This is a genomic window from Lawsonella clevelandensis (assembly GCF_003241315.1).
GTDB classification, from domain to species: Bacteria; Actinomycetota; Actinomycetes; order Mycobacteriales; family Mycobacteriaceae; genus Lawsonella; species Lawsonella clevelandensis_A.
In genome coordinates this window covers 1-57,671 of the sequence record NZ_QFOZ01000003.1, presented here as the reverse complement: position 1 = coordinate 57,671, position 57,671 = coordinate 1, and the positions used below count along the sequence as shown (strand labels likewise).

51 protein-coding genes (1 of these 51 running past the window's edge) are annotated in these 57,671 nt (G+C 53.7%); 22 read left to right on the top strand and 29 right to left on the bottom strand.

Going from position 1 to position 57,671, the window contains the following annotated elements; all coding sequences use genetic code 11:
- The 8 genes from secA to manA form a co-directional block, all read right to left on the bottom strand.
- Window positions 1–1,736, bottom strand: partial view of a preprotein translocase subunit SecA gene (gene secA, locus DI579_RS03500; RefSeq protein WP_290598922.1) — the 5' portion only. The gene continues 1,012 nt to the left of window position 1, outside the view; 1,736 of the gene's 2,748 nt are visible here — the first part of the coding sequence; the start codon lies at window positions 1,734–1,736; the stop codon falls past the left edge of the window.
- Window positions 1,737–1,862: 126 nt separating this feature from the next.
- Window positions 1,863–2,603 carry a ribosome-associated translation inhibitor RaiA gene (gene raiA, locus DI579_RS03495; RefSeq protein WP_303678703.1) on the bottom strand — a complete coding sequence of 247 codons (741 nt, stop codon included), beginning with the start codon at window positions 2,601–2,603 and terminating at the stop codon, window positions 1,863–1,865.
- A 200-nt stretch (window positions 2,604–2,803) separates the two neighbouring features.
- The gene (locus DI579_RS03490) at window positions 2,804–3,685 is read right to left on the bottom strand and encodes a ComF family protein (RefSeq protein ID WP_303678702.1); all 882 of its coding nucleotides are present in this window, start codon (window positions 3,683–3,685) and stop codon (window positions 2,804–2,806) included.
- 9 nt (window positions 3,686–3,694) lie between these two features.
- Complete coding sequence (locus DI579_RS03485) at window positions 3,695–5,446, bottom strand: LpqB family beta-propeller domain-containing protein (RefSeq protein ID WP_303678701.1); 1,752 nt, start codon at window positions 5,444–5,446, stop codon at window positions 3,695–3,697.
- Window positions 5,446–7,437 (bottom strand): MtrAB system histidine kinase MtrB, encoded by a 1,992-nt coding sequence (gene mtrB / locus DI579_RS03480; protein ID WP_303678700.1) that lies wholly within the window; start codon window positions 7,435–7,437, stop codon window positions 5,446–5,448. The genes DI579_RS03485 and mtrB overlap by 1 nt, the downstream gene beginning before the upstream one ends.
- Window positions 7,438–7,440: 3 nt before the next feature.
- Entirely contained in the window at window positions 7,441–8,118 is a 678-nt protein-coding gene (gene mtrA / locus DI579_RS03475) for an MtrAB system response regulator MtrA (RefSeq protein ID WP_303678711.1), read from the bottom strand.
- Between the two features lie 30 nt (window positions 8,119–8,148).
- Window positions 8,149–8,886 (bottom strand): dTMP kinase, encoded by a 738-nt coding sequence (locus DI579_RS03470; RefSeq protein WP_290598930.1) that lies wholly within the window; start codon window positions 8,884–8,886, stop codon window positions 8,149–8,151.
- Between the two features lie 63 nt (window positions 8,887–8,949).
- Window positions 8,950–10,191: a mannose-6-phosphate isomerase, class I gene (manA, locus tag DI579_RS03465; RefSeq protein ID WP_303678699.1), complete on the bottom strand. Its 1,242-nt coding sequence runs from the start codon at window positions 10,189–10,191 to the stop codon at window positions 8,950–8,952.
- Between the two features lie 266 nt (window positions 10,192–10,457).
- On the opposite strand from manA, the gene DI579_RS03460 reads away from it, so the two are divergent.
- Together DI579_RS03460 and DI579_RS03455 are read left to right on the top strand one after the other, a co-directional pair.
- Window positions 10,458–11,222 carry a hypothetical protein gene (locus DI579_RS03460; protein ID WP_290598934.1) on the top strand — a complete coding sequence of 255 codons (765 nt, stop codon included), beginning with the start codon at window positions 10,458–10,460 and terminating at the stop codon, window positions 11,220–11,222.
- A 12-nt stretch (window positions 11,223–11,234) separates the two neighbouring features.
- Window positions 11,235–12,503: an aminotransferase class III-fold pyridoxal phosphate-dependent enzyme gene (locus tag DI579_RS03455; protein ID WP_303678698.1), complete on the top strand. Its 1,269-nt coding sequence runs from the start codon at window positions 11,235–11,237 to the stop codon at window positions 12,501–12,503.
- A gap of 171 nt (window positions 12,504–12,674) precedes the next feature.
- Here DI579_RS03455 and DI579_RS03450 read toward each other — a convergent pair whose 3' ends face one another.
- Window positions 12,675–14,030 carry a phosphomannomutase/phosphoglucomutase gene (locus DI579_RS03450; RefSeq protein ID WP_290599005.1) on the bottom strand — a complete coding sequence of 452 codons (1,356 nt, stop codon included), beginning with the start codon at window positions 14,028–14,030 and terminating at the stop codon, window positions 12,675–12,677.
- Window positions 14,031–14,176: 146 nt separating this feature from the next.
- Here DI579_RS03450 and DI579_RS03445 point away from each other — a divergent pair, with 146 nt between their 5' ends.
- Complete coding sequence (locus DI579_RS03445; protein ID WP_290598936.1) at window positions 14,177–14,707, top strand: metallopeptidase family protein; 531 nt, start codon at window positions 14,177–14,179, stop codon at window positions 14,705–14,707.
- Window positions 14,708–14,804: 97 nt separating this feature from the next.
- Here the strand turns inward: DI579_RS03445 and DI579_RS03440 are convergent, their stop codons facing one another.
- The 5 genes from DI579_RS03440 to rfbB form a co-directional block, all read right to left on the bottom strand.
- Window positions 14,805–15,053, bottom strand: a complete 249-nt coding sequence (locus tag DI579_RS03440) for a WhiB family transcriptional regulator (protein ID WP_290599007.1) — start codon at window positions 15,051–15,053, stop codon at window positions 14,805–14,807.
- Between the two features lie 514 nt (window positions 15,054–15,567).
- Entirely contained in the window at window positions 15,568–16,671 is a 1,104-nt protein-coding gene (locus DI579_RS03435) for an NDP-sugar synthase (RefSeq protein WP_290598937.1), read from the bottom strand.
- A gap of 69 nt (window positions 16,672–16,740) precedes the next feature.
- A complete protein-coding gene (locus tag DI579_RS03430) occupies window positions 16,741–17,637 on the bottom strand; it encodes a glycosyltransferase family 2 protein (protein WP_303678697.1) in 897 nt (298 codons plus the stop codon).
- 13 nt (window positions 17,638–17,650) lie between these two features.
- The gene (rfbD, locus tag DI579_RS03425) at window positions 17,651–18,724 is read right to left on the bottom strand and encodes a dTDP-4-dehydrorhamnose reductase (RefSeq protein ID WP_303678696.1); all 1,074 of its coding nucleotides are present in this window, start codon (window positions 18,722–18,724) and stop codon (window positions 17,651–17,653) included.
- On the bottom strand, window positions 18,675–19,688 hold the full coding sequence (rfbB, locus tag DI579_RS03420; RefSeq protein WP_290598942.1) for a dTDP-glucose 4,6-dehydratase: 1,014 nt from the start codon (window positions 19,686–19,688) through the stop codon (window positions 18,675–18,677). The genes rfbD and rfbB overlap by 50 nt, the downstream gene beginning before the upstream one ends.
- Window positions 19,689–19,913: 225 nt before the next feature.
- On the opposite strand from rfbB, the gene DI579_RS03415 reads away from it, so the two are divergent.
- Window positions 19,914–21,419 carry an LCP family protein gene (locus DI579_RS03415; RefSeq protein ID WP_303678695.1) on the top strand — a complete coding sequence of 502 codons (1,506 nt, stop codon included), beginning with the start codon at window positions 19,914–19,916 and terminating at the stop codon, window positions 21,417–21,419.
- Window positions 21,420–21,493: 74 nt separating this feature from the next.
- On the opposite strand, the gene purE is transcribed toward DI579_RS03415, so the two are convergent.
- Both purE and DI579_RS03405 read right to left on the bottom strand, forming a co-directional pair.
- The gene (gene purE, locus DI579_RS03410; RefSeq protein ID WP_290598946.1) at window positions 21,494–22,006 is read right to left on the bottom strand and encodes a 5-(carboxyamino)imidazole ribonucleotide mutase; all 513 of its coding nucleotides are present in this window, start codon (window positions 22,004–22,006) and stop codon (window positions 21,494–21,496) included.
- Window positions 22,007–22,078: 72 nt separating this feature from the next.
- Window positions 22,079–23,341, bottom strand: a complete 1,263-nt coding sequence (locus DI579_RS03405; RefSeq protein WP_303678694.1) for a 5-(carboxyamino)imidazole ribonucleotide synthase — start codon at window positions 23,339–23,341, stop codon at window positions 22,079–22,081.
- Window positions 23,342–23,513: 172 nt separating this feature from the next.
- Between DI579_RS03405 and DI579_RS03400 the strand changes: the two genes are divergently transcribed.
- Entirely contained in the window at window positions 23,514–24,149 is a 636-nt protein-coding gene (locus DI579_RS03400) for a GtrA family protein (protein WP_290598950.1), read from the top strand.
- Window positions 24,150–24,250: 101 nt separating this feature from the next.
- On the opposite strand, the gene DI579_RS03395 is transcribed toward DI579_RS03400, so the two are convergent.
- Together DI579_RS03395 and DI579_RS03390 are read right to left on the bottom strand one after the other, a co-directional pair.
- The gene (locus DI579_RS03395; protein WP_303678710.1) at window positions 24,251–24,994 is read right to left on the bottom strand and encodes a PH domain-containing protein; all 744 of its coding nucleotides are present in this window, start codon (window positions 24,992–24,994) and stop codon (window positions 24,251–24,253) included.
- Entirely contained in the window at window positions 24,954–25,853 is a 900-nt protein-coding gene (locus tag DI579_RS03390; protein ID WP_290598952.1) for a biotin--[acetyl-CoA-carboxylase] ligase, read from the bottom strand. Before DI579_RS03390 ends, DI579_RS03395 begins: the two co-directional genes overlap by 41 nt.
- 104 nt (window positions 25,854–25,957) lie before the next feature.
- Here DI579_RS03390 and DI579_RS03385 point away from each other — a divergent pair, with 104 nt between their 5' ends.
- From DI579_RS03385 to DI579_RS03350, 8 genes are all read left to right on the top strand, one after another.
- On the top strand, window positions 25,958–27,595 hold the full coding sequence (locus tag DI579_RS03385; protein ID WP_290598953.1) for an acyl-CoA carboxylase subunit beta: 1,638 nt from the start codon (window positions 25,958–25,960) through the stop codon (window positions 27,593–27,595).
- An 11-nt stretch (window positions 27,596–27,606) separates the two neighbouring features.
- Complete coding sequence (locus DI579_RS03380; protein WP_290598954.1) at window positions 27,607–28,251, top strand: nucleoside triphosphate pyrophosphatase; 645 nt, start codon at window positions 27,607–27,609, stop codon at window positions 28,249–28,251.
- A 164-nt stretch (window positions 28,252–28,415) separates the two neighbouring features.
- Window positions 28,416–28,634 (top strand): acyl-CoA carboxylase subunit epsilon, encoded by a 219-nt coding sequence (locus tag DI579_RS03375; RefSeq protein ID WP_290598956.1) that lies wholly within the window; start codon window positions 28,416–28,418, stop codon window positions 28,632–28,634.
- Between the two features lie 142 nt (window positions 28,635–28,776).
- Window positions 28,777–30,096: a TrpB-like pyridoxal phosphate-dependent enzyme gene (locus DI579_RS03370; protein ID WP_290598958.1), complete on the top strand. Its 1,320-nt coding sequence runs from the start codon at window positions 28,777–28,779 to the stop codon at window positions 30,094–30,096.
- A gap of 176 nt (window positions 30,097–30,272) precedes the next feature.
- Entirely contained in the window at window positions 30,273–31,190 is a 918-nt protein-coding gene (locus DI579_RS03365) for a sulfurtransferase (protein WP_290598960.1), read from the top strand.
- A gap of 131 nt (window positions 31,191–31,321) precedes the next feature.
- A complete protein-coding gene (locus DI579_RS03360) occupies window positions 31,322–33,115 on the top strand; it encodes a biotin carboxylase N-terminal domain-containing protein (RefSeq protein WP_303678693.1) in 1,794 nt (597 codons plus the stop codon).
- 205 nt (window positions 33,116–33,320) lie between these two features.
- A complete protein-coding gene (gene glpK / locus DI579_RS03355; RefSeq protein WP_290598964.1) occupies window positions 33,321–34,841 on the top strand; it encodes a glycerol kinase GlpK in 1,521 nt (506 codons plus the stop codon).
- A 177-nt stretch (window positions 34,842–35,018) separates the two neighbouring features.
- A complete protein-coding gene (locus DI579_RS03350; RefSeq protein ID WP_290598966.1) occupies window positions 35,019–35,528 on the top strand; it encodes a gamma-glutamylcyclotransferase family protein in 510 nt (169 codons plus the stop codon).
- 13 nt (window positions 35,529–35,541) lie between these two features.
- Here DI579_RS03350 and DI579_RS03345 read toward each other — a convergent pair whose 3' ends face one another.
- Window positions 35,542–37,458 carry an amino acid transporter gene (locus DI579_RS03345; RefSeq protein ID WP_290599012.1) on the bottom strand — a complete coding sequence of 639 codons (1,917 nt, stop codon included), beginning with the start codon at window positions 37,456–37,458 and terminating at the stop codon, window positions 35,542–35,544.
- A 223-nt stretch (window positions 37,459–37,681) separates the two neighbouring features.
- On the bottom strand, window positions 37,682–38,326 hold the full coding sequence (gene upp, locus DI579_RS03340; RefSeq protein ID WP_290598967.1) for a uracil phosphoribosyltransferase: 645 nt from the start codon (window positions 38,324–38,326) through the stop codon (window positions 37,682–37,684).
- Window positions 38,327–38,521: 195 nt separating this feature from the next.
- Here upp and DI579_RS03335 point away from each other — a divergent pair, with 195 nt between their 5' ends.
- Genes DI579_RS03335 through DI579_RS03320 form a run of 4 tightly spaced genes read left to right on the top strand, consistent with a single transcriptional unit; the run spans window position 38,522 to window position 42,235 of the window.
- Window positions 38,522–38,842 (top strand): hypothetical protein, encoded by a 321-nt coding sequence (locus tag DI579_RS03335; RefSeq protein ID WP_290598968.1) that lies wholly within the window; start codon window positions 38,522–38,524, stop codon window positions 38,840–38,842.
- On the top strand, window positions 38,839–40,404 hold the full coding sequence (locus DI579_RS03330) for an NlpC/P60 family protein (protein ID WP_290598969.1): 1,566 nt from the start codon (window positions 38,839–38,841) through the stop codon (window positions 40,402–40,404). The genes DI579_RS03335 and DI579_RS03330 overlap by 4 nt, the downstream gene beginning before the upstream one ends.
- 12 nt (window positions 40,405–40,416) lie before the next feature.
- Window positions 40,417–40,950, top strand: coding sequence for a YbaB/EbfC family nucleoid-associated protein (locus tag DI579_RS03325; protein ID WP_290598971.1), 534 nt, complete (start codon window positions 40,417–40,419; stop codon window positions 40,948–40,950).
- Between the two features lie 52 nt (window positions 40,951–41,002).
- A complete protein-coding gene (locus DI579_RS03320; protein WP_290598973.1) occupies window positions 41,003–42,235 on the top strand; it encodes a primosomal protein in 1,233 nt (410 codons plus the stop codon).
- Window positions 42,236–42,463: 228 nt separating this feature from the next.
- Here DI579_RS03320 and trpS read toward each other — a convergent pair whose 3' ends face one another.
- The 5 genes from trpS to DI579_RS03295 all read right to left on the bottom strand — a co-directional run bounded on the left by trpS (window position 42,464) and on the right by DI579_RS03295 (window position 48,726).
- Window positions 42,464–43,495, bottom strand: a complete 1,032-nt coding sequence (trpS, locus tag DI579_RS03315; RefSeq protein WP_290598975.1) for a tryptophan--tRNA ligase — start codon at window positions 43,493–43,495, stop codon at window positions 42,464–42,466.
- Between the two features lie 141 nt (window positions 43,496–43,636).
- A complete protein-coding gene (locus tag DI579_RS03310; RefSeq protein ID WP_290598977.1) occupies window positions 43,637–44,539 on the bottom strand; it encodes an exodeoxyribonuclease III in 903 nt (300 codons plus the stop codon).
- A 31-nt stretch (window positions 44,540–44,570) separates the two neighbouring features.
- A complete protein-coding gene (locus DI579_RS03305; RefSeq protein WP_290598979.1) occupies window positions 44,571–45,794 on the bottom strand; it encodes an MFS transporter in 1,224 nt (407 codons plus the stop codon).
- 3 nt (window positions 45,795–45,797) lie between these two features.
- A complete protein-coding gene (locus tag DI579_RS03300) occupies window positions 45,798–47,018 on the bottom strand; it encodes an NADP-dependent isocitrate dehydrogenase (protein WP_303678692.1) in 1,221 nt (406 codons plus the stop codon).
- Window positions 47,019–47,157: 139 nt separating this feature from the next.
- Complete coding sequence (locus DI579_RS03295) at window positions 47,158–48,726, bottom strand: MFS transporter (protein ID WP_303678691.1); 1,569 nt, start codon at window positions 48,724–48,726, stop codon at window positions 47,158–47,160.
- A gap of 385 nt (window positions 48,727–49,111) precedes the next feature.
- Here DI579_RS03295 and DI579_RS03290 point away from each other — a divergent pair, with 385 nt between their 5' ends.
- Both DI579_RS03290 and DI579_RS03285 read left to right on the top strand, forming a co-directional pair.
- The gene (locus tag DI579_RS03290; RefSeq protein WP_290598986.1) at window positions 49,112–50,437 is read left to right on the top strand and encodes an O-acetylhomoserine aminocarboxypropyltransferase/cysteine synthase family protein; all 1,326 of its coding nucleotides are present in this window, start codon (window positions 49,112–49,114) and stop codon (window positions 50,435–50,437) included.
- Between the two features lie 75 nt (window positions 50,438–50,512).
- Window positions 50,513–51,667, top strand: a complete 1,155-nt coding sequence (locus tag DI579_RS03285) for a homoserine O-acetyltransferase (protein WP_290598988.1) — start codon at window positions 50,513–50,515, stop codon at window positions 51,665–51,667.
- 64 nt (window positions 51,668–51,731) lie between these two features.
- Here the strand turns inward: DI579_RS03285 and DI579_RS03280 are convergent, their stop codons facing one another.
- Complete coding sequence (locus DI579_RS03280) at window positions 51,732–52,235, bottom strand: DUF3017 domain-containing protein (RefSeq protein WP_290598991.1); 504 nt, start codon at window positions 52,233–52,235, stop codon at window positions 51,732–51,734.
- Entirely contained in the window at window positions 52,232–53,086 is an 855-nt protein-coding gene (locus DI579_RS03275) for a bifunctional methylenetetrahydrofolate dehydrogenase/methenyltetrahydrofolate cyclohydrolase (RefSeq protein WP_290598993.1), read from the bottom strand. Before DI579_RS03275 ends, DI579_RS03280 begins: the two co-directional genes overlap by 4 nt.
- A 100-nt stretch (window positions 53,087–53,186) precedes the next feature.
- On the opposite strand from DI579_RS03275, the gene DI579_RS03270 reads away from it, so the two are divergent.
- Entirely contained in the window at window positions 53,187–53,717 is a 531-nt protein-coding gene (locus DI579_RS03270) for a tRNA (cytidine(34)-2'-O)-methyltransferase (protein WP_303678690.1), read from the top strand.
- Between the two features lie 24 nt (window positions 53,718–53,741).
- On the opposite strand, the gene DI579_RS03265 is transcribed toward DI579_RS03270, so the two are convergent.
- Together DI579_RS03265 and DI579_RS03260 are read right to left on the bottom strand one after the other, a co-directional pair.
- Window positions 53,742–55,100 (bottom strand): PFL family protein, encoded by a 1,359-nt coding sequence (locus tag DI579_RS03265; RefSeq protein ID WP_290599013.1) that lies wholly within the window; start codon window positions 55,098–55,100, stop codon window positions 53,742–53,744.
- A 20-nt stretch (window positions 55,101–55,120) separates the two neighbouring features.
- Window positions 55,121–55,390, bottom strand: coding sequence for an ACT domain-containing protein (locus tag DI579_RS03260; protein WP_290599014.1), 270 nt, complete (start codon window positions 55,388–55,390; stop codon window positions 55,121–55,123).
- A gap of 167 nt (window positions 55,391–55,557) precedes the next feature.
- Between DI579_RS03260 and dusB the strand changes: the two genes are divergently transcribed.
- Both dusB and DI579_RS03250 read left to right on the top strand, forming a co-directional pair.
- Window positions 55,558–56,697 carry a tRNA dihydrouridine synthase DusB gene (dusB, locus tag DI579_RS03255; protein ID WP_290598997.1) on the top strand — a complete coding sequence of 380 codons (1,140 nt, stop codon included), beginning with the start codon at window positions 55,558–55,560 and terminating at the stop codon, window positions 56,695–56,697.
- A 75-nt stretch (window positions 56,698–56,772) separates the two neighbouring features.
- Window positions 56,773–57,459, top strand: coding sequence for a phosphate uptake regulator PhoU (locus DI579_RS03250; protein WP_290598999.1), 687 nt, complete (start codon window positions 56,773–56,775; stop codon window positions 57,457–57,459).
- The last annotated feature ends 212 nt before the right edge of the window (window positions 57,460–57,671 follow it).

Below are 57,671 nucleotides of genomic sequence, written 5' to 3'. Positions count from 1 at the left end.
GTTTCGCCGGGGTCTCCCTGACGGCCAGAACGACCACGCAGCTGGTTATCAATACGACGAGATTCGTGACGCTCCGTACCAATAACGTACAGGCCGCCTACTTCGCGAACCTTCTCCGCTGCTTCTTCAGCTTTCTTACGCTGGTTGATAATCTCTTGTTCCCATGCCTGCTGATAGGCTTCTTCATCTTCAACGGGGTCTAGGCCACGTTTACGAAGAGCGGCGTCAGTAAGCACATCGGGGTTACCACCGAGCACGATGTCCGTACCACGACCAGCCATGTTCGTAGACACGGTGACGGCGCCAACACGGCCGGCGGAAGCAACGGTCAAGGCTTCTTCCGCGTTGCGCTTAGCGTTCAAAACATTGTGCTTAATGCCGCGCTTCTGCAGCAACTTGGAGAGATATTCGGAGCGTTCCACGGAAACGGTACCGACCAGCACCGGCTGGCCTTTTTCGTGGCGTTCCGCAATGTCGTCGGCGACAGCCTCAAACTTAGCTTCCTGCGTCTTGTAGATGAGGTCGCGTTGATCCTTACGGATAAGTGGCTTATTGGTGGGGATAGGTACCACGCCAAGTTTGTAGATTTGGTGCAGCTCGGCTGCTTCCGTTTCTGCAGTACCCGTCATACCGGCGAGTTTGTCGTACATACGGAAGTAGTTCTGCAGGGTGATGGTGGCGAGGGTCTGGTTTTCTGCCTTTACCTCTACCCCTTCTTTGGCCTCAATAGCCTGGTGCATGCCCTCGTTGTAGCGGCGTCCTGCCAGTGCACGGCCAGTGAATTCGTCAATAATAAGAACTTCACCGTCAACAACCATGTAGTCCTTATCGCGGGTGAAGAGTTCCTTCGCCTTGATGGAGTTGTTGAGGTAGGACACTAGGGGGGAGTTCGCAGATTCGTAGAGGTTATCGATGCCTAGTTGGTCTTCGACGAAAGCCACACCAGCTTCAGTGATACCGACGGTACGTTTCCGAATATCAACTTCGTAGTGTTTATCCTTCTCCATCATGGGAGCAAGGCGGGCAAATTCTTGATACCACTGGCTAGAGGAGTCGGAGGGGCCAGAAATAATAAGAGGAGTACGGGCTTCGTCAATGAGGATAGAGTCAACTTCGTCCACGATGGCGTAATGGTGTTCACGCTGCACCAGGTCATCAGTGGAGTGCGCCATATTGTCGCGCAGATAGTCGAAGCCAAACTCGTTGTTTGTGCCGTAGGTGATGTCGGCGTTGTATGCTTTGCGACGCTCCTCCGGCTCCATGTCGGAGAGAATGACACCCACCTCAAGGCCGAGGAAGCGGTGCACACGACCCATCCACTCGGCGTCACGTTTGGCGAGGTAATCGTTCACAGTAACAATGTGAACGCCCTTCCCCTCGAGGGCATTAAGGTAGGCGGGAAGCACACAGGTGAGGGTCTTACCTTCACCGGTCTTCATCTCCGCAACTTGACCCTCATGGAGGGCGGCACCACCCATAATCTGAACGGGGTAATGCTTCTGCCCAAGGACGCGCCAGGAAGCCTCACGAGCCACTGCGAATGCTTCTGGGAGCAGATCATCGACAGTTTCGCCGTCGGCGATGCGATCCTTGAATTCCTCGGTTTTGGCACGGAGTTGGTCATCCGTTAGGTCAGCGTAGTCGTCCTCCATGGACACGATATCGTCAGCGAGCTTACTCAGTCGCTTGACCACACGACCTTCACCAACACGGAGAATCTTCGACAAAACAGCCACAGTTATAACGTCCTCATGAATTGACAGTTTGACGGGTGTCTCGGTCCTGCTGCGTGAACAGAATAAAGACCGGCTGCACTGGTAAATACAGCCGGTCTCTATCTTACTGATTATTCGCGATTTACATTATTCGCCGAGGGTAATTAATCCATAATCATAGGCTCGACGGCGGTAAACCACGCACGGCTTATCAGTTTCAGAGTTGTGGAAGAGGAAGAAATCATGCCCCACTAGCTCCATTTGGTACAGGGCATCATCTACCGTCATGGGATCATCCGGGTGGACTTTGCGACGCACAATACGCCCGGGGAGATCATCCTCAACAAGATCCGCATAGGTATCTACCTCACCAAAGTCTGCTTCAGTAGCACGTGTAGCGGCATCTTTATTGTCAACTTTGATCGCCTTCACATCATCATCTACAAATGCTGCAGATGCCTCGTGCAAAGAAGTGGGAGTGCGGTGGCCAGACCGTGCAATGCGACGGCGTGCCTTCACCTTATGAAGGGAACGCTCAAGCTTGTCGCAGGCGGACTCGAGTGCCGCATAGAAGCTATCTTCCGCCGCTTCAGCACGCACGGGGGCGCCCTTGCGGTGGCCAGTAATCTCTATCCGGTCGCGAACGCGAGACTGACGCGGATTCTTTTCGTGACGAAGCTCTACCTCAAATCGCATAATGCTGGGATCGAGTCGTTCTAGGCGAGCCAGCTTGCTCTTAATGCGGCGAGCAAAATGCTCCGGCACTTCAACATTGCGCCCGTGAATAATAACTTGGGCGTTAGGAACGAGACCTTCGTCTTCCTCCGCCTCAGTGGGCAGTCCGAAGTGTTCTTGGTCGTCTTCCTGGATGGAATCACGCTTCGACATGACAAACCTCCTGTACGGGCCACCGCCCGCGGTCCACTAACGGTTGCCGCTGTCCACGGTGGCGTCGGTGGTACTGAAGCTCCCGAGTACCTCTACAGAGCATCTCGGTCCCTTCACCTCCCAATGTAGCTGGGTTTGCAGAAGAGTTCTTTGGGTTGCCACAACTATTATTTAACTTCTTGTCGGTAGGTATGCGCCGCCTACGCCGCGCACAGAGTTAATGCACCTCGGAGGCGTAAACCACAGTTATGCAAGGCGAAAAAACACTCCGCTATAGTGGCACCAGTTGTTGTCACATCATCCACAAGCAGAATTTCCCAGCGAGATACTCTTTTTTGCGGTATTCCACTACTGCTAGAAATTGTTGGAGCAGACGTCATCTGGGGTGACGTTATAGTTTCTGCAAGGTGCTCCAACTGCTCTACTACCTGCGTATGACACGTAATAGTGCCCGCCAGATTGTCACGCCTTTGAGTGGCAGTAAGCCCCACGGCATCAGTATGCGGGGCAGCCTGGAGAACATCCGCCACAACTATCTCCCCTGATATGCCTCCCAACAGTGCGTCAAGCGAGGCAGTTTGCCCATCACACTGCCCACTCGGGTGTTTCCACTGAACAGGCTGAACAGACTGAATACCCTGAGAAAGCTGGTCATACTGTGCCCCCTGCAACGTATGGGCCATAGCCTCAGCTATTTCACGCACATGGTGGAATCCGCGTTCCCGTATAGAAAGGGCAGTAGACGGGGCCGGTACAAGTAGCCACGGCCTCTCCGCCGGGTGCAGAATCTCCCCCGCTGCAACTAACTGTGCCGCAGCATGCGCTAATGCTTGCCCGAATGGCTGTGCTAACGCTTGCCGTCGATCTTCCTTGAGAGCGACTATACCTGCGGCAACTGGACCGCTATAGGGTGAAATACTCCACACGGGGCAGGGAATAGCTACTCGCGGATGGATACGGCGCGGTGGACCAGCAAGATGTTTGTGACACTTTTCGCACCAGTCCACTCCTGGGGCACCGCAGCCAGCACACCGCACTGGCACAAGTAATTCGTGCAGCCCTTGGCCGGCAGAGAATGTCACGGCGTTCTATCAGCCTTCCAGTACTGGAATGGCGTGGGAGGAATTCACTAACGCTGGCACATCTTGCCAGAAGCCTTCCGACCCTTGCTCAAGCCGCATCACATCACGACTGTCCTGTACGTACACGCCACTGGGATTAGCGACAACAACCGACACGGGCGCAGTGACGTTACGGACTCCCAAGGGGGTGATGGAGGCACCGTCAACGGACATCATCAGTACTGGTTGATCTGTTAACGAACCGCCGACAATAAGTGTTGTCGCAGTTCGCCAGGCAAGTGATAGGACAACTTCATCCCCGGAAACATAGATACGCCGTGGATTCTTAAGCGCTACATCACCATTGCGGCCGTTATAGACGGTGGCAATAAAGAGTTTCCCTCCAGAGATGTAGGCCATGCGCACACCATCTGGAGAAATAGCAAGCGTACTGAAATCAGGTTTGTTACTTAGATCGTGTGTGTTCACGCGCGTCACAAGTGGGGGGCGCCCATTTTGCCATGTAATACGGTTAAGTTGCCCATCACCGGACACGATCCACATGTCTTGACCAGTGGGCCCCCAGGTAGGACGCGAGAAGCGACTGCCGCGCATCACAGAAACTAGTGGTCCTCCTACCGGACCCATCTTTACTTCTAGTGCAGTGTGCTGTTTATGGCGTACTTCTTCCACCACACCAATCATGCCGCCCCCACGCGAGAATGCCGCCGCATGAATACCCTGCGAGTGCCCCAGTGGCCCCTTGACGGGTTCCAAGTTGGAGGTCACTTTCATCAGTCCATCAGATGTGATGGCGTGCAGGTGCACGGGATTCTTATGGGTGGCGAACATGGGGTCATAGTGAATGACATCAGCTGGTGTCCACCCGTCACGATGGTTGGGGTCTAACGGACTACCGTTCACACTAATGTAGAACGGTCCATGAATACGGGCGCGTTCAAAAGTGAAAATAATCTGCGCAGCAAGCCGTTGACGTGCTGTTTCCGATGTGGAGTGATAGTTGGAGATCTCAACGTCAACTCCATTACCTTGAATTCCGGGAACTACGGAAATATGAACAGACGGCGATAATTCACTATTCACTACAGTGCGAAGCTGCGGTGACGGCTCCTGCACCAAAAGCTGCATGAGCATAGTTGGCAGTCGATTATTTTGCGCATATAGCCAGCGCGGATCAGGGACAGCGCGCGATCCTGTGGAGTCCAGATAGTAGACAGACTGGGACTCATACGTAGACATGAAGGCTTCTTTATCGACAAGAAGTTCATCGGGGAAACAGTCAATGAGCCATTGTCGATTGATACGACGCATCTTTACCTGAAATGTCGATGTAGAGATATGGGAGCGGAAGGACCCTTGTTTATCGACTTCTCCCATGGAGCGGGCACGCACCTGCATGACCAAACTATCAGTAGTAGGCGTAGCTATGGTGTTGACGTCCACACGATCGACCACTTTAAACGTCGTGTGGTTTTTCCACTCCTCGTTGCCTTTAGAGGTGAGGAAAAGACGCGCGGCAGCATGTTGATCAGTGGGGACTGCAGCTGCACGAATGAAATCTCGGAGGAGGAGATCCGGGGAGCGCCCAGGCTGCGGTTTGGGAGGATGGAAGGTAATGGGCATCCGCCGGAATTGCCCGAGCGATTGCGGCGGGGTGTCGGAGGGGATAGCGGTGCATGCGTTTAGCGATACTGTTCCGCCAAGGAGAAGAAGGGCACACAGCAGGGGAAGAAGCTTCGTGCGGTAGAAATGATTACTCATCAGTCATCATCCTCCGTACCACCAGTCATACTGCTAGTTGTACTGCTAGTTGTACTGCCAGCCGTGCTGGCAGTGTAGTGAGACGAAGAGGAGGGGACATCGGCTGTTGTTACGGGTGCCTCTGCAACGCCTTGTAAGGGGCTTGCAGAAGGTGACGTAGTGGCAGAATCATCACCGGCAGATGCGTCAGTATCGCTATCCGCTTCCGATGTATCAGCCACAATACTCAAAGGAATTTCGCCTGTTGCCATAGGCTCTGTCACTTCCGTTTGGTCCCCCACAGGGAAACGCAGTGGCACTGGGGAACTAGTAAGAGGATGGCCAGCTTCACGGGGTAGCGTCAGCCGGAAACAAGAGCCTTCTCCGGGAACGCCCCAGGCTTCCAACCGTCCACCATGGAGTTCCGCATCCTGGGTTGCAATAGCTAGCCCTAGTCCGGTTCCACCAGATTGGCGGACACGTGATGGGTCGGCGCGCCAGAAACGATCAAAGACTTTTTTCGCTTCTCCTGGTTTGAGGCCAACACCATGATCACGCACAGAAATGCCGACTGTGTCTGTGCCGGCGCGCACCGTCAAAATAACGGGTTTTCCTTTGCTGTGATCATAGGCATTAGCGAGAAGATTACGGAGAATACGCTCCACTCGACGAGAATCCACTTCACACATGACGGGCTCATCCGGCATGTCTATCTCTGCGGAAACATCTGTAGAAGCAGCCACTCCAGACACTGAAGCCACTGCGGAGTAGACACACGTACGAATATCGATGCGTTCGGAATTGAGCTCGGCAACACCGGCATCGTGGCGGGAGATTTCCAACAAATCATTCAGGAGAGATTCAAACTTATCGAGTTCTTTCACCATCAATTGTGCCGCACGCGCAGTGCCCGGATCGAGGTCGTCTGCGTGGTCATAGATAATATCGGCGGCCATACGCACCGTTGTTAGCGGAGTGCGCAATTCGTGTGACACATCAGAGGTGAAGCGTTTTTGCGCGGATCCAAATTCCTCCAATTGAACAATTTGTTGCTGCAGCGACTCTGCCATCTCATTGAAGGATGTACCTAGGCGGGCGAAATCGTCTTCCCCTCGCACCTCCATACGCGCATCCAGATCGCCGGAGGCGAAACGCTGGGCGGCATTAGCAGCTTGCCGGATAGGACGCACCATCTGTCGTGACACAAAATAGGAGGCGAATCCCATGAGAACGACAATAAGCAGACCGCCCGAAAAGAGGGTGGTGTTAAAGAGGTTAAGAGTTTTCTCCTCCCCCGCCAGTGAATAAATGAGGTAAAGCTGGAGGTCTGGCATGTCTACATTGGTGGGGCTGCCAACAATGAGAACTTTGGTATCCCCCGCACCTAAATCCATGTGCGAGTACTGATATGAGACTTGGTTCGAACTAATAAAATTTGTTAGGGACGAGGGGATCGTGAGATTAGCGGGAGCAGAAACAGCATGATGCAACCCATCTGCCGGAACATAAAGGACGGGCACGAAAGAACCTGCATTCGCGGATAACTGCCCAGCTTGTGGACCTTGTGCGGTAAGAACTGCCAGGGCATTGGTCATGCGTGCTTCATCTGTAGCGGACCGGTCAGATCCGTTCAACTGAGCTTCCACAATGACACGCGCAGTATTAAGGTCCCGCTCCGCACCGGCTACTTTACTGTCGAGAATACGCTGAGCAATCTGCGCCGATAGACCGAAAAGAGTCAAGGTAAGAATAAGCGTAGCCAGCACAATAGTGGTGGTGACAGTTCGGAATTGGAGAGACTGCCGCCAGTGCTGTTTCACCCAACGAGAAATACGACGACCCCACCTCGGTAGAGTATGGGAAGACTGTTCCTGCGGTGTTTCATCACTGACGGTATCAGTGGCGTGAGAGCGTGTAGCCGAACCGTTCTCCCCCGTGCTGGACGCGGAAACCTCTGCGGGAGTGGAAGTTTTACCGCCGAGCTTGTGGGAGCGGTGGAAATGGTGCCGCATCGGTTAGTTTCCAGTACCAGCTTTATAGCCGATACCACGGACCGTCACAACAATTTTCGGATTTTCTGGGTCTTCCTCAATCTTGGACCGGAGTCGCTGTACGTGAACGTTAATAAGACGCGAATCGGCGGCATGATCGTATCCCCACACGTGTTCAAGGAGCGTCTCGCGGCTGAGAACACGACCCGGCTTAGATGCAAGTTCCTTCAATAAATTGAACTCTAGCGGGGTAAGGGAAACATATTTTCCATCACGCGTAACAGTATGCGCATCCACATTAATAGAAACATTGCCAATGGTCAGAACGTCGGAAGACTGCTCTTGATTATGACGGAGCCGCGCACGCACTCGTGCCACAAGTTCCTTTGGTTTGAAAGGTTTCGTCACATAGTCATCCGCGCCAGATTCAAGACCGAGAACAACATCAATGGTGTCCGTCTTAGCTGTCAGCATAATGATAGGGACTGCTGAGGAGCGGCGAATCTCTTTACAGACATCCACACCATTCATACCTGGCAGCATGAGGTCAAGGAGAATGAGATCGGGATTAATTTCCTGGTAAAGCCGCAGGGCTTCATTGCCGTCACCGACGATAGTGGTGGTAAAACCTTCGTTTTCCAACACAATACCGAGCATTTCGGCAAGAGCTTCATCGTCATCGACAATGAGAATATGCACCATAGTGGCTCCTCCTGTACTCATGCAAGCCTCCTAACCACGATGGGGAGGCACTCCTATCTTAGCGGCAAGGATAGCGCGCGCCACGTCTTCCGGATTCACATCTGCGCTAACGGATAACCACGGTCCATACCAGTGAGCGTGCGCAAGATCGCGGTATGCGGAGGCCGTACGCTCCTGCAGGGAACTATCGTGTTCATACAAATCTCGACGACGGGCAGTGTCGGAGGCTTCCCGCTGTGCAGCCCGTTTCCTCGCTAAGGCGACAGGAACATCCAGAAGGATCGTTATGTCTGGAGCTGGCAGTTGGAATTGTCCATACTCCAACGCGGCAACCCATTCCACTACTCCCCCAGGCTGCTGAATAGACTCCCGCAAACGGGCAGCAGAATAGGCGGCATTAGACGCGACCCAGCGGTCCATCATAATAATGCGGGAAATTTCCTGCGAAGGCTCCGCTGTTTGTACTACCTGTGTGTCGGGGGCGGGCGTATCAACTAGGGCAGCCAATCCACCTCCTGGCTGTAGTGATTCCCGGCGATCTAGTGCGAAAAGAGTGGCCATGGCGTAGGCACTCTCCACTAGATCTCCCATTTCTCCGTGGAGAGCCGCTGCGGCAAGATCTGCATGTAATGTTCCATAACGTGGAAATGCTATGTGGGAGACGTGTTTCCCCGATGATTCCAGCAGAGCGGAGACTTTCCTGGTGAGAGTATTTTTTCCGGCACCATCAACACCCTCAACTGCGACAAGTAAAGCGTTGTGAAACATTCGTCTCCTCCCATTTCCTCTCGTCTTCCCTAGTATCTGCTACATATCTTCGACTGCACCGCTTTACGGTACCCGTGCAATAAACACGGTGGCGGAATTCTCCCCCGTCGCAATAGTGGGACGATCCTCCCACGCCCCTACCCAAGCAGCATGACCAGCAGATACGCTGAGTCCTTCCGGGCACTCGCGAGATGTAAGAGTGACAGTTCCCTCGGTGACAAGCACAATAAACGGCCCCTCGATACCCAGGTGGCTCTCCCTACAGGGGGCAAGATGAGAACGGCTGAGACGGAACTCGGGAACCGGGATGAGGTATTCCACGGTCTCTATGCCCTCCGCCGGCACAATACCGTGGCTGGAGAGGACGACATTCTCTGCCGGTGCAATGGGGTCAAGCAGGGCATCGAACTGCACAACATGCATTAATTCGGGAACATCAATGTGCTTGGAGGTAAGCCCCCCACGGAGGACATTGTCGGAGTTGGCCATAATCTCCACGCCGACACCATGCAGGTAAGCATGCAACATGCCCGACTTCATAAAGATGGCTTCACCGGGTTCAAGGGTAATGCGATTAAGCAGCAGCGCGCAGAGTGCACCAGCATCATTACCGTATTCCGAGACGAGACCGAGGAACGTGACGGACTCATCAACCCATTCCCCATTAGCGGCAACAAGACGCTGTGCAGCCTCCTGCGTGGCAGTAATGCACTCCCACAACTGGTCTGCCGTCAATGTGATGAGGGTGGTCATAACTGCGCGGATACCAGTAGCATCAGGTTCAGCACGCAGCATTTCAACATAAGGCTGCAGTTGGGGGACATTTAACGCGTCAAAAAGCTCAAGTGTGCGTTGTGGTTCACGGAAGCCGGCTAGTGCGTGGAATCGCGTCAGCCCAACAATAAGCTCCGGTTTATGGTTGGGATCGTGGTAATTCCGGTCTGGGGCATCTAACGGCACCCCTTGCGCATTCTCCCGCGCGTACCCTTCCTGTGCTTGCGCCAAACTGGGATGAGCCTGCAACGATAGTGGCTCTTCTGCCGCGAGCAGTTTAAGAAGGAACGGCAAATTGTCCGCAAACGTATGAGCGGTAGCCGAACCGAGCTCATGGGTAGGGTCAGCGGCAACGACATCACGCAGAGTACGGTCATTATCCGTGGCCAGCAGGGCCGGATCCCCGGAGTGGGTACCGAACCACATTTCTGCTTCCGGATGTTCTGTGGGGGTAGGAGCGCCACGCAATGCGGCAAGCTCTTGGTGGGAGCCCCAGGCATAGTTTCGGATAGCACCGTCAAGTAGGTACATTATTGCCTTTCCAGTGAGGTATATGGCTAGTCCGTCTGCTACTGACTGCTTCTGTACTAGCTATCAGTATGACGTCTGCCAGTTACGGCAACTGTTCTCGCCTCACGCTATACATTCATTGAGAGTGTACTCGTCTCACTACTACTAACGGTTTTTTAGCAACGCTAGATGACAACTTATAAGATAACTCAGATCTCAAATCCAAGCTGCCAAGAAAAGCCCCCGTTAGACTGAAAGCATTCGTGGCCTACCCCGTAGGAGGAAAAATGGACACTCGCACTCTGGCCTCTATCAATTTGCACGCCATTCTGCGATCCTGCGTCCCGCTGGTCAACAATGACCCTGTTGCGCGCAATATCGTCAAAGACAGCGACATATCTGTACGTTTTGATGCCGCCGGTATTACCCCGCTCACTCTCATTTTTGATCACGGTACCGCACGCAGTGAAACGTCCAACTCGTCCAAAGCAGATCTCCGTCTTGGACTTGTCTCCCCCGAGCACGTCAACACCATGATTGCCGGTAAAAGTATTCCCGTACCCATCTGGGGAGCCCGCCACATGAGCTTCCTCACGGGGCCTTTTACTGAGCTCACGGACCGCCTATCGTATATTTTTCAAACTCCCCCCAACCGCGTACTAACGGCAGAGGAAGAGAACCTCAAAACTCTTCTTACGGCATATATTGTGTTCGCGTCATTATGCGAGGTTGCCAATACTGATCCCATTGGGCAGGAACTTGCGAACACTCTGCACGATGGTGGTCTCACTATTGAGATTCCCTCTGCCGACATGACGTATGCCTGCCAGATTAAAGATCATCACCTAACGTTCTCCCCCGACGACTCTCCCCTTGATCCTCTCTCGTGGATAACCTTCGATAGTAAAGAAACTTTCCAATCTGTTTTAGACGGTAGTGCTGATGTTTATGCCCTCATTGGCCTGGGCAAGATAGCAATACGCGGCTATGTTCCCAATATCAATGTTGTGAGCAAGATGCTGCGGCGTGTCTCCCATTATCTGGTTCCATAAGGAGAAATACCCATGGACATTTTTGACTACTCCACAAATCGTGAGGAATTTGCGCGCGCAGCTGCTGTTATTCCCGGTGGTATTTATGGACACCTGGGCCCTGCTCGCGGCTGCCACATGCCGGTATCTGCATACCCCTTCTATGCCAGTAAGGCTAAAGGTGCTCATATTCGGGATAGCGACGGCAATAAATTCATTGACCACATGTCCGCCTATGGGACCATGATCTGCGGTTACGCCAATAATGACATTGATGATGCAGCGCTCCAGGCCTGCCGCAACGGAGACTGCACCACATTACCCAGTACGTTATCTATTGATCTTGCCGAATTACTGGTCGATACAATCCACAGTGCAGAGTGGGCAATTTTCGCTAAAAATGGCAGTGATGCTGTCAGTCTTGCAATGATGACCGCTCGTTCTGCCACAGGCCGCGACAAAATTATTATGTACAACGGCTCCTATCACGGTACGCATACGTGGATGCGCAACGCGGGGGATCCGGGCATAGCAGCCGCGGACGTAGCGAATACGATCTACATTGACTGGAATAATCTACAGCAGCTAGAAGACGCTATTGCTGCGCATGAGGGGGATATTGCTGCCCTTATTGCTACCCCCTACATGCAGTACACGTTTGCCGATAATGTTCTTCCCGCCCCGGGTTATTGGAATGATGTGCGATCTATATGTACTGCCCACGGTATTGTTCTTATTCTTGATGATATTCGTACTGGCTGGCGCTTAGATCTGGCAGGCTCTGACCACTACTTCGGTTTTGAAGCAGACCTTATCTGTTGTGGTGGGGCATTGGCTAATGGATGGAATATCTCTGCTCTTTGCGGCAAAGACTCCCTAAAGAATGCATGCTCGTCTGTCAGCTACACCGGTACATACTGGCATAGTGCCGCCCCCATCGCTGCCGCTATTGCCACTCTCACGAAACTACGCGAGCACGAGGACGCTTGCGGTTACATGCGCATGATCGGTGAGAGCCTTACCTCTGGTTTAGAAAGTATCTCCGCCCAGCATGGCTTCCACATGGTGACCACTGGAGAACCGTGTTTCTTCTCTATTCGCTTAGCAGATGACGACAATTTCGTCCTGCACCAAGAATTCATTGCGGAATGTGTAAAACGTGGTGCTCTTTTCGCCCCACACCACAACCATTTCACCAACCTGGCGGAAACAATGGAGGATGTGGATCAGACTCTCATCATTGCCAATGAGGCTTTCTCCGCAGTGGCGTCGCAACATCCCGATATGGGCTTTACCGCCTAGCTCTCTTACGCCACACACGTCGGCGCATAGCAAAACCCAACCAGAATAAATAAAAGCCGGAGCAAACAAAGAAGAAGACCCCTAGTTCCAGTTCCATAACGATGGCTCAGTTTCATGCTGGCCACACTGCTGGGGGTCTTCTTCTTGTTTGTTTGTCTATTGCGTGCAGTTTTACGCGCGGATAATAGCGAGAATTTCCTTCACTAACGCATCCACGGCTTCTTGCGTATCCGCTTCAACATTCAGGCGTAACAATGGCTCAGTATTAGACGCACGCACGTTAAACCAGTTGCCGTCTTTCAGCTCAACGGTAACACCGTCAAGGCGATCAACATTTTCTGCACGATCAGCAAAAGCTTTCACTACAGCTTCCGTACGGTCAGCCTGTGCTTCAGCACTATCCAGGCGAGAGTTAATCTCTCCGGATGCTGCGTAGCGGTTATACTTCGCCATCATTTCCGACAATGGCTTATCCTGTTGGCCAAGAGCTGCCAGTACGTGCATGGCTGCGAGCATGCCGGAATCAGCCCGCCAGAAGTCACGGAAGTAGTAGTGTGCGGAATGCTCTCCACCGAAAACAGCGTTCGTTTCTGCCATCTTCGCTTTAATAAACGAGTGACCTACGCGAGTACGGACTGGCTCACCACCGTTTTCGCGGATGATCTCCGGAACAGCCTTCGAGGTAATGAGATTATGAATAACAGTGGAGCCGGGCTCGCGAGCCAGCTCTCGTTCTGCCACCAGTGCCGCAATAGCAGAGGGAGAAACAGGGTGGCCTTTTTCGTCAACAACGAAACAGCGATCGGCGTCACCATCAAAAGCCACACCAATATCCGCTTTTACCTCTGGAGTGTACTTTTCCAGATCAACCATGTTCTTGGGATCCAGCGGATTAGCTTCATGGTTGGGGAATGAGCCGTCTAGCTCAAAGTAGAGAGGTTTGACGGTGAGGGGCAGTTCTTTCCATACGGCTGGTACAGTGTAGCCGGCCATACCATTACCGGCATCGACTGACACAGTGAGGGGACGAATACCTTTAAGATCAACGAGTTTGTTGAGGTAGTCGGCATAATCTTGCAGCATGTCACGGTTGGTGACATGGCCGTGTGCGCCATTGGATTCAGGAACACCTTCTGCAAGTTCTTGGGAAATAGTTGCGAGGCCAGTATCTTGGCCAACTGGGCGGGCACCCGCACGGCATAATTTAATACCGTTGTAGGCGGCTGGATTGTGGGAAGCCGTAAACATGGCTCCCGGCACCTGTAGGAGGCCAGAAGCACAGTACATCTCGTCGGTGGACGCAAGACCAATGTTGATAACATTAAGCCCTTGCTCAGTAACACCTTCTGCGAAAGCTTCGGCCAGTTCAGGGCCCGAGTCGCGCATATCATGCGCCACAACAACACTGAGTGCGCCCTCTGATCGCATAAGGCGACTGAAGGACTGGCCTACTGCACGCACAAAATCGACTGTGATCTGCTCATCAACCAAACCGCGGACATCGTAAGCTTTAATGACATCAGCGATAAACGCAGGATCCCACCGCGGGGATGAAGTAGCAGCATTGCTCACCGGAATATCTCCTTCACTGTGAATGCATTTAGTCTTTCTAAGCCTACCGCCTTTCGGCGTGGAAACTGCCATCTTAGGACTACCTCGTTAAGCTAAGAGGTATGAGCGAGGACAGAGGAGTAGATACAAACTCTTACACACTCCCCCACTGCACGGCCCACTACACAGTGACAAGCCGTTACGTGGAACGGCGTGGCCACGGTCCACGTGGCCCCATTATTCCGCCACAAGTTCCTCGGTACTGCACCCGCGCTTCAGCATTCGATGAAAATGCGCTGGAGGCTTTTGCACGCATCGACGCCACTTTCCATGATGAACTTTCCGACTTGGATTTAGCGGTAGACATCATCCCCCGCATGAGTCTGAAAGACGAATTTACACTGTGGCCAGAATCGGTTGCAGCGGATGGTCCAGTTCCGCTCGGTCGGCTACTACCAGCTTCTTTCGATGAATGGGGTAGCCCTATTCGCCCTCGTATTGTCCTGTTTCGTAAGCCTATAGAGGAACGGTGCGAAGACGAGGTGGAAATGCAGAGCTTACTGCATGCCATTCTCAGCAAACTGGTTGCCTACTACCTTAATGTGGAGCCACAGATTATTGACGCTAACTACGACAAGGGTCCACAAGTATAAAAGCCCAGGTATATACCAGATATACGGATGTATAGCCCGTATATAAAGTATTGAGGACCTGCCATAGAGGTCCTCAATACATAAGCTATAGGGTTTATTACATAGCACGCTTCTTTAGGCGACGCCGTTCACGCTCCGACAAACCACCCCAGATTCCAAAGCGTTCATCGTGTTCAAGAGCGTATTCCAGACACTCGTCACGAACTTCACAGCTTTGGCAGATGCGTTTTGCCTCACGTGTAGAACCGCCTTTTTCCGGGAAGAATGCTTCCGGATCAGTCTGTGCACAAAGGGCCCGCTCCTGCCATTCCAATTCAACAGCGGCGATAAGCTCTTCGACACTCATGCTGGCGAGAGGCGCAGCACCTGAAGCTCCGTAACTAGGCACGTAGCCTCCTGTCGTGTGTCGTGACGATGCGCAAGCGGTTACTTACACACTTGTTATTAGACCCAAAAACGGACACAAAAGCAACCTTTTTAACGATTCTCTAATATCTCAAATACTCGCTAAACCCCGGCATTTACGCTCCCGGCGTGTCACACGCTAAAAATCCTTCTTACAGGGAGTCTTCATCACGTATTAAAAATGCTCTGACGTGCACAAATAGAAATACTGTAAAGAGGGACACCTCACACCTGAGCAATTCTGGTCATTCTAGAAAAACTATGTCACACAAGCACGCTATATATACCGCTGCAAAAAGTTTCCTATTTCACAGAAAATGCGTTTCTTGTTAACTACTCCGTTAACGAAAAGAGTCACACTATAAACCCTAGGTTGAAGGTTACCGACCTCGGGCGATACGGACCGCACACCCAGCCGTCAGCTAGATAACGGCTAGACGACAGATAGAGAGAAGCTAGGCATCGGTGGAAAAACGAATAGCGGCATCCGGGATCTCGATCCCCGGCCACACACGAATACCATCCAGCAACTCGCAGCGATCACCGATAATAGCGTCATCGCCAATAACGGCATCGCGGACAACACAGCCATTACCAATATGGGCACCATTGCCAATAAGCGAACGCTCAATAACAACATCGTCGCCTAGCACTGCCCCATCGAAGAGAACAGATGAAGTAACAACGTCATTGTGGCCAACTACCGCACCTTGCCCAACAACTGTACCTTGCTGCAAAGACGCGGTTTCCGCAACATCTGCTCCAGGTAGCACCAGGTAATCGCCCTGGTGCCCCTCCAAAGCTGGGGAGGGGGCAATACCCTGGACAAGATCGGCGGAACCTTGCATAAAGTCCTGCGGAGTACCCATGTCCCGCCAGTAGTGGGAATCCACATGCCCATACATGCGACAGTCTGTTTCCAAAAGATGCGGGAACACGTCGCGTTCCACACTCACTGGCACACCTGCGGGGATACTCTCAATAATTTCACGGCGGAAAACATAGCATCCGGCGTTGATTTGATCCGTGGGCGGATTCGGAGTTTTCTCCAAGAAAGCCTGTACACGCCCATCATCATCTGTAGGGACGCACCCAAATGCACGCGGATCCGCTACCCGCACAAGATGCAACACCACGTCTGCCTGTTTAGTGACGAACGTGGCGAGGATATCTTGTAGTTCTGTTCCCCCCAGCACGTCCCCATTAAAGACCATAATGTTATCGCCACGCAGCTTGGGAAGTACGTTGCGGATGCCGCCTCCCGTGTCCAGTGGCTGTTCCTCAACAACGTATTCAATCTCTAGACCGAATTCAGATCCATCGCCGAAGTAGTCTGAAAAAACTTCCGCCTTATATGACGTACCCAGCACAATATGCTTAATTCCGGCGTCTTTAATGCGGGACAGGAGGTGGGTAAGGAAAGGAAGTCCGGCAGTAGGCAGCATAGGCTTAGGGGCCGAGAGAGTCAGCGGGCGCAGACGAGTGCCTTTTCCGCCTACAAGCACCACAGCATCGGTGGCGTCGAGAACGTCCTGGCTCAGGCGGTTAGGTGCGGTCATGGTAATTTATCCAGTTCCTTGAAATTGGCAAAAATGTATAGACAATAATGAACACAATAATGTACGGCGTTAACGGCGCCCTCGACGGGCCATCGCTACCGCAATTCGGCAACGGGCCCACAGGCCACCTTTTAATATCCACCGCAGGGGAGCTTGCCACCAGTGGGGGTGACGATCCGCCTGAAACTTATAAGCACTCTTGTGGTGAGCGGGCAACATTGTTTCTGGGTGTCCACTGGCAGCATGTCCTTTTGCGTGTTGAATCTCTGCAGAGGGAACAAAAATATTCTGCCAGCCAGCTCGTCCGAGGCGATCCCCAAGGTCAACATCCTCCATGTACATGAAGTAACCCTCGTCAAAACCATTAATGGAGTCAAAAGCGTCACGTCTTACCAGCAAGCACGAGCCGGAAAGCCACCCGGCGGGACGTTCCGACGACATATCGCGATCATCAAGATAAGACTTCGTCCAGGGGTTGGACGGCCAGATAGAGCCTAAAAGAGCATGGGCAATACCATTGCGTATCCGCGGGATGGAACGCGCTGAGGGGTACACAGTGCCATCCGCTTCGCGAATAAGCGGCCCTAACGATCCAGCATTATCCCATCGTTCAGCGGCATGTAGTAAGGCATCAATCGAACCCGGGGAGAATTTCACATCAGGATTAGAGATGAGGATATAGTCCGGCAGAATATCATTCTCACTGTCACGCAAATGCTGGACAGCGTAGTTAATTGCAGACCCGTATCCAATATTTCCACCAGTACGAAGAAGCTCCACCGTCAGATTGGGAGTATGGGCGTACATATCAACGGCAGCTTCAGGTGCGCCATCGGTAGAACCGTTATCCGCCATAACAACATGGACGGGGTGTGTCGTTGCTGCAGGAATACTGTCAAGAAAGGTCTGCAGATAACGACCCGGCGAATATGTCACCGTTACTACTGCTAAGGATGGTCGTGCCACGGTAATAGCCTAGCTATATGGGCGTATTAACTCGAACTGAAACGCCATCCGGGAAGTGTGTTGGAGGTTCCTGTAAAGATTCCGCTAGAGCCTCTCGCCAAGAACGGAAGGGCATTAATCCAGCATTATTCCAACTAGTGGGACTTAATACTGACCAGGCTGGGCGAACTGCCGCAGTGGGGAAATCGGAACTCCTACAAGGAGAAACATCCATAGTGCTGCCACCGCTACCTGTAATAATCGCAGTAGCAAACTCATACCAGGTTGTGGCGCCAGCATTCGACGCATGTAAGAGTCCTGGAATAGTTACCCCCTGCCGAAGCTTGTGACAAATCTCCCAAATACCACGGGCTAAATCACAGGAGTACGTGGGGCACCCATATTGGTCATCGACCACTGTTAAGTGCTTTTTCTCACGGTAGAGACGCCGCATTGTCGTCACGAAATCTCCACCGCCAATACCCCACTGCGAACGTTGTGGTCCCGTAAAAAGCCACGAGGTTCGTACAATAACTGCCGGCTGGGTACCCTTACCTTCTTGCTGGACATCCTGCCAGACTTTCCGGATAGCGTCTTCGCCAGCAGCCTTACTAACACCGTAAACGCATTGTGGGGATACCGGATCGCTGACACCCCACGGTAGCGGCATACCATTCTCATCACGTCGCGGTTCGCCGCCAAAGACGTAGTCAGTACTGATATGAATAAGATGCGCCCCTCGCTGCCGGCACAACACCGCAAGCTCGCCGGGAGCTTCAGCATTAATGCGATAAGCCATGGCATCGTCATGTTCAGCAGCATCCACCGCGGTATAGGCGGCACAGTTAATAACAATGTCGCCACTATCCACAGACAGTGCACTATTGCCTGTAAAAACATGGAGATCTGCGAGATTACAGTCCGCCCGGGAATATGAGGTCACTACCGTCTCGCCATTGGAAACAGAACCACTGAAGACAGGGTGAGTAGCACGCAAGGCACAGCCTAACTGCCCATGCGCACCAAGTATGTGAATATGACCTTGCGATACCACAGAATTACTTCCCAGAATTAGTGTCCAGACGATCCATCCTGGGGGCTCCCGCACGAAGCGGTTCCCACCATTCACGATTGTTTCGATACCACGCTATTGTCGACACAATGCCATCCTCAAAACTGACACTGGGTTGGTATCCCAACTCCGTGCGGGCTTTGGAATAATCCACGCAATAGCGCATATCATGCCCAGGTCTATCAGCAACGAACTCAATCATGTCCTCGCCCATTCCCATCTCGGCAACAATGCGTTTTGTCATCTCCAAAGCGGTGAGCTCGGTACCTCCACCAATGTTGTAGACCTCCCCCGGGCGTCCCTTGCAGAGAGCTAATGCAAGCCCCCTACAGTGGTCAGTGACATGCAGCCAATCGCGGCGGGCGGACCCATCACCATAAACAGGGACTTTCTTCCCCTCCATCAGATTAGTGACGAAAAGGGGGATAAGTTTTTCAGGGAATTGGTGCGGCCCATAGTTATTAGAACAACGAGTAACAACAACGGGCAGATTAAAGCTACGGAAGAAAGACTGGGCAACAAGATCCGACCCAGCTTTAGACGCCGAATAGGGGCTAGTCGGAACAAGCGGATCTGTTTCCGGCCATGATCCCGAGGGAATCGAGCCGTATACCTCATCCGTGGATACGTGCACGCCACGCTCTACCCCCACATCGTGGGCAGCCTGCATTACCGCCGCGGTACCCACCACGTTCGTGTGGGCGAAAGTTGTGGCGCCATTAATAGAACGGTCAACATGGGATTCGGCGGCAAAGTGAATAACGGCATCGTGTCCACTCATAGCACGATGCAGCGTCTCCTCATCACAAATATCGCCACGTACAAAGGAGAATCGTGGATCCTTAGCGCACTGCGTCAAATTCGTCAGCGTCCCCGCATAGGTAAGGGCATCGTAGACAGTAACAGCCTCGAGACCAGGTAAATTGAGGGAACCGTCAAGAGCCATTGTGGTGAATACTGAGCCGATAAAACCGGCACCACCTGTCACAAAAAGTTTCACCCTACATCCTTCCCCAGCATCCGTACCTGTTCCCAGCGTACCTATGGAGTACTTATAGAGTACCTACCGAAGAATTAGAGAGCACTTTCTTAGCCTCATCCTGCAGGTATCTTGATAAAAAGGTTTGGCGATTGTCGTAAATCAGTTATTTTTCCGTAGGCTAAGGAGAGTACTCTATTACCGCTACCTGTTACGCCCGGATATGCCAGAACGAAAGTAGGTGCTATGAACGCGCGTGCACCGCATATGCTCTTTACGCGAATTATGCGCTCAATTATCGCGATCATCACCATTCTTCTTCTTGTCGTATCCACCTACGCCTGGACCAAACTAGACACTCTTAAAGGAAATACTGCTAACGCTTTTCTCAATATCGGCGGAGGGGAAGACGGAGCCACCGATATCCTCCTAGTAGGATCCGACTCCCGCACCGATGCAAAAGGTAACCCTCTTACCCCGGCTGAGCGGAATATGCTGCACGCCGGTACCGATATTGAGTCCACTAACACGGACACCATTCTGCTCATACGCATTCCTAACAATGGCCGCTCAGCCACCGCCATTTCTATCCCTCGCGATACCTGGGTCACCACTCCCAAATTGGGGTCGGGGAAGATTAACGGCATCTATGGGCAAACACTTCTCGCCGCTAAACAAGAGGCGCTTAACCGCGGCGTCCCCAATCAAAAAGCTGAGGAAGTAGCCACTGACGCGGGACGCGAGGCACTCCTCAAAGCAGTTGCCGATCTTACCGGCGTAACCGTCGACCATTACGCTGAAGTTGGGCTCCTCGGTTTCGTCCTCCTGACTAATGCAGTTGGCGGCGTGGAAGTCTGCCTAAACCAAGCAGTTGACGATCCCTACTCCGGTTCTCATTTCCCCGCGGGGGTTCAGACTCTCAACGGGTCAAAAGCTCTTGCTTTCGTCCGGCAACGCCACGGCTTAATGCGCGGCGATTTAGACCGTATTACCCGCCAGCAGGCCTACATGGCGTCCATGGTGCGGAAGATTCTCTCTGCTGGAGTCCTCACCAATCCACAAGCTCTTGACCGTCTTACCCACGCCATTAACCGCTCAGTAGTGGTAGATGACGGATGGGACGTCATACAGTTCGCGCAGCAACTACAGCACCTTAGCGGTGGCGAAGTGAAATTCTCCACCATTCCCGTTGTTAATCCAGATGCCCACATGCAACTGGACAATGGGGACATGGTAAGCGCCATTGAAATAGATCCCCCCGCGGTAAAACAGTGGGTACAACGCACTATCGGATCCACTGAGAAAAAGACGAAAAAGCGCGAACTACCGAAACCCGGACGCGTCAATATTGAACGCTCCGCTGTATCGCTCACTGTTCTCAACGCCGGATCACACTCTGGAGTAGCAGGTGCCGTAGCCCAATACTTGGGAAGCCTGAGCTACCAAATTGATAACACCGGAAACGCTAACGAGAACATTCCCACCAGCATCGTTATTGGAAATCCACAAACTATGGCGGCTGCCGAAGCAGTAGGTAAAGACCTTGGAGGATTACCTGTCCAAAGCTCTGTAGACGTACCAGTGGGAACTGTTCGCGTTGTTCTTGCAGATGACTACGATGGTCCGGCAGTAAAGAACGGCCGAACCGTATTCGCCAGCGAGCTCAAACTACCGTCGAAGAAAGCCACACCTACCCCCGGCACCAACCCATTCATCAATGCCGGCGGGCACGGCCCACAATGCGTTAACTAGTACGTTAGCTAACACGTTAATGAGTGCGTGCTAATTAACGCAGCATCTAAACACAGCATTAATTAACGCACCAACTAGCGATTAAGGCCGAGCCTATCTTGCAGCGCCGCATGCTTGCCCACAACTTCCTCTTCCATTGTGGACATGAAGGCTTCCACCTTGGCACGTACGTCACTGTTACCTGCACCGATAATGCGAGCTGCAAGTAGCCCCGCATTCTTTGCACCATCAATAGAAACAGTTGCTACCGGCACACCAGACGGCATTTGTACAATAGACAGTAACGAATCAATACCCTCTAGATTCTTGAGGGCGCGCGGAATTCCGATAACGGGAAGTGCAGTCGCTGCCGCCACCATGCCAGGAAGATGGGCGGCACCGCCCGCGCACGCAATAATGCACTGCAGACCGCGGCTCGCTGCTTCTTTACCGTAATCCAGCATGCGTTGTGGGGTGCGATGGGCGGAATAGACACCCACTTCCCAGGGAATCCCGAAGGCGTCTAAGGCTTCCGTAGCCGGTTTCACTGTGGGCCAGTCGGAATCGGAGCCCATTACTATACCTACAAGGGGAGTATCAGAAGCCATAACATTCGCCTTTCATCGCAAACTTGCGTGTCTGCACGGTATCTACACTGTGTCTCATCTACGCTGAGCCTACTAGTCGTTTTTCTGTCCGGTATGCGGATCCCAGCCGTCTAGCCATTCAGCTGCCGACATCCAGTGCGCTGCTAACTCCGCTTCGCGCTTCACTCGCGCCACGTAGGCGGGATCACTGATGGAACCGTCTAGCGGGCCGCATACATTGACGTGTCCCAGTTTACGGCCTGGGCGTTCACCTTTGCCGTACATGTGCAGTTTCGCATTGGGGAAGCGGGCAAAGAGGTGGTGAGCACGCTCATCCATTGTCATCGTGGGAGTTACCGGAGCCCCCAACACGTTCGCCATAACAGTAAAAGGTACCCGCATGGAAACGTCACCCAATGGATAGTCCAAAACAGCGCGCAGATGCTGCTCAAACTGGCTCGTGATGCACCCATCCTGTGTCCAGTGGCCAGTATTGTGCGGCCGCATCGCTAATTCATTAATAAGCAGAGAATGATCCGGCAGAAGGAAAAGCTCTACCGCCAGTACACCCGTCACTCCTAGTTCTTGGGCAATTCGCAAACCGAGCTGCTGGGCCTTCACCGCGACACTTTCCGGCAGATCAGGGGCGGGAGCCATCGCCACAGCACAAATACCATCTTTTTGGATGGATTGGGTGACGGGCCAGGCTGCTCCCTGCCCTTCCGGAGAGCGGGCGACGAGGGCTGATAACTCCACGACCCATGGGACTTTCCACTCCCCCAGCATAGTCATGTCGTGGTCAGTAACACCCTTGCGCACAATATCCTGCGCTTCTTCCAGGATTTTGGGTGCCCACACACCATGCCCGTCGTATCCCCCACGGGCAGTTTTTATAATGACCTCGCCATTATTCTGTTCCCAGAACGCCGCGACATCGTCATCTGTAGTAAGACGAGCATAGGGAGGAACGGGCGCACCCATTTCATCTAGTCGACGCCGCATTTCCCACTTATCTTGTGCATAGAGGAGAGCTTCCGGCCGGGGTTGAAAATTCACTCCCTCTTTCACCAGTTCTGCAAGGAGCTCCTGCGGGACGTGTTCATGGTCGAAGGTGACGGCATCCGCACCCTCCGCGGCTTTCCGAATGGCCTCTATATCGGTGTGCTCGCCAACGACGACATCGGGGGTAATTTGTGCAGCAGATTCAGTAGGTCCGGGTGACACTACGCGCAACGTTTGTCCCAGCTCGATAGCGGCTTGCGCCGTCATACGAGCAAGTTGTCCACCTCCGATCATGGCCACCTTGGGCATGATGCGTTCGGTAACGGGCGGATAGTGACGAGGCGCAGTAGGCATAGGGCAATACTCTTCCAGCGGTGATGACGTTGTAAAATTAATCGTCTGGTTCTTCCCTTCGATTGTGATCCCGTATTGTGATCCCATACTGAACCATCAGCGAAGGGGAGATAACCTGGCATTCCGCTACCATTGTGTCACGTTAATAAGGGAAGAAGGTAAGCTGACTCCTGTGAAATTTGAAGAGTCCTTCCTCCAACACATGCCAGAGAAGTGGCGTGCATTCTTCATTAAGCATCGCGAATTCATCCGCTTCGCCGTCGTTGGCGGTATCACATTCATCATCGACAATGCTGTCTTTTATGCCTTGACGTTGACCGTTATGCACCAAAAAGCCACCATAGCGAAGATCCTGGCAGTTACTATCGCCGTCATCTGTTCCTATGCTCTCAATTCACAGTGGGCTTTTCAGGAGCGCGGCGGTAAGAGAAGCACCCGTGAGGCTGTTTCCTTCTTCGTGGTCTCTGCCATTGGTATTGTTATTAACGCTATTCCGCTATGGTTCTCGCGTAATGTGTTAGGACTCGCTCTTACCAGCCACGGAGGCCGACTTACATCCCAGCTAGCAGTGTCCTTGTGGGACTTCCTCTTTGGTTCTATCATTGGCATGCTTCTCGCTATGCTGTGGCGTTGGTGGGCTTTCGATAAGTTCGTTTTCCCGAAAAATCCGAAAGCACACGACGTCACTTCCTCCACCTCTGCACCAGCAGACAATGCAGCAGAGAATGGCACAGAAAATTCTGTGGACAACAAGACTGCGCATGCTACTAGCGCAACCACTATTCAGAGCGATACTGACGCGTCATAACTGACACATAACTGTCAGTTAGCACTCCTTCGCGCACTACACACTTGTACTGCTCGTATCACTGCCCACGCCTCTGTTTACGCTATCGTTTACGCCGCTGTTTACCGCCGGAAAAGGCGTCGTTGACGAGGTAAATCACGTGGCGACTGGGGAGATTGTGGAGACTGCATAGATTGCGGCGGCCGATACGTTGCCAAAGGTGGCAGCTGCCCATAGCCAACGCCTACTGGGGGATATGCGGGATACCCCTCCGCCGGCATGTAGTAAAACTGCTGCGGATAACCAGCGGACTGATGCAATGACGTAGCACCCGAACGGATAGCGCTTTCCACATCATGCGGGTGAGGTACTCGGTCGAAACGAAGTCCGCCTAGTTCATAGCTAGAAATATGAATAGTGCCGTAGTGCATCATTCGCCCCAGGAGAGATTGTTTTACCTCCACAGCCTGTATCCAGGCAAGAGAAACGGATGACGTTTCTTTTCGGATTATTCCCTGTCGGAATATTAAGCGGTCACTCGTCACAACAATACTTGAACCGAGCCACCGTAACGCCGGTAAAAACGTCCACGCGATAAGAAGCCCCACCATACAGACGGCGATAACAATATAGACGCACGTGCGCAGTACTCCCTCATTGAGGGCATCTGCGAACCCCAGCAGAAGCATCATCACCATAACTACCGCAACACCCACTAGGGTTGGACCCGCCAGGCTTATCCAGTGGGGCCGCTCGTGGATGAGAATTTCCTCGCCCGGGTCGAGGATATTCTCCGGGTAGTCGCCGCTTCTCTTCATAAGACCATCATGGCAGGTAACAACCGCCTCCGCGAACATGCCGAACATCACCAGCACGAATTGCTTGTATTGTTCCTGCCCCAGTACGAAGAAGTAAGCACCCGTTCTCCGCTATATCCACGGCAGTACCGTGGGCAAGTTCACCCTGCGGCAGTTGTACATCAATCGCTTGCCCAATGGTGGAACACCGATCCACGAAATCATCTATAACAGCAGTTCCCCCTTGCCGCCACTCTCCTATCCGTCTATCCAATTCGGTGAAAATTGCGGTAGCAAGAGCTTCTCGGCTAGGAGTGCGATCCCCTAACACCATTGCTAGCGACGTGGCATAGTCAACGGGCAGTTCCGCGGGGGACTGCGTAATGTTAATACCCACTCCGGGAATAATGGCGGCGGCGGACGACCCATCCGGGTAGGTACGGTCAAGGACCCCCATTTCCACTAGCATGCCAGCGAGTTTTTTCCCGTTGCAGAGGACATCGTTGGGCCATTTGAGAGAAAGATCGACATCTCCCCCTTTACCTACGTCTTCCCCATCACTATTAATGCCGGCATCGTGAAGTGCGTGCCGTAGTCCGTCAATAACCGCTACCCCAGTGGCCAGCGGAAGTAATGGCCACCTGCTGGATGACACTGTTCCAATGCGGATAAGTGCAGAAAAGCTGAGGGATGAATGACGAGGGGCAACAAAACTGCGGGTGTAGCGTCCTCGCCCATTGGTTTGATATTCAGCAAGAAGGATTTCTCTATCGCAATCGAGATTATTATTCGCTCGTTTCACCATGTCGCTATTGGTGGACCCGGTTGTATCGACAACATCTATAGAGCGCCAGGAGGTTGCCGGATTGTCGACAAGGGCCGCGTGTAAAGCGGAAATATCGAGAGGTCGAGTGGGGACGAGGGACATTATGACTCCGCAGAAGGGGTGTGGTGAGCGTGGGGATCATTCTTAAAATAAGCTCAATCTAGACCATATCGGGTTCTCTAGAGAGCTTACAGTTGAGTAAACTGATGCACATGAGTAATGGCGCACCTAGTATCCATACCACCGCTGGTAAGCTGAACGAACTCCGTCGGCGCATGGCTAAGGCCCAAGCCCCTGTAGGAGCGGAGGCTATTGACAAAATCCATGCAGCTGGCCGTATGACTGCCCGCGAAAGGGTCCTCGCTCTGCTTGATGAGGGTTCTTTCGTTGAGACTGACGCGCTGGCAAAAAGCCGTTCCAACTCCTACAGTATGGCGGCTTTCAAGCCGGTAGGTGATGGTGTTGTTACCGGTTACGGAACAGTCGATGGGCGTTCTGTGTGCGTCTTTTCCGCTGATGCAACTGTCCTCAACGGTACTGTTGGCGAAGTTACTGGCGAGAAGATCGTCAAAATTCTTGATCTCGCCATTAAAACTGGCCGCCCACTGGTATCCATTCTGGATGGCCAGGGTGCCCGTTTAGAGGAGGGTATTAACTCCCTCGCATTCTACGGACAGATCTTCCAGCGCCTTGTGAAGGCTTCTGGCCTTATCCCGCAGATTTCTGTGGTACTGGGGAAGTGCTCTGGCGGTAATGTTTTCGCTTCTGCCCTGCAAGATTTTGTCATTATGGTGCGTGGCCAGTCCGAAATGCTCGTTGGCACGCCCCAAATGATCGCTGCCCGCAGTGCCGACGCCCGCAGTGTCGACGCCACCACGAAAGACACGGGTGAAGACGTAGGCGGCGCCGATGTACAGATGGAGAAGACCGGACTCTGCCATTACGTCGCTGACGATGAGGAGGATGCTCTTACCTACGCGAAGGAACTCCTTGCTTATCTCCCCTCGAATAACCGTGCTGAAGCTCCTAAACAACCTTGGGTGAAGTTGCCCGGCGCGCCTGGTAGCCATCCTCGCCCGGAAGATCTGGAGCTTGATTCTCTTATCCCCGATTCGGACGCTGCTCCCTACGACATGTTGGGTATTATTCAGCGCATTGTTGATGATGGTGAGTTCATGCAGGTACAGGCTGGTCGCGCCGCTAATATGCTGACTGGTTTTACCCGTATTGAGGGTCGCTCTGTTGCTATTGTTGCTAATCAGCCGCAGGTGCTAGCTGGGGCTATTGATAAAGCGGCGGCGGAGAAGGCGGCACGTTTTATTCGTACCTGTGATGCCTTCAACATTCCTGTTATTACGCTGGTTGATGTGCCGGGCTTCCTACCTTCGTTGGAGGAGGAGCGGACTGGCGCTGTGCGTTCTGCAGCTAAGCTGTTCTACGCCTATGGCGAGGCAGTTACTCCGCGTGTCACGGTTGTTGTTCGGAAGGCATTCGGTGAGGCATACAACGCTATGGGGTCGAAGCATCTAGGTGCCGATATTAACCTCGCGTGGCCAACTGCGCAGATTGCTATTGATGATGCCGCTAATTCTGTGCCGTATCTCTACCGTCAGCAGCTTGCCGAGGCGGCGGAGAAGGGCGAGGATGCGGACGCTCTGGCAGAGAAGTTCCTGGCTGAGTATGAGGCTCAGGTTATTAACCCCTATGTTGCGGCGGAGCGTGGTTTTGTGGATTCTGTGATTCCGCCGTCGCATACTCGTGATGAGATTGCTATTGCGCTGCGTTTGCTGGAGCGGAAGGTTGTTCCGGAGTATCCGAAGCGCCATGGAAATATTCCTCTGTAATGTCTTCTGCAATGACCACTGTTGTTTTGGGGTCAGCATCCCCTTCTCGTCTGCAGATTTTGCGAAGCGGCGGTATTGAACCGCAGGTGCTTGTTTCTACTGCGGACGAGGAGGAGTTGAAGGAGCGTTTCCCGGCTGGCCCTCCTTTGGTGGAGCATTTGGCGGCGGCTAAGGCCGTCAATGTGGCTGACCAAGTGGTGGAGTCATATCCGGATATAGCGGCTGATGCGCTTGTTATTGGCTGCGATTCTATGCTTCTGACAGCAGATGGGGAGCTGGTGGGGAAACCTCTTACTGTTGCTAACGCGGTTGCGCACTGGCAGCGGGTGCGGGGAAGCTCTGCACAACTTCTAACAGGCCATACGCTTATTCGTCTGCATGATGGTGCGCGTACCGACGCTTCTGCTGTCACCCGTACGGTTGTGCATTTTGGGTCTCCCACCGATGCGGAAATTCGCCGCTACGCCGAGTCTGGTGAGCCTCTCTATTGTGCGGGTGCGTTTACGCTTGAGGCTTTGGGTGGCTGGTTTATTGACGCTATTGAGGGGGATCCGTCGAATGTTATTGGGTTGAGTCTTCCGACGGTGCGTCGGTTGGCTGGTGAACTTGGTGTTACTGTGACGGACTTGTGGAATCGGGTGGAGCAGAGGGCGTAACACGAGTGCGTCTCCGTTTGGTACGGCTTGGTAAAGTTAGTTTTTCTATAGTGCCGCGGTAGAATATTAGTGTTTACAGGCTGTATTCCGTATAGCCAGTAGCTAGTGACCGGTAGCTAGTGAAATGAGAAGTAAGACCAGTAAAAGTAAGAGAGGGCGCGTATATGACTGCACAGCCAAATGTGGTTTTTAAGGTCGTCAAGGGTAACCCTACTGACGCTGATGTTGCGGCCATTGGTGAGGCTCTCCGTACCCTGGCATTCGCTGCATCAACTGACACTATGCCGGAGTCATCCTCTGCTTTAGATAACTGGGGTAGCGTTAAACGCCAGTTCACACCTATCGTGGCTTATTCTCCTACGGCGTATTCCAATAATTCATAGTCAGTAATTCGTCGTCACTACTTCATAGTCAGCGATTTGTAGTCAGTTTTAGTGAATTCGCTGAGTAGATTATTGGGTTCCCTGCGCGCAATATTCTTGTACGGATGGATTTCTCCCGCTTAAGGGTGAGACACTATGAGGTATGACTGATATATTTTCTGAAAATACAAAGGTCATCCTGGATGAATCCGAGATGCCCAAACATTGGTATAACCTCAATGCTGATTTCCCCGAGCCGTGCGCTCCCCACCTCAATCCGGCAACGAAAGAGCCCGTCACCGAGGCTGATCTGCAACCGCTCTTCTCAGCTGAACTCTGCCGTCAGGAGCTCACAAAAGACCGCTATGTGGAAATCCCGGAGCCGATTCGACGGCTCTACACCCAGTGGAGGCCAAGCCCCCTCTTCCGCGCTCGTCGCCTAGAGAAAGCACTGGGAACATCTGCCCGTATCTACTACAAGTACGAGGGTGCCAGTCCCGTCGGCTCGCACAAGACCAACACTGCTCTACCGCAGGCCTACTACAACAAGATTGAGGGCATTGAGCACCTCACCACAGAAACTGGCGCTGGCCAGTGGGGTGCTGCCCTCAGCTATGCCGGCGCCATGTTCGACATTGACGTGCAGGTATGGCAGGTACGCACCTCCTACGAGTCCAAGCCCTACCGCCGTATGCTGATGGACCTCTATGGTGGACGCTGCTACAGCTCCCCCACTATGGATACCAAAGCCGGCCGCGCAATGAACGAGAAATTCCCGGGGACCACAGGGTCTTTGGGAATGGCTATCTCCGAGGCAGTGGAAGTTGCCCTGGAGGATGAGAAAACTCACTACACTCTGGGTTCTGTTCTTAACCATGTGATGCTGCACCAGACCATCATTGGTGAAGAAACTCTCTTGCAGCTTAAGAAGTTTGGTGAGGACCAGGCTGACTACGTCTTTGGGTGCGCAGGTGGCGGTTCTAATCTGGCGGGTCTTTCCTTCCCCTTCATTCGGGAACTGATTGCCGGTAACTGCACCACCAAGATTGTGGCGGTGGAGCCCGCGTCATGCCCGTCCATGACGGAAGGTGAATTCCGCTACGACTATGGCGACGTTGCGCACACTACCCCACTGATGAAGATGTACACCATGGGTGCGGACTTTGTGCCGGATCCTATTCACGCTGGTGGCCTCCGCTACCACGGCATGGCCCCCATGGTGTCCCACGCCCACCACTTGGGGCTTTTGCAGTCCATAGCGCTGCCGCAGGAAACCACGTTCAAGGCTGGCCGACTGATGGCCCGTACAGAAGGTATTGTTCCGGCGCCGGAGTCCACGCACGCTTTGGCCGGCGCGCTTCTGGAGGCACGCAAGCACCAGGGAACTCCTGGCAGCGGTCCCTCTATTGTGATTGGTCTGTCTGGCCACGGGCTTTTGGATTTGCCGTCCTACGCCCAGGTTGGCATGCTTAAAGGCTTCTAGAAGCTGCTACGAGCATCTTTATTAAGAAAACACCTCTGCTAAGAGAACACCGTCATCTGCCCTTCTATTCTTTGTGTATAGATATGGGCGGGTGACGGTGTTCTCCGTTATTCGTCATTATTTGTTTGAAAAACTAGTATTATCAGTGGACTTGCTGCATTTCATAGGAGGAACACGTGCCCGCGCCGTATGATCCCAACCCTCGGTTCAAAGACTACGCACACCCGGAGCGTTTGGTCTCTACCGAATGGTTAGCGGAGCACCTCGATTATCCCGGTCTTCGCATTCTGGAATGCAATGAAGATCGCCTCCTCTACGATATTGGACATGTTCCCGGCGCTCTCCGTTTGGATTGGCGCAGTGATCTTTTCGACCCCCATATTCGTGACTTTGTCAACGGCCAACATTTCGCTAGTTTGATGCGGCGTCTTGGTATTCGCCAAAACGACACGATTATTCTCTACGGCGATAAATCCAATTGGTGGGCAGCTTACGCATTGTGGGTATTCACCCTCTTCGGCCATGCAGATGTGCGTCTTCTCGATGGTGGGCGCGACGCCTGGTTCCTAGAAGAACGCCCCAGTAGTTTCGCTGTGCGGGCATTCCCCGAGTCCGATTACCCCATTGTGGAACGCCACGACAGTAGCCTCCGCGTCTACCGCCAGGATGTTCTCGCATCATTGGGGAAAGCTCTTATTATTGATGCGCGCAGCCGCGATGAGTACATAGGAAATACGCTTTCTCCGCATCTTTCCCCCACTGTCTCCCGCTCTGGGCATATCCCCACAGCCTTTAATATCCCGTGGAATCGTGCAGTTGGCCCCGACTCCCGTTTTCTTCCCCACAAGGCTCTAGAAGATATCTATGACGGCGTCGTTTCTGCTGACGAAGAACGGGACGTTATTACCTATTGCACCATGGGTGAGCAATCAAGCCACACGTGGTTCGTTCTCACATACCTCTTGGGCTGCAACTGCGCCTATAACTATGAGGGATCATGGTCAGAATGGGGTACTGCGGTGCGAATGCCTATTGTGCAGGGCACAGCGCCGGGAACAGTATCTTTCCCACTATCGTTAAGTGCCCGAAACTAACGACATACAACTGTGTAAACCCCAGTTTGTGCCTAGTTCTTACACAATGAAACTCACAGAAAAGCGTAGACTTTGAGTGAGGTTTTACCCGGTATAAACAGTCTGTTGGAAACACACTACAGGAGAGAATATTGTCCGCTACCGCAACAGCCACAATAGAGAAAGTACTCGTTGCGAACCGCGGCGAAATCGCCGTCCGCGTTATCCGAGGTGCCCGCGATGCTGGTATCCCCAGTGTGGCCGTCTATGCAGATCCCGATGCTGATGCCCCTTTCGTCTCCCTCGCTGACGAGGCTATCGCTCTGCACGGATCCACCGGCGCTGAAACCTACCTCAATGTGGAGAAGCTCCTCAAGGCTGCAGCTGCCACAGGGGCTAACGCTATTCACCCCGGCTATGGCTTCCTCTCTGAAAATGCTGATTTTGCGCAGGCAGTTATTGACGCCGGCTACATCTGGATAGGCCCACCGCCAGAGGCTATCCGTGATCTGGGTGACAAGGTGACCGCCCGCCATATTGCAGAGCGCGCTAACGCCCCTATGGCAGCCGGCACTAAGAACCCCGTCAAAGACGCCAACGAGGTTGTTGCTTTCGCTAAAAAGTATGGCTGCCCCATTGCTATTAAGGCCGCTTTTGGTGGCGGTGGACGCGGTATGAAAGTTGCCCACACCATCGAGGAAATCCCGGAGCTCTTCGACTCCGCTACCCGCGAGGCAACTGCCGCTTTTGGACGCGGTGAATGCTTCGTGGAGCAATACCTCGACCATGCCCGCCACGTTGAAGCACAGGTTCTTGCCGACCAACACGGCAACGTGATTGTCGTTGGCACGCGTGACTGCACTCTACAGCGTCGTTTCCAGAAGCTTGTTGAAGAAGCCCCCGCACCTTTCCTCACCGCGGAGCAGGAAGAGAGAATCCGTTCCTCCGCCCGCGCTATTTGCCGCGAGTCAGGCTACTACGGGGCCGGCACTGTTGAATACATGGTGCAGGGTGACACTATTTCTTTCCTCGAGGTCAACACTCGTCTACAGGTGGAGCACCCCGTCACCGAAGAAACTACCAATCTTGATCTTGTGCTGCGCCAGTTCGCCATTGCGGAAGGTAAAGAACTCGACATTAAAGAGGATCCAACTCCGGTGGGTCACGCTTTTGAGTTCCGTATTAATGGTGAAGATCCAGGCCGCAACTTCCTCCCTGCCCCCGGCACTGTTATCCGCTATGAAGAGCCTACTGGCCCGGGCGTGCGCGTCGATTCTGGTGTCCGCGAAGGCGATATTGTGGGCGGCGAGTTCGACTCCATGCTGGCAAAGCTCATCATGTGGGGCGAGACTCGTGAGAATGCTCTTGCCCGTGCCCGGCGTGCCTTGTCTGAGTACCATATTGAGGGTTTAGCAACGACTCTCGATTTCCATCGTCATATTGTCTCCAACCCAGATTTTGTGGGAGATAGTAATGGCTTCAACGTTTTCACGAAGTGGATTGAAAACGAGTGGAAGAATCCCTTTGACGCTGCTGTTGAGGATCCGGATGCACCCCAGATGGAGCGTCTCCCCAATCGAATTGTTGTTGTTGAAGTTGACGGCAAGCGCATGGAAGTAAGCCTTCCCGCCGATTTTGTTGTGCGTGGTTCTCGTCCTGCTAAGGTTCGTAAACCGCGTCCCCGTACTTTCGCTTCCAACGCTGGTTCTTCTGCATCGGGCGACACTATTATCGCCCCTATGCAGGGCACTGTTGTTAAGGTGGCAGTGGAAGAAGGACAGGTCGTTAAAGAAGGCGATCTAGTTATTGTCCTTGAAGCTATGAAAATGGAGAATCCTGTTCTGGCTCATCAGTCGGGCACTATCACACAGCTTTCTGTGGAGCCGGGAACTCCGGTTACCCCCGGAACGGCCATGTGTAAGATTCTCCAGGATAATGGTGAATAAGTAGTTCTGCGCTTATTTCTTTCCGATGTGGCAACCTTTGCCCCTTGTAGAAACTCCTTTAACTGCCTAATAACACCGTTGTTACCTGCATAAATGCCACAAAAACAGCGGTCGAAATGCTCTTTTTAGGTTGCTTTCATACACCCGCGAAGGAGGCTACTTTCGGTATATTTGGAATAACTCTGATGCCGAAAAGGAGCATTACATGCCTAGCTCTCGCTATGTTATTGCCCTTGATCAAGACACTGTTTTCACACACTGCTCTGTCTTCGATCACGATGGAAATCTAATGGCCACCACCGAGCGTGACCACCGCCAGATTCTCCCCGCCCCCGGATACGTTGAACACGATCCTATGGAGATCTGGAAGAACGCCCGTCTCACCCTTGCGGAAGTTCTCGCCGTCATGGAAATTACTTCCAATGACGTTGCAGCACTCGGTATTACAAACCAGCGCGAGACTGCCGTACTCTGGGATAAAACTACCGGTCTGCCCATCTGTAATGCCATAGTGTGGCAGGATACCCGCTCCCATGATTGCCTTGACGAAGTCGTTGAAAAGGTTGGCGAGGACCGTATCCGCGAAATCACCGGTCTTCCCCCCACTATCTACTTCGCCGCCCCCCGTATTAAGTGGATGCTCGACAATGTTGAGGGCGCCCGCAAACTAGCCGATGAAGGAAAACTCCTCTTCGGTACCATGGACACGTGGCTCATCTGGAACCTCACCGGTGGCGCACAGGGATCCGTTGACGGCCCCGCCAAGCACGTCACCGACGTATCCAATGCTTCCCGCACCATGCTCATGAATATCAACACCTGCCAGTGGGATGACGAACTCCTCGCTGCATTCGATATTCCGAAGAGTATTCTCCCCCGTATTCGTTCCTCCTCCGAGGTTTACGGCCACGTACGCCGCCGCGGCCCGCTACCGGGAGTTGCTATCTCCGGTATTCTCGGAGACCAGCAGGCAGCTGCTTTCGGCCAGGCCTGCCTTGCCCCCGGCGAAGCAAAGATCTCCTACGGCACCGGCAACAGCCTCCTCCTCAACGTAGGCGCAGAGCCCGCCAAGCCTGCCGATGGACTTATCTCTACCGTCTTCTATCGTCTTGCCGATGAAGAACCCGTCTACGCACTAGAAGGCTCCATTGCCGTCACTGGTCTGGCAGTTCGCTGGCTGCGCGACAATATGGGCTTCTTTAACTCCTCTGACGATATTGAAGCTCTGGCTGCAGAAGTTGAGGATAACGGCGGTGTCTACTTCGTTCCTGCATTCTCCGGCATTATGGCCCCTCGTTGGCGTGAGGACGCCCGCGGCACCATCGTTGGCCTCACTCGTTTCGCTAACCGTAATCACATTGCTCGTGCCGCCCTGGAGGCAACCGCCTACCAGACTCGTGAGGTTGCCGAAGCCATGCGCAAGCAGGCTGATGTCCAGCTGAAGACCGTTAAGGTTGACGGTGGTATGACAGAGAATAAGCTGCTTATGCAGTTCCAGGCCGACATGCTTAATTGCCCTGTTGTCCGTGGTGAGCTCCGTGAGAATGCTTCACTGGGAACTGCCTACGCGGCTGGTCTAGCCGTTGACTTCTGGAGTTCTACCGATGAGATCCGCGCCAACTGGATCCCCAGTGATATGTGGACTCCTCACATGGATCAGAAGACCCGTGAAGAACTCTTCCACAACTGGAATAAGGCAGTGGAACGCTCCCTTAATTGGGCTTAATCATTGCTTTTCTATGCAACCAGCATAGAAGTAAAGGCTGTGTGCGGTTGAGGTTATCCCCCTTCAACCGCACACAGCCTTTATAGATATTGAAAACTTTATTAATAATGTTGTAACCCCTTCTGCAATCCCGTAAAAGGGGTAGCACAAGGGCCGTCACCGCGATATTCTCAAAATATGTCTCTCTATGCCGCCTACGGAACGAACATGGCACCCGCACTCATGCTGCGCCACGCTCCTCACTCGCCGCTAGCCGGCACCGCCTGGCTTGAAGGGTGGAGGCTAACATTTGCCGGAGAAGACGTCTCATGCTGGGAAGGCGCCCTTGCCACAGTTGTCGAAGACCCCACCAGCCGCGTCTTCGTTGCACTCTACGATGTTCCCACGCGCGACGAAAGACGCCTAGATAAGTGGGAAGCCTACGACCAAGATATTCACCGGAAAATAAAAACCCGTGTGACGGCTCGAATTACCACCCCACATGGCTTCAGCCTTTATGACGGACAAGATAGCGCCGTTCAAGAAAAATCTGAACTCGTCTGGTTTTATGTCATGGACGCCTATGAAGGCGGACTTCCCAGCGCCCAATACCTTGCAATGATCGCTGACGCTGCAGAGGAAGCGGGGGCACCTGCACAGTATGTACGTGAGCTACGCATGCGCAGTTGCCGGCCAGCGCAGCGTTAAACACGCGTAACTACTAGCCGACGTGAATATGGGGGCGCCGGTCACGATTAGGCTCGGCTCGCCGCAATACTTCGTGAGTAACGGACGCAACCTCACCCTGTCCCCAGAAGAGGAAGCGACCAAGCGACCGAGTGGGGCTAATATTGGCCCACTCGAAATATGCGTCCGGGACAACACCAGTAACATCTCGGATGTAGAGCAGAACTGCAGCGATAGCATTGGGCACACCTGGCGCATCTACCCACAGCACGCGGTGTTTACCGCGCATACGGCCATGAACTTCAAGGACTGTGTCGAAGTCTGACGCATCCTTCACATTCACTTCCAAGAAGACAATTGGTACGTCGTCCTCAATATTGGTAAGACGCCGCTGAATACGCTCCTTAATAACATATTCATCCTGTGCAAAAGTCTCTGGATCATGCGCCACGATGACAAGGCGGTCACGCCGTTTCGCGGCTTTCAGAACCTGCTGAGCATCCTTATCGAAAACAATGTCCTGTACACGTAGCTCATAGGCACGGTGAATACGGGATGCGAAAGAAACACCCAGAATAGCAGCAATAAAGACGGCCGCAATCTGGACACCTTCGGGGCGTTCCACGATATTCACAATGGTTGTGTAGACGAAGACACACGTCGTAATCGTGAACCCGACAAACTTACCCCACTCTTTGTTCTTCCACGCTGATAGGGCCACCGCATAGCCCGCAGAAGTGATAAGTACCAGAACACCGGTGGCATAAGCGGAACCCTGGTGGTCAACGTCAGCCTTGAAAAGAATGGTGACAAAAATGGCGACGAAGCCGAACACCATAGCCAGCGGACGAGTGTGTGCCGCCCACTCGGGTGCCATACCGAAACGAGGCAAGTAGCGCGGCACCAAGTTCAACATGCCGGCCATTGCAGACGCCCCAGCGAACCAGAGAATGAGAATGGTAGCAATGTCGTAGACCGTTCCCATACCGTTGCCCATATAGTGGTGGGCAATATAGGCCAATGCGCGCCCGTTAGCTTCTCCACCCTCCTGCAGCGCTTCTGCAGGGATAAGAGTAGTAGTAATGATGGACGACGCAATGAGGAACGTACACATCGTGAGAGCCGCTACCGTCATCATGCGACGGACACCCTTAATACGATTGTTAAGACGTTCCTGCTGGGTGCCCTCGCCACCTTTAATCTGCGGCATAACAGCGACGCCGGTTTCAAAACCAGACAGGCCAAGAGCCAGCTTCGGGAACACGATAAGGGAGATACCCAACATCACCCACGGATTACTGTGCTGGGCTAATAAAGCTGTGTGCCAATCGGTTACATAGTGGGGGTGCGTGATAAGAACATACAGACCATCACCCACCACGACAAGATTGAGAACCAGGAAGACGGATACCAGTATTACCGACAGGTTGATGGCTTCTCCGAACCCGCGGAGGAACACGCAGGTAAGAACAACCAGCATAAAAATGGTGATGGGGACATTCTGTCCTTCAAAACATGCCGGCGTATAGGGGTTCTCGATAACGTGCGCTGTTGCGTCAGCCGAGGACAGCGTCATGGTGATGAGGTAGTCCGTTGCGGCGAAGCCAAGAAGGACAAGAACGAGAATCTTGCCGCCCCACTTAGGGAGTAGCCACTCAAGCATGCCGATGGAACCAGCACCATAGGGGGATTCTTTCGCGACACGCCGGTAGATAGGCAAGGCACCAAAAACAGTGAGGAGTACCAATACGATAGTGGCGAACGGCGCCAAGGTACCCGCCGCCAAGGCAGCAATACCGGGCTGATAACCGAGAGTGGAGAAGTAGTCGAGACCCGATAGGCACATGACTTTGTACCACGGATGACGGTGTGCATCGTGGATAACACGACCGTGCGGACCTTGGAGCGTGGCGGGCTGCTGATCAGCATCAGAAAGCCACCAGTCCCGCATACGTTCTCCGAGTTTACGGCTATCGCGGCCGTCTTCTGGCGAAGATTGGTTCACGTGTGAAAAACCTACTCCTATTTTTGGTAATACAAAATCCCCCCTTATCTTCTTTTTTCACAACACCGTATAAATCCTCAAAAAAATACTAAAAATAGCACGTCAAAACATATTTTTAAGTACATTAAGAGTTTTTACAAGAAGATGACGGAAGAGTTAAAAATACTACCTAGCGAGAAGTGGCGTCATCATACCGAGGTCCATAGAGACGATCCCCAGCATCGCCTAATCCCGGCACAATATACGCATCCTCGTTCAAACCATCATCGAGAGCAGCCGTCACCAACCGTACCGGCAATCCAGACTCCTCCAACGCCTTAACACCCTGCGGAGCAGACACCATACAAACAGCCGTAATATCCCGTGCCCCACGGTCGACGATAAGTTTTAAGGTGTGCAACATAGAGCCGCCCGTCGCCAGCATTGGGTCAATAACGAAGACATTTTGCTGTGAAAGGTCATCGGGGAGGGCTTCCAGATAAGGAACAGGCTGGTGGGTTTCCTCGTCACGAGCCATACCCACAAAACCCACTTGTGCATCGGGAATCATTGATAGTGCCGCGTCTACCATTCCCAAACCAGCACGAATAACGGGAACAATCAGCGGCGGTTGAAGCAGACGATGCCCAGTGGTGGGCGTTAACGGTGTGGTAATGGAAATATCTTCTACCGGCAAGTCGCGGGCTGCTTCATACACCAGCATTTGTGCCAATTCTTGCAGGGCAGCGCGGAACTGGGCATTGGTGCTTCGCTCATCGCGCATAGTGGTAAGGCGAGCAAGGGCTAAGGGGTGATTAATGATCGTGACATCCATGCTTTTTATCTTGGCACATTTACCCCCTATTCATGATGTTGACAGAACGAAACACCGAACACGACGGAGTATGCCAAAACATGGCAGAGCATACTTTCTCAAAAATTTTTTTGGGGAAATTTTCTTGGGGGATGGAACCTTCAGTAACAGAAGCAACGTCATATTAGTTAACGTTCGCTCATAAGAAGGGGAAGCATGTCACTTACTCATGTCTCAGCAAATATCCCCGCAATTTCGGCATTTGGTAAAGCTCTCGGAGCCACCGGTGCTGAACTCGCGGCAGAAAAAGGCCTCTTAGAAGCCACATCTAGTGCCATTATCCTCCCCTCTTTGGGGGTTATTGCCACCGAATTCGCACTAGCCTATGAGGCTGCACACACGGTGCACAATGCAGGTTTTGCACAAGTTGTTGCCGATTTAGAGGACAGTGCCGCCCGCTCTGCAGCCACTAGCGCTGCCTACCTTGCCACTGAAAAAGCACATAGGGACACGATCGCTAAGGAAGGCTTGCTATGACAGATCCCCTCACTCTGGCCCTGCCCATGATACAAACACTGGCCACGATGGGAGCATCTGGGTCTTTGGAGCTCACCAGCGCGACCGGACTACATATTTCGGCTAGTGCTAGCTATACCCCCACGTCCTCTGGCGCCAGTGCGTCACAGCAAATTCAACAAGCACCTCATCTCAAGCTACCGCTTGGTTTACCAGCTGTACCATCATTAGACCTCACAGGCCTGCATGGATTGACCTCCGCCCTCCAACAAACAGGAAAGGCTTTTGGTGCAGTTACGCATGCGGTGGGAAGTGCCACTCGCCAAATAGCATCCGCATGGACGGGAACCGCTGCACAAGCTGCCCAGAAAACTGTTAAAACTATTGCACTGCACTCTGACGAACTAGAAGAAAAACATGCCGAGCTGGCCGCCGCCACCAGCGAAGCAGAAGCCATTGTCGCAAGAGCCAGCTGCGAAATAGCTGCCGTTATCGCTAAATTTCTCAAAGAAGCGAATGACACAATTGCCGCTACGGCAGAGACCATCATTGGCCCCATCATTGAAGTTACCGAAGAAGCTCTGATAGCATGCCAACAAGTAGCTGACATCTATATGCGGGCACTGAGTGAACTGCAAGGCCCTACCCAGAAAGCTCTCGCAACGGCCCATGACGCCTACCTGAAGAGCGATATTAAACTACCTCTTGCAGTGCCCTCACCACACTCCATGGCAGAAATTGCCGGCGCCACCCTTACACCCACACTGCCTACTATTAAAGGCAGAGCAAAGATTCATGGTCACACGAACATAGACGTGCAGCTCGGAGGAAACTCCTTCACTGAGCACGTCGCCTGGGGGCAAGATCCCGATGTACGTGCAGATGCCACAACAACACAGGCTCCACCGGCCCACACCTCATCCGTGGCGTATTCTGCTGGTGCCGCTACTACATACTCCGGACCCACTGGTATGCAGACGGGATCTCCCAGCTCTACCTATTCCGGAACTGGTGGAGGAGCTGGTGCAGTAACCAGTGCAGGAACTGGTGCGCCGGCAGCCACCTCAATTGGTGCACACTATGCATCAGGAGCACAGTATGCGTCAGGGTACACTGCTTCATCGGCACACACGTCTAATACTTCCGACGATACCAACGGTTACTGTGTTACGGCGGATGGAGAAGTACCTATCACTCTCCCCAATGGGCATACCGTGTACGCTCCCAATGCGACCGCTGCTACCGCCATAAAATCTGCTCTTACACAAGTAGGCGTGCCCTATGTGTGGGGCGGAACTACCCCCGGTGTTGGTTTAGATTGCAGCGGACTCACACAATGGGCCTATCAGCAAGCTGGTCTAGAGATAGGCCGCACTACCTGGGATCAGGATAATAATCCGCAGATTCCTGTAGAAGAAGCACTTCCTGGGGATCTCCTTATATGGGATGGGCATGTTGCCATGTTCCTTGGCGACGGTCTCATGATTGAAGCTGGCGATCCCGTCGCAGTTACCCCCGTTCGCACCGAGAACGCCGGCATGGCGTTTGAAGGTGTCTTCCGACCCTGGCTAAAGAAGAAATAGTACGAGGCAACAATGAAGGAAAATACTTACTGCACCGCTGATCGAACTATCACTATTACATGCACGACCGATGGGGAACTCCGCGATATCGAATTACGCGGGAACCTCTCCCCCACCCGTCTGTCGCATGAACTATGCCGACTGCATGCTAAGGCCATGCCGGCGCGGCAAAAGACCTACAACAGTAGAAGAATCGATATTACGATGGCGCAGCTGAGCGAGCCACCTATTCCGGCACTAACACAACTGTATGATGCCCTCCGGGAAAGCATGGCAACGTTAAAAGAAGCTAGTAATAATCTCCAATCGCATGCCAGTGAAGGAGAAAACGACGCTGTGCGCGTCACCATTTCTGGATACGGCTGCCTTACCTCTGTTACGTGTAAAGAAGATGCCAAAACTCTATCGGCACAAGCCCTTGCAGAATCTATTATGGATGCTTACCAGCGCGCAAAAACAATGACTCTCTCCTATTCCCAGCAATGGGATAAGGAACTCACTGAGTCTCTTGAAAAGATTAACCCCATTCGGGTAACGCAGTCGTAAAAGTTCTTCTTAAGATATGGCAGTCACTCTGTAACTCCCGTAGGCTGAGGGTATGTCTGTAGCTGATATTGTTCCTGTAGCACTGGGTCTTCCCTCTGGAGACTTCATTACTCTCTGGGCACCAGCCTGGCGGGAAGATGGAGAAGATTGGGAAGCCATGCTTGGCCTCGACGAAGACCTCTATGGTTTCGCCACTCCCGCCCAACTTGCCGCCTTCCTCCGTTCCGGTGCAGCGAATGATCTCCAAGATCACCCATCGTGGGAACACACTGCACACCTTCCCGTTCTTGAACTTGATCCCGATGAGGAACACTCCTATGACCTCGTAGGAGTCCCAGAATTACTATCCGAGAACCCCACTGAGGAATCTGTTCTAGAACTCGACGACTGCTTCACTATGGCGCGCACCATCGGAAGCATCTGCGATATTCCCGAAATTGAAAAATTCTTCCGCAAGCACGGAGATCTGGGAGCCACATCTGGCGGTATTGATAATTTCTATGGCCGTGAAGGCTCACGCGAATGGACTCGCATTGGCAAAATTATCAGCAAACATTGGGATGATGTTCTCAACCTCATTGATGAGCTTGTGACCACTCCCGCAGTTGACGCTAGTCTTGTTGCAGCTGCAGAAGCAGAATTAGAGGAGGCTCGCGCCCTCGCCGCAGAACGAGAAGACGCAGACACGGCCGCCGGACTACTCGGAGACGACGACTGGGAGCCCGATGACGATGAAGACCCCTTCTGGGCAAGTATCGGCATCGACCCCGTTAAAATCATTCTTCCTACCGGCACCCGCTTCACTCTCCGCTGCTACATCAATGACAAGCCCCTCTTCCTCGGTAACGATGACCACATCTTCGGCTTCACAAGCCAACGAGGCATGCTGCGTTTCCTCTCCGAGGAACCTGACCACAGCATGTATAAACTCCCCGGATGGGACCAGGTAGTTTTCCAAGCAGGCAGTGGCGAACTGAATGTTCGCCCCACCGACGACAATATTTACTCTTTCGTCCGCCTACCTAAGCAGATAAAAAACGGCCCCATCGACGTTGACAAGAACCAACTCGATCTAGCGGTAGAACTACTCCTCGATGCCGAAGAGTACCTCGACACTAACGTTGTTGATCCTGCTCTAGATAGCTCCACCCGTCTGGGATCGTATGTAGAGTCCATCCTCGATGACGATACTGACACAGACACCCCCTCCGAGCCCTACGATGATGTTGTCGAAGAATGGGACAAACTTGTCGACTGGCTCAACGGCATTGTAGAAAAGCACTAAATCTTCACTGCTATAGGGATGTCCTGCAAAACTAGAATCTCTGTAGGAAAACACCTGCAGGACAAAAACTCTACAAAATAAAGATGTTTTGCAGCACAGTCCATAAAAAGTGTTAAAGGTGGTGGCCACTCCATTAACGGAGTGGCCACCACCTTTTCGTTCAGTCTCTACGCTGCATAGTATCTACACTACGAGTAGCTACACTATGCAGTTTTCACTGTGCAGTGCTTATCGCAGTGGACGCAGGAAACCAATCTGCTCGTACACTCTATCCAGTACCGGAGCAGAGCATTCGCGAGCACGTTCCGCACCACGCTGCAGGATTCGCTCCAGTTCTGCACGGTCAGACAGAATCTCGTCAACACGAGTACGCAAAGGAGTAACAAAATCCTCCAGCGCTTCCGCCGTATCCTTCTTCAGGTCACCGTAGCCATGTCCCTCATATTGGGACACTAGCGTATCAATATCGGTGCTGGTGAGGGCGCTCAGAATGGTGAGGAGGTTGGAAACGCCTGGCTTCTTCTCACGATCAAAAGCGATAACGCCATCATTGTCAGTAACGGCGGAACGAATTCTCTTCGCCGATACTTTCGGATCATCAAGTAGGTTAACAATGCCCTTGGGATTCTTCCCCGACTTCGACATCTTGGAGGTGGGATCCTGCAGGTCATAAATCTTCGCGGCACCCTTGATAATAAATGCTTCCGGAAGGGTGAAAGTGCGACCGTACCTATTGTTGAATCGTTCAGCGAGATTACGCGTCAATTCAACATGCTGCCGCTGATCTTCACCCACGGGGATAAGCTGTGGGCTGTAGAGAAGAATATCGGCAGCCATCAGAATGGGATAGTCGAATAGACCCACCGTGGTCTTGTCCCGACCATGCTTTTGAGATTTGTCTTTGAACTGCGTCATACGGCTAGCTTCACCGAAACCAGTCATGCAGTTAAATACCCAGGTCAGTTCAGCGTGCTCAGGAACCTGGGACTGGACGAACAGTACTGACTTTTCCGGATCCACACCCAGTGCGATAAGCTGCGCAGCCGCACCCCACGTACGTTCCCGCAGTACTTTAGGATCCTGCTCGACGGTGATGGCATGCATATCGGGGATGAAATAGAATGCATCGTAATCATCCTGTAGATCCACCATCTGTTTTGCAGCACCCAGATAATTACCTAAGTGGAAGGAATCTGCAGTGGGCTGTAATCCAGAGAGAATACGTTGACGACTCTCTGGTTTCTTGTCGTTGTCGGTCATACTTATTCAGCTATCTATCTATGGTCGAAATGTGAAAGAAAGAATGCGATTTTCAGGTTACTCGCGTTAGAGCATGAGATGTAATAGTGCTCCCCTGGACCATGCGCACTACCCCTCAGAGGACGATATCCCTAGGTGGTGCTACTTGTAGGTGACAGTGACAGGTGCATGATCAGACCAGCGGAGGGCGTAGGCGTCGGCCCGCTCCACGCGCGCTTCCTGCAAATGGTCGACCAGTCCGGGGGTGATGGCCTGGTAGTCGATGCGCCACCCGGCATCATTGTCGAAGGCCTTACCGCGGTAGCTCCACCAGGAGTACGGTCCACACCCCTCGGGCTGTAGATAGCGTTGCGCATCGGTCCAGCCGGTGGGGTTACCAGCTGTATCAACGCCCACTCCGTTGGGTCCGAAAAGGCTGGTCATCCATTCACGTTCTACGGGGAGAAAACCCGATTTAGTGGTGTTGGCTTTAAAGTTTTTCAGGTCTTCTTCGCGGTGGGCGATGTTCCAGTCGCCACAGACTACTGTCTGCGGTGCTGTTCCTGCCGAGACATGAGTTGTGCGCTGGTTGAGGAAGGTAGCGAACCCATCCATGAAGCGATACTTCTCATCCTGCCGCGGGGTGTCGACTTCACCGGAGGGAAGGTAGAGGGATGCAACGGTGAGGAGATCCCCGTCGACGGCACCAGCAAGGCGCCCCCCAATGGGGAAGTCCGCTTCAATGTAGCGCCCGGCGTCAGCGAATTCTTCCACATTGATGCCCGTCCGTACTGCAATAGGCTCTTGCCTGCTGAGAATACCGACCCCTGCGCGTCCCTTGGCGGCGGCTTCCTGCATGGAGAAATACCAGCTGCCACCATTGTCGACAAGTGCTGGCGCTAGTGCGGTCAAGGCTTGTTCCGGGGTGGCACGCACTTCCTGGATACACACCACATCGGAGGACGTGGTGTTGAGCCAGGCCAAGAAGCCTTTATTCTCTTCAGAGCGGACGCGGGTGGCGGCGCGAATGCCGTTGACGTTAACGGAGGTGACGGTAAAACTCACTCATTACTACTTTCTCTAGTGTTCATAATCTCTAGTGCTCACCCACCGACTGTTCTTGCTCCGCGGGTTGGTCTTTGCCCGATTTAACGAAGTACACGGCAACAAGCAGGAAAACGAGCCCCACTGCCCCAACGGCAGCACCAAGAACTGCCGGAATGATGTACATATAGTCTCCACCGAGATGGTGCTGCACAGCTTGAGCGGAGACAAACGACCCAATGATATTGGCGAGGCACAGGGAAACATGATTCATCGATGAGGCCAAATTCTGGGCGTCACCAGCATGTTTAATAAGACGCACCTGCATGGAAGCAGAGAATGCTCCTGCCCCAAAAACACCCACCAGGAATACTTCAATAAAAAGTGTGACGGGCGTTTTCACCATCAGCGGGGAGAATGCCAGAATCGCAACAAAACACCCCATGACAATGGGAAAAGCCCCCTCAGGGAGCCGATCGGAAAGATGACCTGCGAGGAATGTTCCCACCAAACCCCCTATACCAATGAGCATCATAATGATGGGCATAACAGAGGGACTCATTTTGGTGATGGTCTCAACGGTACGGGTGACGTAGGTGAGGAAACCATAGAAGCCGCCGAACCCGAAAAGCCCAGCGAAAAGAGTAAGAAGCACTTGCCTATTCTTAAAAAGACCCAGTTCCTGCCGGGGGTTGGAGGGTGCTATATCGTCCATGGGGGGCAGCCATATAAACATGGCGGCACATGCTAATGCTCCACAGAGAGCGATAATTCCGAAGGCGTAACGGTAGTTGAGGGACTGCCCCACCCACGTTATCAGCGGCACCATCACCAGGTTGGCAATGGGGACACCCAGGAGAGCATTCGCCACTGTTCGGGCAGTTTTCCCAGGTGGGGCAAGATAGGCACCCACCAAGGCGGTAAGACCATAAATAGCGCCGTGGGGGATACCGGCAATGAATCGCCCTGCTAGCAGCACCCCAAAATTTGGGGCACACAGAGTAAGCACATTGCCCACCACCTGCGTGGAGATAGCCACCATCAACAATTTTTTCCGATTGAGATGGACGAGGACAACCGTGAAGATAGGTGCCCCCACAATAACCCCCACCATGTAGAGGGTAATGGCGTAGCCCAGGGTGGACTCTGTGGTCATTCCTACATGGCGCCCCACATCGGGCAGCAGGCTAATAATGGACGACTCAGTGCAGGCAGTGCCAATACCGCCCAGGATAAGGGCAATAATGGCCCACCGTATGGAGTGTGTGTCACGCACTACTTAGACCGCCATTTTCTTGCCAAGATTAGTGATAAGTGCTTCCATGAACTGCTCCGTGGTGAGCCATTCCTGGTCGTCACCAACAAGACGGGCGAGGTCCTTCGTCATTTGGCCACCCTCAACAGTGTCCACAATGACCTTCTCCAGTGTGTCCGCAAAACCGATAAGGTCTTTATTCCCATCCAGTTTGCCGCGGTGGGCAAGACCCCGCGTCCAGGCATAAATGCTGGCAATGGGGTTAGTGGAGGTGGGTTTACCGGCCTGGTATTGGCGGTAGTGGCGGGTGACGGTGCCGTGGGCGGCTTCTGATTCACAGATCTTTCCGTCGGGGGTGAGGAGGACGGAGGTCATGAGGCCGAGGGAGCCAAAACCTTGCGCCACAGTATCGGATTGGACGTCGCCATCATAGTTTTTGCAGGCCCAAACATAGCCGCCTTCCCACTTGAGAGAAGAAGCAACCATATCGTCGATGAGGCGATGCTCATAGTGCAGGCCAGCGGCTTCAAAATCGGCCTTGAATTCCTCGTCGTAGATGCGCTGGAAAATATCTTTGAACTGGCCATCATAGGCTTTGAGGATGGTGTTCTTGGTGGAGAGATACACCGGATAGTGCATGCTGAGGCCATAGTTAAAGGAGGCCCGGGCGAAATCCTCAATGGACTTAGTGAAGTTATACATGCCCATAACGACACCGCCGTCTTCGGGAAGACGCACTACTTCATGCTGGATGGGTTCGGAGCCATCATCGGGGGTGAAGGTGAGGGTGACGGTGCCAGCACCGGGGACTTTGAAGTCGGTGGCGCGGTATTGGTCGCCAAAGGCGTGACGGCCGATGACGATGGGTTTTTTCCAGCCGGGGACAAGGCGCGGCACATTGGACATGATGATGGGAGCGCGGAAGATAGTACCGCCGAGGATATTGCGAATGGTGCCGTTGGGGGATTTCCACATTTTCTTGAGGCCGAATTCTTTCACTCGGGCCTCATCGGGGGTGATGGTGGCACATTTAACGCCTACGCCGTGCTTCTTAATGGCGTTGGCTGCATCAATGGTGATCTGGTCGTCAGTGGCGTCGCGATTTTCGATGCCGAGGTCGTAGTACTCGAGATTGATGTCAAGGTAGGGAAGGATCAGATTATCGCGAATGTCTTGCCAAATGACGTGAGTCATTTCGTCGCCGTCAAGTTCAACAACAGTGCCATCGACGTGGATCTTCGACATTGATACTCCTTTGTGATGCAGTGCGGTGCAGTGTAGTGCAGTGTAGTACTGCGGCAGTGCGCTATACGAAAGCTACCTAATGGGTTGTTCTCTTTATATAGTACTGTGGCTTTCCACAGTACTTGTAACACAAGTCACATTAAATGGTGACGGTATGCCATAGCGCGGCAGCAGATCCTCGCAATGGGGAACCTAACGACCATATACATCTTGTGTCCACATAGCTGTCAACCTCAACGGGCTCTGGAGTTTCCATAGCCATGAGTTCCTCACGGCCGTCATTGCGGAGGGCATCTGCCAGTCCGAAAAGTGCCCCCAACGCCATAAGGCCTATCACTAATGACATGGATAGGGCGAAAGCGTGTGTGTATCCGGCAAGCGAATCGTTGTAGCACGTTGAGAAGAACACCAGAGTTACCCCCGCGATACCGATGGAGGAACCGATACGCTGCATGGTCTGTAAGACACCTCCGGCTGCACCGCCTTGTTCTACCGGGACCTCTGTTAGTGCAAAAGTCTGGTTGGGGCTGATGGTGATACCAGAGCCGAAACCAGCGATAGCACCACCGATAAGGATTCCCAACCACACAAACTTTTCAGGCAGTAGAACAGCCGAACCGATCATGAGAGCAAGCCCCACCATAGTGGAGATGAGCCCAATGAAAACCAGCCAACGGCCACAACGAGCCATCCATGTGGCAGAGCGCTGCGACCCATAAGCACCCATGAGGGCGAGAGGAACCTGGAGTAGGCCAGCGATCCAGGCCGCCATTCCAATTCCCTCCTGTAGGTACAGTGTGAGCACTACAAAAAGGCCAGTCCATCCCGCGAAAAAGCCTGTAGAAACTGCTGACCCTAGGGTGAAACCCTGGTTTTTCATGAGAGAACGAGGCATGACAACCTCGTGGTTATTGCTCTCTCGCCAGAGTTCCCAACTGGTGAAGAGAGCGCCGAAGAGAAGACCTACACCAATGAAATACCAGGGGGCATGTGCCACACCATAGGACGGGTCAGTTGCCAGAATGAAGGGCAGCATGAGGGCCAGTACACCCAGAGCCATCAGCACTAAACCGACAGAATCGAGATTGAGTTTAGAACCCTTTTCACGTTTCTGGCCTGCTGGTAAAAGTTTGGGCCCCATTACCAGAATAAAAATGGAGAAGGGGATATTGACAAGGAAGACGGAACGCCAACCCCAGTCCGGGCCGAGGCCGCTGACCAAAGCACCACCAAGAGCTGGACCAATAGCTGAGGAAATACTGACGACCATACCGAAGATACCGAAGGCGTGGGCGCGTTCTCTCCCCTGGAAAAGTTCTTGAATAAAGCCAATAACCTGCGGTGTTGTTACGGAGGCTCCAATGCCTTGTAACACGCGCATAACAACGAGAACTCCAGCGCTGGTCGAAAAACCGCAGGCCAGAGAGGTAAGCATGAATAGAAGTGAACCGAAAAGGAAAACAGGGCGTCGTCCGAGGACATCGCCGAAACGACCCGAAGGAACAAGAAGTAGACCAAACGCAACAGCATAACCAGCCACAATCCATTGGAATTGTGTCGGTGTTGCGTGCAGGGATTTTTCTATCGAAGGAAGCGCCACATTGACAATCGAGACGCTTAAAAGCCCTACGAAGCCTGCGGCCATAACAACGGAGAAGGCCTTCCAGGCCTCATTTCGCTGCTGTGGTTGTATCCGTTTTTTTGACATATATCCTTTCTATCGTATATAGGCGATTTAATTAAAATCATTCTGTGTTAAATACGTATTGAACTGCAAAAACACAGTAGTATACCCATATATTCATTAATAGAAAGACAACAGCAGAGAGCATTAAAGGCTTTTTCGCAACTTTTTACTGCAACAAATTAGTATGAGATGCGACACATCTACGATGGCGTCCTGCCCGTCACATTCCGTAACGACACAGCAGAACCTATAGACAGGCAGAACCTATAGAGACAGACTGTGTAAGCAATACGAACGCAAATTTGCTGTTACCACCACGTAGGATAAGACCCAGAGATAAACCTAGAGTCTTACTCCTACACTCACTAGCGCACTGAAAGCAGAGCACAAAGGAGGCGCAACGCCTGTGGAGTACAAATACGACAACACGGACTATGCTGACTGGGATTTTGACACCCGCGCAGTCCACGCCGGCCAAAAACTCGACTCAGATTACGGTGCGCGAGCCATGCCTCTCCACCTCACCACCGCCTTCGCCTTCGAAGACTGCCAAGACGGGGCAGACCGCTTCGCCCTCACCAAAGGCGGCCACATCTACACCCGCCTCAACAACCCCACCACCGACATGGTTGAGGAACGCATCGCCTCCCTGGAAAACGGCGTCGGTGCCCTCCTCTTCGGATCCGGCATGGCTGCTATCCTGGCCACCGTCGAATCCATTGCCTCTGCCGGGGACCATATTGTGTCCAGCCCCCGCCTCTACGGCGGCACCGAGACACTCTTCCGCCATACCCTCCCCAAGATGGGGCTGCAGGTTACCTTCGTGGAGGATCCGGACGATCCACAATCCTGGCAGGACGCCGTCCAACCCAACACCAAACTCTTCTACGGGGAAACCATCTCCAACCCCGCCAATGACGTGTTCGACATTCCTGCCATCGCCGACGTTGCCCACCGCAACCTCGTCCCACTAGTTGTCGACAACACCATGGCCACCCCCTACCTCACTCGCCCGCTTGACCTCGGCGCCGACCTAGTCGTGGAGTCCGCCACCAAGTTCATGGCCGGGCACGGTACCGTCATGGCGGGTGCCCTCATCGACGGCGGAAAATTCGACTGGACCGTCAAACGCAACGGAGAGCTCGTCTTCCCCGGCCTTGCCGCCCCCGACCCCGCCTACCATGGTTTTGTCTACACTGATGCAGGCCCCGGCGCACTCATTCTGAAAGCCCGCGTCAGCTTCATGCGGGACACCGGCTCCGGCATTTCCCCCTTCAACGCATGGGCCACCCAACTTGGTTTGGAAACCCTCTCGCTACGGATGGAACGCCACGTATCCAACGCGCAGAAAGTAGCGGAATGGCTGGAGCAGCAGGAACTTGTTGACACCGTCAACTATGCGGGACTGCCGTCCTCCCCCTGGTATGAGGTGCACAAGCGTGTCTGCCCGAAGGGTGCCAGCTCTGTACTGGCCTTCGATATTAAAGGATCGACGAAGGAAGCCTGGACATTCATCGATGCGCTGAAACTCCACACCAACCTGGCGAACTTGGGTGATGTGCGTTCCCTCGTCACCCACCCGGGTTCCACCACCCACTCGCAGCTGACCACCGAGGCGAAGAAGCACGCCGGTATTACCGACGCCACCATTCGCCTTTCCGTCGGCTTGGAATCCGTCGACGATATTATCGCCGACCTTCAGCGCGGATTCGACGCCGTCGCAGCGCTGTAATAGCGTGCTGCACTAATTACAGCTAACAACTAGCTACACTGGAATAGCTAGCAGGACACCCCGAAAGGAGGACAGGTGAACGCCGCCACCCCACACCCGCTGCTGCCGCCCGCAGACGGCACTCTTGGTTATGTGCGCATTGGGGACGTTCTCCTGGACTCCGGTGTCCTCCTCCCCCAGGTCGCTATTGCCCTGCAATGCTGGGGCACCCTCAACGCGGACGCCAGTAACATCATCCTCATTGAGCATGCCCTCACCGGCGACTCGCATGTGGTGGGACCCCAGGACGCACTCCACCCCACCGCCGGCTGGTGGCCCGGAATGGTCGGCCCCGACTGCCCCATCGACACCAACCGCTGGTTCGTCATTTGTACCAATACGCTGGGTGGCTGCCGTGGCACTACCGGCCCCTCCTCACTCCACCCGGACGGGCATTATTGGGGTGCCCGCTTCCCCGCCATTTCCATTCGCGACATGGTGCGTGCGGAGGCACAATTGGCGAATATTCTTGGGATTCGTCGTTTCGCCGCCGTCATTGGTGGCTCCATGGGTGGTGCCCGCACCCTGGAATGGATGATGATGTATCCGCAGCGGGTAGCGTCCGCCGGCGTTCTCGCTGTGGGGCCCTGCGCCTCCGCCGACCAAATTGGGTGGCAAACCACGCAGATTCTGGCCATCACCTCCGACCCGGCCTGGCAGCAGGGCGGCTACCACGGCACCGGCCGCGAACCCACCATGGGGTTGGGCATTGCCCGGCGCATCGCCCACCTCTCCTATCGTTCGGAGCAGGAGTTGGAGCGGCGTTTCGCAAATCGCCCCGCCCCCGGTGAAGATCCCATCGGGGAAGACCTGAGTATGCAGGGCCGCTACGCGGTACAAAGCTACCTGGACCACCAGGCGTCAAAACTCATTTCCCGCTTCGACGCCTGCTGCTATGTTCTACTAACAGACGCCCTGAACCGTCACGATATTGGGCGTGGGCGCGGCGGTATCCACCACGTATTAGAAACCTGCGAAGTACCAGCGGTTATTTGTGCAGTGGATACTGACCGCCTCTATCCCCTGCGCCAGATTGAAGAGCTTGCCGACCACCTTCCCTACTGTTCCGGGGTAGAAATCATTACCTCTGAAAAGGGACATGATGGGTTCCTGGCGGAGGCTGACCAGACCGCCGAGATTCTGCAGAAAACGCTTGCGCTTGCACAAGCTGACGAACAGGTACACGTGTAACAGCTGCTTCCGTGGCGCATTGCTACAGTATGCTGCCGCCGAGGGTAACTATGCTGAAACTATGCTAGACCGGTACCGTCACCACTAGGAAAAGCAGGGCGGTTCCCATTACTAGCAGGAAGATGACGTCAAACCGCTGCGAGCGTACCTCCAGCATTTCCACATAGTCTGCCGGTAGGAATGACCGCAGTGCAGCTGTCAGAAGAGCAGTACATGCCAGGATGGTCACTCCCCGCCGCCAATGCCCTGCCAGCACAAATACGGCCGAAACGATAAGTAGCAGCACGACAATGAGGAACGCTACCTGGCGGCGCCACCATTCTTTATCGTGCTTGAAGATGCCGATGAACCAGTCCCGGAACGGCGCCCAGCCGCGGGCTGCCACCCCATAGCGTTCTAGATCAACATCGGCAATCACATCATCGGGGGCTTCAACGCGACCCGTCGGTGCTGGCTCCGGCGGGAAGGCCGGGTTCACAAGCTGTGGTTTATCGTCCAGAAAGTGCTTCTCGCGCGGCTTCTTAACCTGCCGTTTTTTGCCCCGCCGCGGTTTCCGCAGGGACGTCACTCCGCAGCCATCCGTTCACAGCGTTCCACCACGTTACTAACAAGGAACGCACGAGTAAGCGGACCCACCCCACCAGGGTTGGGGGACACATAGCCGGCCTTCTCCCACACATCTGGGTGAAGATCGCCCGTCAGTTTGCCGTCCACGCGGGAAACACCCACATCCAGGAGGGCGGCGCCTTCTTTAATCATGTCGGCAGTAATCATGTGTGGTTGGCCAGCTGCGGCGATCACAATATCTGCAGCGCGTGTTTCCGCGGCAAGATCCTTCGTCCCGGTATGGCAGAGAGTAACAGTGGCGTTCTCCGTGCGGCGGGTGAGCATAAGCCCAATGGGACGCCCCACCGTAATACCGCGGCCCACCACACACACTTTGGCGCCGTTAAGTTCCACGCCGTAGCGGCGCAGCAGACCAATGCACCCGTTGGGGGTACAGGGCAGGGGTGCCGGCTCCATCAGAACAAGTTTCCCCAGGTTTACGGGGTGCAGGCCGTCCGCATCCTTAGCAGGGTCGATGAGTTCCAGAATGCGGTTCTCGTCGAGGTGTTTGGGCAGTGGTAACTGCACAATATAGCCGGTGCAGGCCGGGTCCTCATTGAGTTCCCGGATGACGGCTTCAAGCTCTTCCTGAGTGGTATCAGCTGGTAGATCCTTGCGGATGGAGTGAACACCGACCTTCTCACAATCCTGGTGCTTCATGCGCACATAGGAGTGAGAGGCGGGGTCGTCACCCACCAGTACAGTAGCCAAACCGGGGACAATACCCTTCTCCCGCAGCGCCGCTACGCGCTTGGTAAGGTCGGCAAAGATTTCGTCACGGTATTTGATTCCATCAAGTTTTACTGCAGTCACGCTTCTCAGTATTCCATGTTCGGCCACAAAGCGGATACCCAAAAGCTATCGCAGCGGAGGCGATCTGCTTGTCATACATGGAAGGTGCAAGAATGGAACCATGTCTGGTGCCAATATCCGTATTCTTTTCGCCCGCCCCTGTATTCCCCCCAACACGGGTAACGCTATTCGTACTTCCGCAGTAACCGGCTGCGAGCTGCATCTTGCGGGGCCACTCGGTTTTGATCTCTCCGATAAGCACCTGCAGCGAGCGGGCCTGGACTACCACGACATGGCGCATGTTTTTCTCCACCATGATCTTGACGTCGCCCTCGACGCGCTCACCGGCGGCCCCGACTCCCCCGCCGCCCAGGCAATGCCGGCGGCTGCCAGCCGCGAACCCGGGCGCGTCTTCGCATTCTCCGCCCGCGGCACCCACCACTATGGGGACATAAATTACCGCCCCGGCGATGTTCTTCTCTTCGGCCCGGAACCCACCGGGCTTACCGATGCGGAACTAGTGGACCCGCGCGTTACCGAAGTGGTGCGGATACCGATGCTGCCGGGACGGCGCTCTATGAACTTGTCGAACACTGCCGCCATCGCCGTTTTTGAAGCATGGCGACAGATGGGGTTTGTGGACGGCATCTAGCATCCAACTGCTGCAGGCCGCAGGCTAGTTTTTGAATCCGTGTACCGGTGCCGGGATACGCCCACCGCGGTTAATAAGAGCATCCGAGGAATACGGCGATATCTCCATAATGGGGGCCTGCCCCAGCAACCCGCCGAACTCTACGGTTTCCCCTACTTTCATGCCGGGGACAGGGATCACGCGGACGGCAGTAGTCTTGGAATTCATAATGCCGATAGCGGCCTCGTCGGCAATCATGCCGGCAATACTCGATGCCGGTGCATCCCCTGGTACCGCCACCATATCGAGGCCAACAGAGCAGATAGCCGTCATCGCCTCCAACTTCGCCAGGTTGATAGCACCCAGCTCGGCAGCCTCAATCATGCCCCTATCTTCCGACACCGGAATGAAGGAACCAGACAAGCCGCCCACATGGCTGCAGGCCATCATGCCGCCCTTCTTCACAGCATCATTGAGGAGGGCAAGAGCTGCAGTTGTGCCATGCGCACCAACCCGCTCCAGGCCAAGCTCTTCCAGAATGCGGGCAACAGAGTCCCCCACCGCAGCCGTCGGGGCAAGGGAAAGATCCACAATTCCGAAGGGAACGTCTAGCCGCTCGGAGGCGATACGTCCCACCAGCTGCCCCACCCGAGTGATCTTGAACGCCGCCTTTTTAATAACCTCTGCGGCGGCACCGAAACTAGCATCCGGATAGTTTTCCAGGGCGCGTTTAATAACACCCGGGCCGGATACGCCCACCGACACCACACAGTCGGGTTCTGCCACACCATGGAAAGCACCCGCCATGAAGGGGTTATCTCCAACAGCGTTTGCAAAAATGACGAGTTTTGCCGCACCCAGGCCCTGCTGGTCGGCCGTCAACTCCGCGGATTGTTTCACAACGTGGCCCATGTGCCCCACCGCCGACATATTAATACCAGCACGCGTAGACCCAATGTTGACCGACGAACACACCAACTCAGTCTCGGCCAGAGCCTCCGGAATGGACGACATAAGAATATGGTCACCGGTCGTGGAACCCTTCTCCACCAGCGCAGAAAAGCCACCAATAAAATTCACGCCCAGAGTATGCGCAGCCCTATCCAACGTGCGGGCAAACTCTACATAATTATCCTCACCACTTGCCGCCGCAATAAGAGAAATAGGGGTGACGGAAATACGCTTATGGATAATCGGAATACCGAGTTCCCGCTCAATCTGCTCACACACGTCTACTAGCCGCGCCGCCCGCGTCGTCACAGTATCGTAGATTTTCTGGCGGCACCGGTCACCATCACTATCGATACACCCCAGCAGGGAAATACCCATAGTGACAGTGCGGATATCGAGGTTTTGTTCCTCGATCATGCGGATAGTTTCGAGAATGTTCTCAGTAGTGTCCATACTCATCGGATACCCGCCCCTTACAGCCGATGCATGGCATCAAAAATAGCTTCCGACTGGATACGAATATCCAGCTTCTGCTCCCCACCCACCTCAGTGAGTCGCTCCTGCACAGTGCCAATGGGGCGCACAGCATCATCAAACTCGCACTGCATAATCATGGTGAAATAATCCCCCATGAGCGTCTGCGACATATTAAGAATGTTTGTATCCAGTTCAGCTAATGCTTGTGCCACGGCAGCAACAATGCCCGTGTGGTCAATTCCGGTAACAGTAACGATGGCTTTCATGGTCACTATCCTATCTGCCAGCAAGTAGCGGAGCGAGCACCACAAAAGGCGTCACGCAAAGCTATCGCGAACCCCTACATGAACGCCAGGGCATTTATTGCGCTGGTTCGTTATTCACACCAGCCCATTATTTGCGCCAGCCCAGTATTCCACGGTGAAATGGAGGAATGTTACGCATTGGTTCTTTGGAGCTCGCCTCCCCCGTTGTCCTCGCCCCGATGGCGGGAGTAACTAATGCTGCCTTCCGCGTCCTCTGCCGCGAGCAGGAACTCGCCCGCGTCGGCGCTGTTTCCGGCCTCTACGTATGCGAGATGGTGACGGCCCGCGCGCTAGCAGAACACCACCCCGCCACCCTGGATTTGATGCGGTTCGCCCCCTCGGAATCCCCCCGCTCCGTGCAGCTCTACACTGTGGACCCCGAGTGGACATACCGGGCGGCGCGGATGATCGTGGACAATAACATGGCCGACCACATCGACATGAACTTCGGCTGCCCCGTCCCCAAAGTCACTCGCCGCGGCGGCGGCTCCGCCCTCCCCTACAAACGCCGCCTCTACCGGGATATTGTGCGGGCTGCCGTGCGCGCCACCACCGGCACAAACATTCCGGTAACAGTGAAATTCCGGGTAGGTATTGACGACGACCACATCACCTATCTAGATGCGGGCCGTATTGCGGAAGATGAAGGCGCGGCCGCCGTCACACTGCATGGCCGTACTGCGGCGGAACGCTACTCCGGCCACGCCCATTGGGAAACAATTGCCACATTGAAAGAACACGTCACCTCCATTCCCGTGTTGGGCAATGGGGACATTTTTGCTGCCGCGGATGCCACCGCCATGATGGAGCAGACGGGCTGCGATGGTGTGGTCGTAGGCCGCGGCTGTTTAGGACGCCCCTGGCTGTTTGCGCAGATTCACCAGGCGTTGGCGGGTGATCCGGTGTCGCCCCCACCCACATTCGGGGAAGTGACACGCATTATGCTGCGCCACGCTGAACTGTTGGCGGATTTTCATGGGGAGCTCAAGGGCTGCCGCGACCTGCGGAAGCATATTGCCTGGTACCTGCATGGCTATCCAGCGGGTAGGGACCTTCGCAAACAGTTATCGCTCGTCTCTAGCGTGGCGGAAATTGAAGAGTTGTTGGCACCGTTCTTCACGAGTGACGCACTGCCGGAAAACCCGGATGCGCCGCGGGGACGGCAAGGCTCCGCCGCCGCCAAGGTAGCCCTGCCGGATGGGTGGTTGGATGATCCCGAACAGGATGATGTTGTGGTCGACGACCACGAGCTGCATTCCGGCGGCTAGCAGTACTTTTAAAATTTCATCTCTCCTTAAACTTCTTTTGCTGCATGCCTCTTAGAGTTTCCGTATGATGGGCATATGCGTACTGCTTATCAGCATCAACTTGATACTTTAAAGACCCACCTGCAGGATCTTCTGCAGCAGGCCACCCGGAATTTGCAGCTAGCTACCAGCGCACTTTTAAACGCTGACTTGTCTGCTGCAGAGCAAGTGATTAGCGGTGCTGACAAGCTAAGTGTGGACGCCCACGAGATGGCTTGCTTAGCGCTTGATCTACTAGCATTGCAGGCTCCTGTTGCAACTGACCTGCGCCAGATTGTGTCTGCACTGAACTCCATTAGCGATGCCCGGCAGATGACTGTCCACGCTCTACACATTGCGGATCTGGCCCGCGACCACCACCCGGACTGCTGCGTCCCCGATGAGGCAATTGACCTTATTGAAGCTATGTCGAAACTTGCCACCGCTGAGGGACACACCGCAGTGCAGGTACTGGATGAGCTAGATATTGATACTGCCCGCTGGTTGGGTGAGCGCCACCTCCGCATGCGTGATTACCGGGAGGCAGCGCTTGCACTTGTTCGCACATCCAGCTGCACATTCACGCCTCACCAAGCGGCGGATTTAGCTCTCCTAGCCCACTACTTAGAGCGTTTCGGAGACTACGCAGTGGACTCCGCACAACGTGTTATCTACCTGGTGACCGGCGAGGATCCTGAACTGGATGAACTATCCGATACCACCCAAGAAATCGCAGACCAGTAAAGATAACCCATTCGGTAAGTCACTAAAAGTGTGTGGCCTGTATCTTTTAGAAGAGTCAGGCCACACACTTTTATTTTGTTTATCTATTCTTTTTACTCACGCTTCCTCGACAATGATTCCCTTCCCACTCGCATTAATTGAGTGGTGTCACGTACCCGGTATTTGGTGACTAGTTCAATGTTTAGCGTCCGGTATGGTGTTTAGCGTCCGGT

Coding starts and splice junctions, on each gene's coding strand:
- DI579_RS03320 (WP_290598973.1), top strand. CDS start 41,003: ATGTCTGTAGCTGATATTGTTCCTGTAGCACTGGGTCTTCCCTCTGGA.
- DI579_RS03270 (WP_303678690.1), top strand. CDS start 53,187: ATGTCTGGTGCCAATATCCGTATTCTTTTCGCCCGCCCCTGTATTCCC.
- raiA (WP_303678703.1), bottom strand. CDS start 2,603: ATGTCGAAGCGTGATTCCATCCAGGAAGACGACCAAGAACACTTCGGA.
- DI579_RS03295 (WP_303678691.1), bottom strand. CDS start 48,726: ATGTCAAAAAAACGGATACAACCACAGCAGCGAAATGAGGCCTGGAAG.
- mtrB (WP_303678700.1), bottom strand. CDS start 7,437: ATGCGGCACCATTTCCACCGCTCCCACAAGCTCGGCGGTAAAACTTCC.
- DI579_RS03370 (WP_290598958.1), top strand. CDS start 28,777: ATGACTGATATATTTTCTGAAAATACAAAGGTCATCCTGGATGAATCC.
- purE (WP_290598946.1), bottom strand. CDS start 22,006: ATGGCTTCTGATACTCCCCTTGTAGGTATAGTAATGGGCTCCGATTCC.
- DI579_RS03250 (WP_290598999.1), top strand. CDS start 56,773: ATGCGTACTGCTTATCAGCATCAACTTGATACTTTAAAGACCCACCTG.
- mtrA (WP_303678711.1), bottom strand. CDS start 8,118: ATGGTGCATATTCTCATTGTCGATGACGATGAAGCTCTTGCCGAAATG.
- DI579_RS03405 (WP_303678694.1), bottom strand. CDS start 23,341: ATGCCTACTGCGCCTCGTCACTATCCGCCCGTTACCGAACGCATCATG.
- DI579_RS03390 (WP_290598952.1), bottom strand. CDS start 25,853: ATGTCCCTCGTCCCCACTCGACCTCTCGATATTTCCGCTTTACACGCG.
- DI579_RS03380 (WP_290598954.1), top strand. CDS start 27,607: ATGACCACTGTTGTTTTGGGGTCAGCATCCCCTTCTCGTCTGCAGATT.
- DI579_RS03395 (WP_303678710.1), bottom strand. CDS start 24,994: ATGTTCGGCATGTTCGCGGAGGCGGTTGTTACCTGCCATGATGGTCTT.
- DI579_RS03325 (WP_290598971.1), top strand. CDS start 40,417: ATGAAGGAAAATACTTACTGCACCGCTGATCGAACTATCACTATTACA.
- DI579_RS03345 (WP_290599012.1), bottom strand. CDS start 37,458: ATGCGGGACTGGTGGCTTTCTGATGCTGATCAGCAGCCCGCCACGCTC.
- DI579_RS03440 (WP_290599007.1), bottom strand. CDS start 15,053: ATGAGTGTCGAAGAGCTTATCGCCGCTGTTGAATTGGAATGGCAGGAG.
- dusB (WP_290598997.1), top strand. CDS start 55,558: ATGTTACGCATTGGTTCTTTGGAGCTCGCCTCCCCCGTTGTCCTCGCC.
- DI579_RS03265 (WP_290599013.1), bottom strand. CDS start 55,100: ATGGACACTACTGAGAACATTCTCGAAACTATCCGCATGATCGAGGAA.
- DI579_RS03350 (WP_290598966.1), top strand. CDS start 35,019: ATGTCTCTCTATGCCGCCTACGGAACGAACATGGCACCCGCACTCATG.
- DI579_RS03260 (WP_290599014.1), bottom strand. CDS start 55,390: ATGAAAGCCATCGTTACTGTTACCGGAATTGACCACACGGGCATTGTT.
- DI579_RS03460 (WP_290598934.1), top strand. CDS start 10,458: ATGGACACTCGCACTCTGGCCTCTATCAATTTGCACGCCATTCTGCGA.
- DI579_RS03445 (WP_290598936.1), top strand. CDS start 14,177: ATGAGCGAGGACAGAGGAGTAGATACAAACTCTTACACACTCCCCCAC.
- DI579_RS03455 (WP_303678698.1), top strand. CDS start 11,235: ATGGACATTTTTGACTACTCCACAAATCGTGAGGAATTTGCGCGCGCA.
- glpK (WP_290598964.1), top strand. CDS start 33,321: ATGCCTAGCTCTCGCTATGTTATTGCCCTTGATCAAGACACTGTTTTC.
- DI579_RS03300 (WP_303678692.1), bottom strand. CDS start 47,018: ATGTCGAAGATCCACGTCGATGGCACTGTTGTTGAACTTGACGGCGAC.
- DI579_RS03335 (WP_290598968.1), top strand. CDS start 38,522: ATGTCACTTACTCATGTCTCAGCAAATATCCCCGCAATTTCGGCATTT.
- DI579_RS03470 (WP_290598930.1), bottom strand. CDS start 8,886: ATGTTTCACAACGCTTTACTTGTCGCAGTTGAGGGTGTTGATGGTGCC.
- DI579_RS03385 (WP_290598953.1), top strand. CDS start 25,958: ATGCACATGAGTAATGGCGCACCTAGTATCCATACCACCGCTGGTAAG.
- DI579_RS03375 (WP_290598956.1), top strand. CDS start 28,416: ATGACTGCACAGCCAAATGTGGTTTTTAAGGTCGTCAAGGGTAACCCT.
- trpS (WP_290598975.1), bottom strand. CDS start 43,495: ATGACCGACAACGACAAGAAACCAGAGAGTCGTCAACGTATTCTCTCT.
- manA (WP_303678699.1), bottom strand. CDS start 10,191: ATGTACCTACTTGACGGTGCTATCCGAAACTATGCCTGGGGCTCCCAC.
- upp (WP_290598967.1), bottom strand. CDS start 38,326: ATGGATGTCACGATCATTAATCACCCCTTAGCCCTTGCTCGCCTTACC.
- DI579_RS03435 (WP_290598937.1), bottom strand. CDS start 16,671: ATGACCGCACCTAACCGCCTGAGCCAGGACGTTCTCGACGCCACCGAT.
- DI579_RS03330 (WP_290598969.1), top strand. CDS start 38,839: ATGACAGATCCCCTCACTCTGGCCCTGCCCATGATACAAACACTGGCC.
- DI579_RS03415 (WP_303678695.1), top strand. CDS start 19,914: ATGAACGCGCGTGCACCGCATATGCTCTTTACGCGAATTATGCGCTCA.
- DI579_RS03485 (WP_303678701.1), bottom strand. CDS start 5,446: ATGAGTAATCATTTCTACCGCACGAAGCTTCTTCCCCTGCTGTGTGCC.